Raw genomic sequence first — 57125 nt, 5'->3', positions numbered from 1 at the left:
ACCGGCGGGGTCGCACCGGTGCACGGCCGCGCGGTACTCGGTGAGATGGTCCTGAAGCAGGTCCAGCAGCTCACCGGGGTCGTCCGCGGCGTGTGCGGCCCGGTAGTCGCGGGCGACGGGGACGTCCTCGGGCCCCTCCTGGCGGGGGACGTCGCTCAGGGCCGTGCGGATACGGCCGAGCACCACGTCCCGGCTGCTCATGGGCGCTCCTCGGTCGTTCGGTTGGCGCGCCACCAGTCGCGGAAGGGCGCGGCCGGGATACGGGGCAGATCGCGGGACTCGCTCCAGGCACCGCTGCCGGGTCCGGGCAGGCGGCGGGGGTGCAGCCGTCGGGTACGGGAGGCGGTGCGCTCGGCCGCGGCGAGAACCGCCGGACGGTCGAGGACCCAGCCGGCCGCGCGGACGGCGCCCTTCTCCAGCCGGTGGCCCGCACCGCCCTGCTCGGCCACCCGTTCGCGGAGGTGGACGAGGACTTCGGGGATGTCGATGGCAACCGGGCAGACCTCGTAGCAGGCGCCGCACAGGGAGGAGGCGTAGGGCAGGGAGGCGTCCAGTTCGGTACCGATCCCACGGAGTTGGGGGGTGAGGATGGCTCCGATGGGGCCGGGGTAGGGCGAGCCGTAGGCGTGGCCGCCGGCGCGTTCGTAGACGGGACAGACGTTGAGGCATGCGGAGCAGCGGATGCAGCGCAGCGCCTGGCGGCCGACTTCGTCGGCGAGGGTGGCGGTGCGGCCGTTGTCGAGCAGGACCAGGTGGAATTCCCGGGGCCCGTCGCCTTCGGTGGTGCCGGACCACATCGAGGTGTACGGGTTCATCCGCTCGGCGGTGGAGGAGCGGGGCAGGGTCTGGAGGAAGACCTCCAGGTCCCGCCAGGTGGGTACGACTTTCTCGATCCCCACCACGGAAATCAGCGTCTCGGGCAGGGTCAGGCACATCCGGCCGTTGCCCTCCGACTCCACGACGACCATCGTGCCGGTTTCGGCGACCATGAAGTTCCCGCCGGAAATGGCCACCTTGGCGCGCAGGAACTTCTCGCGCAGGTGCAGGCGGGCGGCCTCGGCCAGTTCCGCGGGATCGTCGGTGAGTCCCTCGGGCGCCGGGCGTCCCCACTGGCTCATGGTCGCGCGGAAGATGTCCCGGATCTCGCCCCGGTTTTTGTGGATTGCCGGGACCAGGATGTGGGAGGGCCGGTCGTCGCCCAACTGCACGATCAGTTCGGCGAGGTCGGTCTCGTAGGCGGTGATGCCTTCGGCGGCCAGGGCTTCGTTGAGGCCGATCTCCTGGGTGGCCATGGACTTGACCTTGACGACCTCGGTCTCCCCGGTGGCCTTGATCAGGTCGGCGACGATCCGGTTGGCCTCGCCGGCATCGGCCGCCCAGTGCACCACACCGCCGGCTCGGGTGACCGCCGCCTCCAACTGCTCGAGGTAGTGGTCGAGATGCCGCAGCGTCCGGTCCTTGATCGCGGCTCCGGCGGCGCGCAGCCGTGCCCAGTCGTCCAGCTCGGCTACGGCCTGCGCGCGCTTGGCGCGGATGGTGCCGGTGGCCCGGGTCAGGTTCGCCCGCAGACGGGTGTCCTGGGTGGCGGCGGCGGCCGCGCGGGGGAAGGCGGGCATCCCCAGGTACGTACCGGTCATCGCAAGGGTTCCGTCCGGGTGGAGGCAAGGATTTCGGCGAGGTGCAGCGGGCGCAGGTCACTGCCCCGGCGGCGCAGCATCCCGTCCAGGTGCATGAGGCAGGAGTTGTCGGCGCCGCACAGCACGCGGGCGCCGGTGGCCTCGGCGTTGCGGATCTTGTCGGCGCCCATGGCCGCCGAGACGTGGGGGTTCTTCACCGCGAAGGTGCCCCCGAACCCACAGCACTCGTCCGCGCCGGGCAGTTCCACCAGTTCCAGGCCCTCGACCGCCTCCAGCAGCCGCCGGGGACGGTCGCCGAGTCCCAGCACCCGCAATCCATGACAGGACGGGTGGTAGGTGACGGTGTGGGGAAAGTACGCGCCGACGTCGGTCACGCCCAGTACGTCGACCAGGAACTCGCTGAACTCGTGGACCCGGCCGGCCAGCGAACGGGCCTGGTCGGCAAGGTCGTCGGCCCGCCCCTCGGCCGCGGCGCGCGAGCCGAGCCGGGGATAGTTGTCGCGTACCATGGCCACGCAGGAGCCCGACGGGGCCACCACGTGGTCGTATCCGTCGAACGCCTTCGCCATGCGGCGCAGCAGCGGCTCGGTCTCCCGGCGGTAGCCGGTGTTGTACTGCGGCTGGCCGCAGCACGTCTGCTCGAAGGGGAAATCCACCTCGACGCCGAGCCGTTCGAGGACGGTGACCGTGGCGATCGCCGTGGCGGGGTGGACGGCGTCGTTGACGCAGGTGGGGAAGAGGGCGACGCGGAGGGAACTCATTCCTTGGTCGCTCCGGCGAGCATCCCGGACACCAGTGTGCGCTGCGAGAACAGGAAGAGCACCAGAACGGGCAGGATGGCGACGATGATCGCCAGGGCCAGTTCCGGGATGGTGATGTTCAGACCGGCACCGGCAACGGGGTTGAAGGACGGCGTGGAGGTCAGCAGCTGGTACAGGCCCACCTGGACGGGGAACTGCTCGCTTTTCGGCAGGACGAGGTACGGCAGGAAGAAGTTGTTCCAGTTGCCCACGAAGCTGAAGAAGGCGACCAGCCCGACCACCGGCTTCGCCAGCGGCAGCGCGATGCGCGAGAAGAGCTGCCATTCCGTACAGCCGTCGATCCGCGCGGCCGACAGCAGGTCCTTGGGCAGGCTGCTCCCGAAGTAGATGTACACGAGGTACACGCCGAACGGGTAGAAGGAGAAGGGCAGGATCACCGACCAGATGGTGCCGATCAGGTGGAAGCGGTTGAGTTCCAGGAAGACCGGAAGCACCAGGGTGGCCTGCGGCATGATCATCGTGACCAGGGTGATCATGAGGAGCGTCTTGCGTCCGCGGAACTTCGTCAGGGCCAGTGCGTACCCGGCGGGCACGCTGACGGCCAGCGTCAGGATGAGCGAACCACCGGAGTAGATGGCCGAGTTGCGCAGCCAGGTGACCATGGCGCCGTCCTGGAAGGCGAACAGGTGCCGCCAGGCGGCACCGATCTGCCGGAACGAGCCGAAGGAGAACGGGTTGTCCTGCACCACTTGGCCCGCGGTCTTCGACGGCGCGAGCAGCAGCCAGATCACCGGCAAAACGAAGAACACCAGCAACAGGGCCAGCAGGAGGCCCACTACCAGGAAGGAGGCGGCCCGGGAAGGGGCGAAGCGCCGGCCCGCCGCCGCCGAGGGGACAGTGGTCTGTGTCATTTCTCGTCCAACTTGAACAGGTTCGATCGGGCCACCAGCAGTCCGGCCGCCAGGAGCCCCAGCGCCAGCAGGAAGACGGAGATGGCGGCGGCGCCGTTGAAGTCGCCCTGCTGGAAGGCGTAGACGTAGGCGAGCTGGTTGGGTGACCACGTGGGGCTCACCCGGCCGAGGCTGGCGGTCTGGAGCAACTGGGGCTCGACGAACAGCTGGGTGCCGGTGGCGAACGCCATGATCGTCATGTAGACGATCCACTGCCGGATCATCGGGATCTGGATGTGCCAGGCGGTGCGCCAGGGCCCCGCGCCGTCCATCCGGGCGGCTTCCAGCACCTCGTCGGGGATGTTGTTCAGCGCCCCGTACATCACGACCATCCAGCCGCCGGCGCCGGTCCAGAAGGCGATCAGCATGAGGACCAGCGGCAGGTTGCCGGGCGAGAGCACGGCCGCGAAGGTCTGCAGTCCCATGCTCTTGAGCATCCAGGACACCGGGCTGACGTCGGGGTCCAGCATGAACAGCCAGACCAGGACGCTGGCGACTCCGGCGAGGGCACCGGGAATGTAGTACAGGAAGCGGAAGAGCGCCGAAGTGCCCGGCCGCACCCGGCTGCGCAGGACCACCGCGACGAGGACCACCAGGACGACGAGTGTGACCAGCCACATGACCAGGTAGATCAGCATGTTCGTGAAGGCCGGCACGAAGCGGTAGTCCTGGGCGACCTTCAGGAACTGGTTGAGTCCGGTGAACTGGCCCCGGTCGTTGGTGAGCGCCAGGTAGAACGAGTAGCCGGTGGGGAAGACGCCGAACGCGAGCAGCAGCACCGCGTAGCCGGCGACGAAGAAGTAGCCCGCGAGACCGCGGCCCCTCCGCCGCGGCATGATGCCGCGGCGGAGGGGGGAGACGGCGACGCGCTCGGTCTCCAGCAAGGTCATTGGTTGACCACCTGGTATCCGTGGGCCTTCGCCTCGTTGCTGATCTCCTGCTGCCACGCCGGCAGGGTCGAGGTCAGGGTCTTGCCGGCGGTCAGGGCCGGCAGCACGACGCTGGACCAGGCGGTGGCGTCCGGGAACTTGGTGTTCGACCAGCCGGTCCACACCTCGTTGGCGGCCTCCTGGAAGGGCTTGCTCACGTCGTTGGCGAAGTAGTCGCTGTTGGCCGGGTTGGCCAGCCACGCCTCCGCGGCCTTGGTGTAGGCCGGGTAGGTCGGCGCGGAGGCCTGGTTCTGGTCGGAGGTGGTCAGCCAGGTGGCCAGGTCCGTGGACGCCTTGAGGTTGGCGCTGTGCGAGGACACCATCCACACGCCGCCGCCGACGTTGCCGGTGGCGGCCGTGGTCTCACCCTTCCAGGTCAGCGGGGACGCCGCGGCGATCTGCTTGGCCGGGGCGTTGAAGGCGGCCTTGAAGAGGTACTGGCCGTACCACGACGGGCCGTACGCCATCAGGACCTTGCTGCCGCTCTCCTTGGCGAAGCCCTGGCTGAAGAAGCCCTTGGTGGTGACGGCCTTGGCGGAGATCAGCCCGTCCAGCAGCTTCGCCATCCGGGTGCAGTTCGGGTCCTGCAGGGCGCTGCGCAGAGTGTCCGGCTTCGTCAGGCTGAACGCCGGGCACCGGCCGGACCAGAAGTACGACTCGTGGGAGTTGGTGTCGCCGACGGAGCCGACGAGGTAGCCGGGGTGGTCCTTGGCGACCTGCTTGCCCAGGGCTTCGTAGTCCTCCCAGGTGGTGGGGACCTTGTAGCCCCACTTGTCCATGAGGTTCTTGTTGTACCAGAGCACGACCTGAGCGATGTCGTTGCGCAGGCAGTAGGTGTGGCCGTTGAACTGGCAGGGCGCGAGGGAGCCCTTGGCGAAGCCGTCCAGCGTGCTCTGCGGTACGAGCTTGTCGTCCAGGGGCGCGGCGAACGGCTGTGCGCCGGGCTTGGTGGGCTCCGACGCCCAGGTCACGTCGGTGGGTGAACCGAACACCACGTCCGGCCAGCCGCTGCCGGTCCGGTCGAAGAGCTGCACCTTCGTCTGGAGATACGTGGAGCCGTCGGCACCGCCGTCGTACGTGACGATCTTCATCTTCACGTTCGGGTGCGACTTCTGGTACGCCTGCACCGACGGCAGGCGGGTCGAGTCGGCCCACACCGTGATCTGCGAGCCGTCCTGCTGCGTGACCGGCTTGAACGCCGGCTGCGCGGACGAGGACGACTGGGCGGTGGTGTCGGCGCTGGCGCAGCCGGCCAGGACAGCCGCTGTGGCCAGGGAGAGCGCGGCCGCCGTGGTGCGCAGCACTGCGCGGCGCCGGCCGATTCTCGGAGATCCGGAAGACCTCATCGTCTTGCCTTTCTTGTTCCTTGCGTGGGACAGGTAACGCGCCTGATGGGGGGCGCCGCTGCGGTGGCGGTCCGGGCGGACGGCCACCACACGGTCAGCGCGGCTGCTCGACGAACGGCAGGAGCTCCTTGCCGTAGCCGAAGTCGAGCGGGAGGGCTATGCCAGGCCCCGTGGGGGCGTGCACCAGGCCCTGGTCGTCCACATGGCGCTCGCGGACGACCTTCGCCGCGGTCACCAGGGACTCGTAGTAGGTGGTGTTGGAGATCGCCATGCACAGGTGGTGGTTCGGGATGTCCGAACCGTGCACCTCGGCCCGCAGCCGGTAGGCGTCGGCGAGGTGTGCGGTGCGCATGGCGCCGGTGATGCCGCCGCGGAGGGTGGTGCCGGCCCGCACCCCGAAGGTGGCGGCACCGGCCCGGATGAAGTCCGCGGAGTTCATGTGCGCTCCGTCGGAGGTCTCGGCCACCAGCAGCGGTATGTCCACGGCCGCTGCCAGCCTCTGGTACGCGGAGATGCTGAACTCGCGCATCGGCTCCTCGTACCAGAGGTAGTCGGCCTCCGAGAGCGCCCGGCCCAGGCGGATCGCGTCGGGCAGGTCGAAGCCGGCCGAGCCGTCGTACATGAGGGGGATCGACGGACCGACGTGGTCGCGCAACGCCAGGCACAGCTCGGCGTCACGCCGGGCGTCGCCCCAGGCGTGCAGCTTGATACCGCGGTAGCCCAGTTCCAGGCACTGGTCCGCCACGTCGAGGAACTCCGCGATGCTGGAGAACGTCGAGGTGGAGGCGTAGGCGGGGATCGCCTCCCGGAAGCCGCCCAGCAGGCGCCAGACAGGCTGGCCGTGGTACCGGCCGGCCAGGTCCCACAGGGCGGTGTCGATCAGGCCCAGGGCGGGGAGCGGGAGCTCGTGGATACGGTCCAGCTCCCACACCCGGTGCCACAGCCATTCCCGCTGGAACGGGTCGGCTCCGACCAGTTCGTCACGGAAGACCCGCTCCACCAGGTCCCGCAGGGTGGCGAAGGCTCCCGGCCGGGCGAACAGCGCCACCCCCTCGGCTCCCTCGTCGGTGCCGATGTGCAGTACCGCGCCGTCGCCCACCGGAGCGCTTCCGCTCAGTCCGTCCCTCCAGCGGAAGGGCGGGCTGGCCGCCGGAACGTCGATCCGGTGTACTTCGACATGGGTGATCTTCATCCTGATGTCATTTCTCTGTGAGCGGGCCGGCTCCAGGGGCGCGTACGGGTCAGAAGTCGCCGTATGCCTGGAGCTCGTAGATGCTGCCGCCGTTCCAGCTGGAGCCGGTGACGGTCAGCCGCAGGTAGCGGGCGGTGACGGGCGAGTCGGCGAACGAGTAGTTGGTCGCCGAGACGGTGTTCTGGGAGGTGTGGTCCTCGAACGTGGACCACGTGACGCCGTCGGCGGAGTACTCGAGCAGGTACTTGTAGCCGCTGGGCTTCTCGAAGGTGGTCACCACGCTGGAGACCGACGTGTCCTGGCCCAGGTCCACCTGGATCCACGACGGGTCGGGCAGCCCCAGGCCCTGGGCCCAGCGGGTGGACAGGTCGCCGTCCACCGCCTTCTGAGGCGTGTTGTCCTCCGAGTACGAGGAAGCGGTGACCGCCTTGTTCTGCGCCAGGTCGCGGTCGGCCGGCATGGTGATGACGGCCGCCGGGCTGGGGTCGGAGGTGTTCAGCGCGGCGTCGCGGGCGACGACGGTGAAGGAATACTGCTTTTCCGGAGTCAGGCCGGAGACCCGCAGGGTCGTGGCGTCGGTGACGGCGATCCGCTTGCCGTCCTGGTAGACGGCGTAGGTGGTCACGCCGGTGTCATCGGTCGCGGCGGGCCAGGTGAGGTCCGCCAGACTGGGCAGCAGCGGCTTGACGGTGGGCTGCCCGGGGGCCGCGGGAGGCGTGTGGTCGGAACTGGGCGCCCTGGGCGTGCCGTAGACCTGGAAGTCGTAGATGCTGCCGCCGTTGCCGCTGGAGCCGGTGACCGTCAGCCGCACGAAGCGCCCGGCGACCGGATCGGCGGTGTGGGAGTAGTCGGTCATCTCCGTGGTGTTCGCCAAGGTGTGGTCCGCCAGCGTCTGCCAGTGGACCTCGTCGGGGGACACCTCGATGCGGTACTTGTAGCCGCTGCTCTTCTCGAAGGTGGTGATCGCGCCGTTCACGTCGTACTGGGCACCGAGGTCCACCTGGATCCAGGACGGGTCGGGCAGACCGAGGCCCTGGGCCCAGCGGGTGGACAGGTCGCCGTCCACCGCCTTCTCGGGGGTGTTGTCCTCGGAGTACGAGGAGTAGGTGACCGGCTTCTTCAGCGCCAGGTCGGAGCCGGAGGGCATGGTGACCTCCAGTGCCTGGCTCGGCTGGGACTCGTTGCCGGCCGCGTCACGGGCGGTGATCTGGAAGCTGTACGTCTTCCCGCCGGTCAGGCCGGACAGGCGCACCGAGGTCTTTCCGGAGGCGCTGACGAGCGTGCCGTCGCGGTAGACGGAGTAGCCCGTGACGCCGGTGTCGTCGGTGGACGCGGGCCAGTTGAGGTCCGCGATGGTCGGGAAGTCGGTGACCGCGGTCGGGGTGCCGGGCGCGGTGGGCGCCTGGTGGTCGGTGACGTCCGGGCCCGGGTCGAGGTGACGGTAGGGCGGCTGGAGACCGGCGTTGTTCACGATCGAGGCCGGGAGCTGGTCGCAGGAGCCGACGGTGGTGTTGCCGCTCACGTTGTTGCCCGTGCTGTTGGCCTGGGTGGTGAACGCGGGCTGGGTGGTGAAGTTGCCGGTGGCGGTGATGTCCATGCCGTGGTTCATCAGCAGCCACTGGTACGCCACGTCGCAGAAGGCGTTGCCGGTGTTCTGCCAGTAGCGGCTGCCCTCGTCGTGGTAGACGGCACCGTAGGCCGGCGCCGGAACGCCGTGGATGTAGTTGCCGGAGACCACGCCACCGGGGTTGGTGCTGAGGGTGTAGATGGCGCCGCCGTCCGCCTGCGACTTCATGATGTCGGAGATGTCGTTGTCGGTGACCTTGTTGTCCCGGCTGGTGGTGTCGGTGTTCCAGATCGGTACGCCGGAGTTGCCGGGGTAGTTGGTGTCGCCGCCCTTGTCGGTCAGACCCCAGCCCCAGCCGACGGAGATGCCGCTGTAGGGCAGGTCGTAGACCTTGTTGTGGGTGATCACCGTGTGGTCGGTGTAGCCGGCCAGGATGCCCACCGAGCCGTTGTACTGGTCGGCGACCTTGGTGACCACGTTGTTGTCGACCGTGGTGTCCTTGGTGATGTCACGCGGATCGTCGGGGTGGGCGTCGATCACGTCGGTGCCGCCGATCTGGATGCCGGTGGCGGCGATCTGGCGGAAGACGTTGCCCGTGATGTCGGTGCCCTGGGTGCCGGTGTTCAGATTGAGACCGACCGCGCCGAGGTGGGTGAAGGTGTTGTCCTGGAAGCCGACGCCGTGGCCGTAGCTCACGTTGACCGCGCCTGGCGTCTTCTGCCACTTCAGACGGGTCGAGTCGAAGTCGGGGTTGTTGTCACCGACCATCCGGAAGCCCGCCTGACCCTCGATGAGGCCGTCGGACGAACTGGGGGCGAGCCAGGTGGAGTACGAGAAGGTGATGCCCTGGAAGGACACGTCGGTCACCGGGTCGGCCCTGGTGCCGTTCAGGTCGACCAGATCCTGCACGCGCGGCACCGTGACGGTCGCGGTGGACAGGTCCTGACCGTCCTTGGGCATGTAGTAGATCTCGCCCGCGCCCTTGTCGAGGTACCACTCGCCGGGGGTGTCCAGCAGCTCGCGGGCGTTCTCCAGCCAGGTCGGATTGGTGATCTCCTGACCCTGCTGAAGGTTGGCGTTGTGCCAGCAGGGCTGCTGCATCGTCATCGTGTTGCCGGAGATCGACTGTACGGGGCAGCGCATGAGCTTCCAGCCCCAACTGCTGACGACCTCCAGGTCCGAGGGACGCTTGTAGCTGCTGAGGCTGCTGTCGGTGAAGGTGTAGCCGGTGGACGTCTTGCTGAAGCCGGCCGGGTTCTTCCCGCCCCGGGCCCGGGTCTCCAACTCGCCGTTCACATAGAGCTGACGGGTGTCGAGGTCGCCGACCTCGGCCTTGTAGACCTTCCCCGACGAGTCGGCCGGGGTCCAGCCGGTGACCTGCGTGCCGCCACTGATCACCGGTTGCGCGCCGGGCGCGGCCTCGTAGACGACCCGGTGCCCGGCACTGCCCGAGTCCTGGGCGGTGAGGGTGAAGGTCCGGCTCAGCCGGTAGGTACCCGACATCAGCAGCACGCGGACGTCGCCGGAGACCTTCGTCTTGACGTCACGCACGTAGTCCCGTGCGTGTTCCAGCGTCTTGAACGGATGCTTGGCGGTACCGGAGCCGGCGTCGCGGCCGGTAGGCGAGACGTAGACGTCCAGGCCCGACGCGTTCGAGGGGGACGCCTGCGCCGGCACGGCGGCCAGGGGCGCCGTTGTCGCAGCGAGGGCCAGTGCGGCCACGAAAACTCTTCGGAGCGGCACGAATATTCGTGGAGAAACAGACGGTACAGACACAGGAATCCAATCGCCTGAATGAGGTGGCGTCCGGGAGCCCGCTCGTCCTGCGGGTTCCTCCGGCGTTGGGCGGCTCGGTCCGCGAGCCCGTGGTACCGGCGCGGTGCCGGACTATGAGGCGGATGTCTCCGGGGACGACGGCTCGTCCGCGGCACCGGCGCTCCTCGGCGGCTGCGCCGGCGCCCCGGAAGCGCCGCGGCCGTCAAGATTGAACAGCCGGTCACGGATCTTGCGTTCGAACTGGCTCTGAGTGGTGGCGATGTGCTCCATCATCAGCTGCCTGGCGAGATCGGCCTCCCCCGCGGCGACCGCCTCAGCTATGGCGAGGTGCTGTCCTGCGGCTACTTCCAGTGACCCGGGAGCGTCACCGTGGAAGAGCAGCACGTCGGACTGTGACGCGAAACGCCGCACGTTGGCGACGCTCGCTCTCAGAAAGACATTGTGTGCGGCGGCGCCCACCGCGTCGTGGAACGCGGCGTCGGCCCTGGCGAAGGCGTACCCGTCTGCCGCCCGGGCCGCCTCCAGTGACGACTGGGCGCACTCCCGGACGGTGCGGACCTCGATCGGCGTGGCGAGGGAGGCCGCACGGCGCGCCGTCTCCGACTCGATCACCGTCCGGTAGTCAAGCAGCATCAGGACGTGTTCCATGCTCGTCGGCCGGAAGTGTGAGAGCTGGTCGTCCACCAGCCCGCCGGTGGACTCGGCGACGAAGATGCCCGCGCCACGCCGCACACTCAGCCGGCCGATGGCGGCCAGGACCTTCACCGCCTCGCGGGTGACATTGCGGGAGGCGCCCAGGATCTCCGCCAGGCCCTGCTCCGTGGGCAGCCGGTCGCCGGCCCGCAGCTTCTGCTCCTCGATGTAGTTCAGCAGCTGCTCGGCGACCAGCTCATAGCCCGGCCTGTAGCGAGGCGACGCGTCGTCATCCTCTTCACCAGGTACCTGTGTTGCGGCTGCCACGGGGTAACCCTCCTCTTGCCTGTTTCACATTAATCAGGTTCATCGGCGGGGGTAACTATGGCATCGGCGTTACGGACTGGAAAGAGTCCGAGGATTTTTTTGTTCGTCTCCTCTTCGAAACACCCATCTACCAGGACATATAGGGAATCTCACTCGGAAGTATTGCGCACGAAGGGTCAGATCCTTATGGTCCTGACTGTCGGATGAAGCAGATCCTTCGCGATGGAGATCGCGCCGGCCCCGGGACGGGCGCTCGGCGCGGCTGCCACCAGGACCTGCATCCGGCTCGAGCCGCGATCGGAGTGCGGGGCCGTACGGCCCGGTGGCGCCCCATGCGGCGGGAATTCCGAGCACGCACCCGTGGGAGAGACCCCTATGAGACTGGCCCGGCACGGCACGGCAGGAGCCGAACGCCCCCTGATATCCGGGGCCGACGGACCGTGGCACGACCTGCGCCCCGTCGTCGCCGACCTGACGCCCGACACCCTTCCCACGGTCCTGGACGGCGTCGACCTCGACGCGCTGCCGGTGGTCGAGTCGCCCGGCAGGTTCGGGGCGCCGCTGACCGGGATCGGGAAGATCGTCTGCATCGGGCTGAATTACCGGCAGCACGCCGCGGAGACCGGCGCCGCCGTCCCCGAGGAGCCCATCGTCTTCCTCAAGACGCCGGACACCGTGGTCGGCCCCGACGACGAGGTCCTGATCCCCCGCGGCTCCCTGAAGACCGACTACGAGGTCGAACTCGCCGTCGTCATCGGCCGCGAGGCCCGCTATCTGCCCGACGAGGCCGCCGCTGCCGCGTGCGTGGCCGGCTACGCGATCAGCAATGACGTCTCCGAGCGCGAGTTCCAGCTCGAACGCGGCGGCCAGTGGGACAAGGGCAAGAACTGCGAGACGTTCAATCCGCTGGGCCCCTGGCTGCTCACCGCGGACGAGGTGCCCGACCCCCAGGCGCTCGGCCTGCGGCTGTCGGTCAACGGCGAGCCGCGCCAGGACGGCAACACCTCCGACATGATCTTCGGTGTGCACCACCTGATCCGGTATCTGAGCCACTTCATGGTGCTTCGTCCCGGTGACGTCATCAACACCGGTACCCCCGCGGGCGTCGCACTGGGCCGGCCCGGCCTGCCCTACCTGAGAGCGGGTGACGTCGTGGACCTGGAGATCGACGGCCTCGGCCGCCAGCGGCAGACATTCGGGCAGGCCTGACATGGGTGCTTTCGACGGACTCAGGGCTCTGGTCACCGGCGGTGCCTCCGGCATCGGCCTTGCCACCGCCCGGTTGCTCGCCGCCGAGGGGGCCCAGGTGGCCGTGCTCGATCTGCATCCCGCGCCCGAGGGCTTCACCGCTCACGTCCGGGCCGACATCGGCGACGACACCTCGGTCAGGGACGGCGTCGGAGCGGCCGTCTCGGCCCTCGGCGGCCTGGACGTACTGGTCAACAACGCCGGGATCGGTGCGCAGGGCGGCATCGAGGACAACCCCGACGAGGAGTGGCACCGCGTCCTGGACATCAACGTCCTCGGGCTGGTGCGGGTCACGCGCGCCGCGCTGCCCGCGCTGCGTGCCTCCGCCCACGCGGCGGTCGTCAACATCAGCTCGATCGCCGCGACGGCCGGTCTGCCGCAGCGGGCGCTGTACTCGGCCAGCAAGGGCGCCGTGCTGTCGCTGACCCGGGCGATGGCCGCCGACCTGCTGCCGGCCGGCATCCGGGTCAACGCCGTCAACCCCGGCACCGCCGACACACCGTGGGTCAGCCGGCTGCTGGACCGGGCGGACGACCCGGCGGCCGAACACGCGGCGCTGGCGGCCCGGCAGCCACACGGCCGTTTGGTCAGCGCCGACGAGGTCGCCGCCGCCGTCGCCTATCTGGCCTCCCCGGCCGCCGCCTCCACGACGGGCACCTCCCTGGCCGTGGACGGCGGCATGGACGGACTGCGACTGCGGAAGGAGGGCTGAGCGGATGCAGCGCTTCGCCGCCGTGATCCGTCTGCGGCCCGAGAAGGAGCGGGAGTACCGCGAACTGCACGCCGCCGCGTGGCCGGGCGTGCTCGCGGCCCTCAAGCGGGCCAACATCGGCAACTACTCCATCTTCCTCCGGGACGGCCTGCTCTTCAGCTACCTCGAGTACACGGGGACCGACTACTCCGCCGACACTGCGGCGATCGCCGCCGACCCGGTCTCCCGCGAGTGGTGGGCGTTGACCGATCCGTGCCAGCAGCCGCTGGACAGCGTGGCCGAGGGGCAGTGGTGGGCCCCCGCCGAGGAGGTCTTCCACCTCGACTGACGGCACGTGCCCGCCCCGGTCCGCGCCCACACCGACCCCGCGGAGGTCCTGCCCCGTTCCTACGCCGACGGTGGGGGCAGGAGCCCGACCGACATCCGTCCACCGACCCAGAGGACCGAACGGTGCGCATCGACGCTCATCACCATCTGTGGGACCTCGCAGTGCGGGACCAGCCGTGGACCCGCGACCTGCCCACCCTGCGCCGCACCTTCACCACCGCCGAACTGCGGCCGGCGCTCGACCGGAACGCGATCGAGGCCACCGTCCTCGTACAGACCATCGCCGTTGCGGAGGAGACCCCCGAACTGCTCGCCGTGGCCGCCGGAGACCCGCACGTGCGAGCGGTCGTCGGCTGGACGAGCCTGACCGATCCCGGCATCGCCGACCGCCTGGCGCGACTGCGCGAGCTGCCCGGGGGATCCGCGCTCGTCGGCATCCGGCACGGCATTCAGGACGAGGCCGACCCGGACTGGCCGGCGCGTCCCGAGGTCCGTCGCGGCATCGAGGCGGTGGGTGCCGCGGGCCTCGTCTACGACCTGCTCGTCCGGCCCGACCAACTGCCCGCCGCCGTCCGGACCGTACGCGAACTGCCCGACGTTCGTTTCGTCCTGGACCACGCCGGCAACCCGGTCGTCGGCACCGACGGCCTGACGCCGTGGACCAAGCTGCTGACCGAGTTGGCCGACTGCCCCAATGTCGCCGTGAAACTGTCCGGCCTGGTCACCCGGACCGCAGCCGATCCGGCCCGCGCTCTGCGTCCCTTCGCGGACGTACTGCTCGCGACAATGGGCCCGGGCCGCCTCATGTACGGCTCGGACTGGCCGGTCTGCCTGCTCGCCGCCGGATACGACGAAGTCCTGGCCGTCGCGGAGACGCTCACCGACCACCTGAACCCCGGCGAGCGCGAGGCGGTCTTCGGCACGACGGCCGCGCGCTGGTACGGGATCGCGTCGTGACGGCCCGCCGGCTCGGCCGTACGAGCGTCCGGGTCAGTGCACTGGGGTTCGGCGCCGCCCCCATCGGCAATCTCTACGCCCCGCTCGACGACGACCAGGCGCGGGCCGCGGTCGAGGCCGCCTGGGACGCCGGTGTGCGCTACTACGACACCGCCCCGCACTACGGCCTGGGGCTGTCCGAACGCCGGCTCGGCGCGGCCCTCGCCCACCGGCCACGAGCGGAGTTCACCCTCTCCACCAAGGTCGGCCGCCTGTTGGAGCCACACCCCGCCCCCACCGGATCCGACCTGGCCGCAGGTGGCTTCGCCGTACCGGACACGCTGATCCGCCGCCCCGACTACTCGCGCGACGGCGTGCTGCGGAGCCTGGAGGGCAGCCTGACCCGACTGGGTCTGGACCGTGTGGACGTCGTCTACGTCCACGACCCCGACGATCACCTCGACGCGGCCATCGACCAGGCACTGCCCGCGCTGGTGGCCCTCCGCGACCAAGGCGTCATCGGAGCCGTCGGCGTCGGCATGAACGCCGTCGCTCCACTACTGCGGGTCGTCGCCGAAGCGGACGTGGACACCGTGATGATGGCCGGCCGGTGGACTCTCATCGACCGCACCGCACGCCCGCTGCTGGAGGCGTGCACGAAGCGAGGTGTCTCGGTGGTCGCCGCGGCCCCGTTCAACTCGGGCCTCCTCAGCCGGCCCTGCCCTCCCGACAACGCCACCTTCGACTACGGCCCCGTCCCCGACGCGGTGCTGCGTCGTGCCCGGCGCCTTGCCGACGTCTGCGCCCGGCACGGAACCGTCCTCCCCCATGCCGCCGTACGCTTCCCGCTCCGCGACCCCGTGGTGGCCTGCGTCGTCGCGGGCTTCCGTTCCTCCGACGAGGTCACCTCCGCCGTCGCATGGGCCGGCACCGACCTGAGCGACGCGGCGTGGACGGAGCTCGACGCTGCCGCGGAAGCGGCCGAGGACGGGCCCGGTGGTATCGGTGGCGACGGCGGGCAGGGCGGGTGACCAGAACGAGATCCCGACCCTGCACGAGGTCGATCGCTCAACTCGTGTCGCGTACAAGGCGCTCTGAGGCGATGCAGCTTCCGCTGTGTGCGGCGGACCTCGACGGCGCAGGTGGCTCACGGCGGCCGAAGCTGCCGACGGCCCGCAACCGCCGCCAGGGGGAACGGATCGGCCCCGTCACCGTGCCCGCCGCTGGATCAGCCCTGGCGCGGGTTCGGCTTCAGCACGGCGAACACCGCCTGGCCCGGGTCCGCCAGCCAGACGATGCGTCCGACGTCCGGCACGTCCGTGGCCGGCATGAGCACCGTCCCGCCGTTACCCTGCACCGCCGTGACGGTGGCATCGGCGTCGGCCACGGCGAAGTACGGCACCCAGCGCGTTTCCTCCCGCTCGTCCTGAAGCGGAGCCACGCCGCCGAAGGACCCCTCCTGCTGGTCGCCTTCCTTGATGCTGAGCACCCGGTGCGTCATGCCGGGCGCCTCCATCTCCTGCGAACGCCAGCCGAACAGCGTGCGGTAGAAGCGGATCGCGGCTTCCGGGTCGCCCACGTGCAGTTCCACCCGCACCAGCGTGTTGTCCCGCGACGTCATCTCCAGGCCCTTGGTCCGCCCGGGCTGCCACACGGCGAACCGTGCCCCCTGCGGATCGGTGAACTGGGCCATCCAGCCCTCGCCCATGACGTCCATGGGTTCGGCACGCACACGGCCCCCGCCGGCGACCACGTCACGGGCGGTGGCCCGGATGTCGTGGCTCTGGAAGTACGTCGTCCAGGCCGACCCGGCCCCCTCCTCGGTCAGCGGCCCGACGGCACCGACGGTCTTCCCGTCCTTCTGGAAGAACCCGTAGCCGCCCGCCTCCGGCCCGGCGGACACGAACTGCCACCCGAAGACGGCGCCGTGGAAGGCGGCAGCCGCGTCCGTGTCCGGGCTGCCCAGGTCGATCCAGTTGGGTGACCCGGTGCGGTAGTCGGTGCCGAGCATGCGTTTCCTCCTGCGCGTGCGGTGCGGAGACCCCCGCCACTATGCCGACCCCATGGACAGGGCTCGGCGCACCGGCCCAGCGGGCCCGTGGGTTTCACCCGGGGGTGGGAAGGAAAGCCCGGTCGATGTTCCCGGTTGAGCCATGTGGCAGCTCGGTCGGGCGGCGCTCGCCGCTTCCTCGGCTTCCTCAGCCTCTGCGGTCCGCCTGCCCGGGTTTCTTGTCGGCGGACTTGCCGTTCGGCTTACCGCTGGGCTCGCCCGCGTCGCCGGTCCGCGCCTGTGACGACCGGTCGGCACAGTAAGCAGCGACGTTGTCCTCCCCGCCGGCGGCTGCGAGGAACCGCTGCCAGGCCGTCGAGTCGAGCGCCTTGCCGCGGCCCTTCACCGACGCGTACGCGCGGCAGTGGGCCTGGATGTCCTTGGCCGTGGGCGGACGGTCCTGCGGGGCAGAGGTGGCGGGCGTGGTGGGCTCGGCCGCCTCCGGCGCCGTCCTGGAGGGCTGCGAAACCGTCGATGACGGACGCCGCTGCCCGGGGGCCTGGTCCTGTGGACTCCCGGAGGAGTCGGGCGAGCCGATCGCCGCGATCGCGACACCGCCCAGGGTGAAGGTGGCGACGAAGAGGGCGACGGTGGGTTTCACCCAGCGGCCGGCAGGGCTGCGCCGCGCACGCCAGTCGTCCCGCCTCCGGGTTCGCGCCTCCTTGTGAACCCCTGCGTCGCGCGCGGCGCGGAAAGCGGCCACAGCTCGCCGCTCGGCGGTCGTATCAAGGACGTCGGCACGCAACGCGTGACCGAGTGCCGCTTCCAGGTCCGTGAGACCGGCCGCGCTGTCCGCGTGGGCCACTGGGTCGTCCGCGCCGGCGCGTCGACGGGCGAACGCTCCGCCGTCGCTGTGTCGGTCGCCCATGCCTGTGTCCGTCCTTGCGTGATCGTTGCTCGTTTGTTGTACGCGTCTGGCGCCGTCGTTGCTCATTTCGACTGCCTCAGCGTATGGACCCCTTTCCCTGTCACAGCTCAGGCGCCGAGTTGGCGGGCCAGCCGTTTCAGCCCGCGGTGCGCGGCGGTGCGGACCGCGCCGGGCCGCTTGCCCAGGACACGTGCCGCGGCCGGCCCGTCGAGGCCGACGACGACGCGCAGCAGCACCGCCTCGGCCTGATCACGGGGCAGGCCGCGCACCAGTTCCAGCGCGCGTTCGGTCGAGAGAGCCTCCAGCGCCTGGTCATGGGCACTGTCCGGCCCCGGCAACTCCATGAGGTCCAGGTCGAGCGCGGCAGGCACGGGGCGGCTACGACGGCGGCGCAGGTGGTCCAGGGCCCGGTGGCGGGCGATGGTCGCGCTCCAGCCGCGGAAGCCGGCGCCGTCGCCCCTGAACCGGCCCAGGTCGCGGGCGATCTCCAGCCAGGCTTCGGACGCCACGTCCTCGGCGTCGTCCATGACCAGCCCGCGCAGGTAACCCAGCAGTCCGGGCTGCACGATCCGGTACACGACCGCGAAGGCGGCCTCGTCGCCGTTCTGAGCCCGCGCGACGGCGGCACCCAACTCCGCGTCCCGCGGCTGCCCGCTGCGGGGCTCGCCTCCCTGGCCCACAACCTGTCCCAGTCCGCCCGTTCGTCGAGCACGCGGCGGTGGGCCCGCGTCGCGGTGCCGCGAGTCGCTGCCCACCCCTACATGATCATCAGCGCCGGGACGCACAGGAATGTCACAGCGGTCCGGATGACATTCGGACGACTCTGATCGTGCGGATCGAGTGCGTCGGCGACCCCATGCAGGCAAGCGATCGCAGTGATCTGCGTCACTCCAGCCTGTTTCGCTGGAGGAGAGCTCCGCCACCAAGTTCGGCAGCTGGACCACTCGCTCCTCCACCAGCTACCTCGGCGGCAAGTCCTACTCCAGCGGTTCCAAGGGCGCCAGCCTCACCTGGACCTTCACCGGTCGTTCAGCCGCCTGGGTGGTCTCCCGCGCCTCCAGCTCCGGCCAGGCCTACGTCTACGTCGACGGCACCAAGGTCGCCACGGTGGATCTGAAGTCCTCCACCCCCCTCTACCGGCAGGCGATCTGGACCAAGACGTGGGCCGGCACTGCCAAGCACACCGTCAAGATCGTGGTAGTCGGCACCAGCGGTCGTCCCACCGTCACCACCGACGGGCTCGTCTACATCAAGTGACCCCCGACGCCGCCGACGTGGCGGCGTGCCGTCCGACCGGCGCATGCGGGACCGCATGCGCCGGTCGGCGTGTACGGGACCGCGGCATGACGTCGCGTGCGCCCGCGCGGTCAGCCGGCCGACCGGTGCTCGCCCGGTCGGCGCACCACCGTGAGCAGGTTGTCGTGCTCGGCCACCGCCTCCAACGACAGGGTGCGGTAACCGGCCTGGTCGAACAGCACGGTGATGCGGTCCTGGTCCTGGCTGAGCACCGTGCCGTCGCCCCACTGCTCATGGCGCACCTCGGTGCCGACTGGGTAAGACTTCGCGGCGGGGTGGGCGCAAGTCCGAGTGTCCGCTCCGCCACCGGTTCCCTCGGCGGCCTCGTCGTCACACATGTCGCAGTTCCCGCACGGCGCCTCGAAGGCTTCTCCGAAGTAGCCGAGCAGGAAGTGCCGTCGGCAGCCGGTCGTCTCGGCGTACGCCCGGGCCATGTCGACGCGGGACCGGTCGGTCCGGCGGTGTGCCTCGGCCGTCTGCCGCGCCTGCTCGGCAGCCCGGCCGGCCGGCACCCCAGGGGTCGGGCGTACCTCGCCGTCCTGCCCCGTGGTGACGGCGCCGGCTTCCTCCAGCAGGTTCACCGCCGCGGTGACCCGGTTGCGGGACAGTCCCGTGGCCTCGCGCAGCCGGTCCGGATGCGCCGGGTCCGCGCGGTGGTCGTGGACCGCCCGGGCTACCTCCGACAGGGAGTTCCGACTGGGGCTGCGGCCGGCGAAGTAGTTCTGCATCCCCGTGTCCTCGGCCCGGTAGTGCAGGACGGCGAGGGCTGGGCGGCCGTCCCTGCCGCAGCGGCCGATCTCCTGGTAGTAGGCGTCCAGCGAGCCCGGCAGCGAGGCGTGCAGGACGAACCGTACGTCTTCCTTGTCGATGCCCATGCCGAACGCGGAGGTCGCCGCCACGACGTCCACCTCGCCGCTGAGGAAGGCGTCGTGGATGCGGGCGCGCTCGGCGGCGCGCAGGCCGGCGTGGTAGGCCTCGGCGGACAGTCCAAGGGCTGCGAGTTCCCCGGCGTAGTACTCGCTGTCCTTGCGGGTCGCGGCATAGACGATGCCCGGTTTCGGCTCGGCGGCGGCCCGCTCGACCACGGCCCGGCGGCGGTCGTCCTCGTCCAGGAAGCGGCGGACCTGCAGCCGGATGTTCGGCCGGTCGAATCCGGCCACCATCAGCCGCGGCCGGCGCATGCCGAGCCGCTCGGCGATCTCCTTGCGCACCGGGGGCGCGGCGGTCGCGGTCAGGGCCAGGACCGGTGGTCCGCCCACACGTCGTACCGCGTGCTCCAGACGCAGATAGTCGGGACGGAAGTCGTGGCCCCAGGACGAGACGCACTGCGCCTCGTCCACCACGAACAGGCCGGGACGCGCCTCGGCGAGCCTGTCCACGACATCGTCCTTGGCCAACTGCTCCGGCGACAGGTACAGCAGACGGGCATCGCCGTGGCGCACCGCCTTCCAAGCGGCCTCCGTATCCGCAGCGCCCAGGTCGGAGTTGACCGCGACGGCACCGGGCGCGCCTTCGCCGTCCGGCAGGCCGGCGATCTGGTCCGTCTGGAGGGCCAGCAACGGCGACACCACTACGACCGGAGCGGACACCATCAGGGCGGTGACCTGGTAGATGGCGGACTTGCCGGACCCGGTCGGCATGACGACGAGGGTGTCCTCGCCGTCCAGCACCCACTCCATGGCCGTGAGCTGCTCGGGCAGAAGCGTGTCCCAGCCGAACACGTCGGCGGCGATGGCTCGCAGACGCGCGGCCCGGTCCCGCTGCCCTGCCGGCGGCCGCCCCTTCCGTGCCACGGCACGCTCCTTCGCTGTTCGACGCGGACACGGGCACGTCCCGCGACCGCGGCGTTCGCCGAGTACCCCGGGGCTGGGCGCTTATCCGTAGCCGGTGGCAGGGGGCGAGCAACCCGCGCGGGGGTGAACCCGGGCCCGCGACAGGGGAAGGGGGCCGGTCCCTTCGGGAGCGGCCCCTTGCGCGGTTGTCAGTGCTTCTACGGTTGTCAGTGCTTCTGCGGCGGTCAGCGCCTCGCGGCCGGCAGTGACCGCCATTCGGAGGCATGCGCCGGGGCGAGGTCCACCTTGGCCGACCGCAGGGCCGGGGAACCGGTGGTGGGAGCGCACAGAGCCTTCGCCGCGAACGTGTTGATGGCGTCGTCGATCGGGCTCGGGGTCACCGTGCCGTCCGGTCCGAGCTTGTCGTATTTCGACAGGTTGTAGGCGAGGGCCATCTGTCGGCGGCCGTCCGGGCTGGAGATCGCCCATGTCTCGGCGCCGAACACCGCGCCGCTATGGCCCCAGAACGTGCCGCATCCCCAGTCGAATCGTATGAGGCCCAGACCGTAGTGCCCCGTCACATTGCCCTGGGCGTCGGTCATCGGGACCGCCGTCTCCATCTGGGCCAGTTCGGCGGCGGGGAGCAGTCGCCCGGTGAGCAGCTGCCGGTAGAAGCGGTCGAGATCCGCCATGGTGGAGACGACGGCGCCGGCGGTTCCGGCCCAGGACATGTCGTAGACGCTGTAGTCGCGCGGTGGATCGATCAGTCCGTAGAAGGACTCGTACAGCTTCGGGTGCGGGCCGGTGATGCGCGGGCTGACGGGGAAGTACGTGTGCCGCAGACCGGCCCGGCGGATGACGTTGCGCGTGATGTACCGCTCGGGGTTCTCGCCGGTGAGCTTGCCGAGCAGCAGCCCCGCGATGACGTAGTTCGTGTTGGAGTACGACCACTTCTCGCCGGGAGCGCCGGTCGGCGGAGCCTGCACTCCCATCCGGACCAGCTCCCGCGGGTCGACGTGACGGAAGCGGTTCTCGTCCAGGCTGCTCGTGGACAGCGTCTGCAACGACGGGAAGGCGTAGAGGACGTAGTCCCCGATACCGCTGGTGTGGTTCAGCAGCATCCGCACGGTGATCCGGTCACCGCGCTGTCCGGGGACGAGGCCGGGGAGGTACCGGGAGACGGGCGCGTCCAGGTCGAGACGGCCCGCGGCGACCTGCTGGAGCAGGGCGACAGCGGTCATCGACTTGGAGATGCTGCCGATCCGCTGCTCCATGTCGGGCGTCACCGGGCGGCCGGTGTCCCGGTCGGCGACACCGGCGGCACCGCGCCACGTGGTGTCACCGTCCCGCACGGCCGCGTAGGCGCCGTACATGCCGGCGGTGTGGATGGCCTCGAGCGCATCCGCCAAAACCGCCCGGTCCGTGGCCGGCCGGTGGGCAGCGGCGGCGGGGGTGGCCGGGCGGGTGGCCGCCTGTGCCTGGGGGAGCGCGGCAGCCGAGGTGACAAGGGCCGCGGCACAGGTGAGGGCAACGGCCCATCTCCGTCTCGTCGGGGCCGGGCGTCGCTCGTGTCGGCGTGCTAAGTGCATGTTGTGTCCACGACCTCTCTGCGTGCGGGTACCGGGAAAGATCCTCACGGTGATCTTCGCCTGGGTGGTGGTGAGGGGGCATCGTGCACGCGGAGGAGCAGGGGTGCTACCGGCGGACGAGCGGATTTCGGTCAGGTGGTTCCGGCCGGGCGACGGGAAGGGCGGGGGTGGGGCGCAGCACGGCACCCGGGGGCCGGTGAGTGTGCGCGTTCCATCACATAAACGATAGAAAGGGGGTATGACTGGAGAATCCGGTCGATCTGCGCGCCGCCGACGCCGCCCCGGCCGCTCGCTGAGCGTGCGCAGTCTCGCCGGGCAGGTCTTTCTCCTGCAGTTCGCCGTCGTGGTGCTGCTCGTCGCCGCCACGCTGGTGGCTCTCGTGGTGCAGGACCGGCGCGACAACATGGCGGACGCCCGGAACCGTACCCTCGCCGCCGCCCAGACGTTCGCCAACTCGCCGGGGATCGTGGCCGCGCTGGACAGCCCGGATCCGAGCGCGGTGCTCCAGCCGCATGCCGAGGCGGCCCGGAAGGCCGCTGGTGTCGACGCCGTCATCGTGTACCGGCTGGACGGGACCACCCTCACCCACAGCGATCCGCACCAGATCGGCAAGCATGTCATCGGCCCCTACGCGCAGGCCGCGGCCGGCAAGCCGTTCACCAGGACCTTCCAGGGGTCCCTGGGGCTCTCGGTGATCTCGGCGGTCCCGGTCAGGGCCCCCGACGGCTCGGTCGTCGCCATCGTCTCCGTTCCCGTCACGGTCGAGAAGGTGCAGCACCGGGTGGACCGGCAGTTGCCGGTGCTCTTCGGCGGCACCGCCGGGGCACTGGTCATCGCCGTGGGCGGGTCCGCCCTGGTGAGCCGCCGGCTGCGGCGGCAGACCCATGGCCTGGGCCCGACCGAGATGACCCGGATGTACGAGCACCACGACGCGGTCCTGCACGCCGTACGGGAAGGCGTACTGATCATCGACGCCGAGGGCAGACTGCTGCTGGCCAACGACGAGGCACGGCGGCTGCTGGACCTGCCGGCGGACGCCGAGGGACGCCATGTCACCGATCTGGGTCTCGAGGAGGACCTGCCCGGGCTGCTGGCCTCCGACCGCCCGGCCACCGACGAGGTGTACCTCGCGGCCGACCGCCTCCTGGCGGTCAACAAGCGACCCACCGCACCCCACGGACCGGCCGGCAGCGTGGTGACGCTCCGGGACACCACGGAGCTGCTCGCGCTGTCCGGCCGGGCGGAGGTGGCGCGCGAACGCCTGAAACTGCTCTACGACGCCGGGGGCCGGATCGGCACCACCCTGGACGTGAAGCGCACCGCCGAGGAACTGGCGGAGGTGGCGGTGCCCCGGTTCGCGGACGTGGTCACCGTCGAACTGCTGGAGCGGGTCCTGTCCGGCGGGGAGCCCTCCGCGGCGAACCCCGACGTGCGCCGGGTCGCGGTCGTGGGCCTGCACGACGACCGTCTCCTCTACCCCGTCGGCGCGCTGGTCCGGTTCATCCCCGCCCACCCCGTCGCCCGGGCGATGGAAGGCGGACGGGCGGTCCTCGTCAGGGACCTGAGCGCGGACGACAGCTGGGTGGCCCAGGACGCCGTACGGTCCCGGCGCATCCTCGACCACGGCATCCACTCCCTGCTGGCGGTCCCGCTGCGAGCCCGCGGGGTGGTACTGGGAGCGGTCGACTTCTGGCGGGGGCGCGCCTCCCCGCCGTTCGACGAGGAGGACGTGTCCTTCGCCGAGGAGCTGGTCGCCCGGGCCGCGGTGAGCATCGACAACGCCCGCCGCTTCACCCGTGAGCACACGATGGCCGTCACCCTGCAGCACAGCCTGCTGCCCCGCGGGCTTCCCGAGCAGTCCGCCCTCGACGTGGCCTACCGCTACCTGCCCGCGCAGGCCGGAGTGGGCGGCGACTGGTTCGACGTCATCCCGCTGTCCGGTGCCCGGGTGGCCCTGGTGGTCGGCGACGTCGTAGGCCACGGCCTGCACGCCGCGGCGACCATGGGCAGGCTGCGGACCGCCGTGCACAACTTCTCCGGCCTGGACATGCCCGCGGACGAGCTCCTCGGCCGACTGGACGAATTGGTGGCCCAGATCGACGCCGAGGAGGTCACCGCAGGGGAGGACGGGCAGGGGATCGCCGGGGCGAGCTGCCAGTACGCCGTCTACGACCCCGTCTCCGGGCAGCTGGCCATCGCCACCATGGGCCACCCGGGACCGGCGGTCGTCCATCCCGACGGGAGCGTGGACTTCCCCCCGGTGCCCGTCTCGCCGCCCCTCGGCCTGTGCGCCGGTCTGCCCGTCGAGAGCGCCGAGCTGACCGTGCCCGAGGGGTCGCGGCTGGTGCTCTTCACCGACGGCCTGGTCGAGGACCGCGACCGAGACCTGGACACCGGCCTCGCGACCCTGCGCGCCGCCCTGACCGGACCCGACCGCACCCCGGAGGCCATCTGCGCGAGGGTGATGGACGCGCTGCTGCCCGAGCGGCCCACGGACGACATCGCGCTGCTGGTGGCCCGCACCCGCTGTCTCGGCCCCGACCGGGTCGCGGAGTGGCAGGTGCCCCGCGACCCCGCGGCGGTGGGCCCGGTGCGCACCGCCTGCGCCCGCCGGCTGACGGAGTGGGGCCTGGAGGAGAACGTCTTCACCGCCGAGCTCATCCTCAGCGAGCTGATCACCAACGCCGTCCGCTACGGCGGCGAACCCATCTCCGTCCGGCTGCTGCGCGACCGCGCCCTGATCTTCGAGGTGGCGGACGGCAGCAGCACCTCGCCCCGGCTGCGCCGGGCGAAGGCCACCGACGAGGGGGGCCGCGGACTGTTCCTGGTCGCCCAGTTCGCCGAGCGCTGGGGCACCCGCTACACGGGCACCGGCAAGGTCATCTGGGCCGAACAGTCCCTCCACGGCGGCGCCACGCCGGGCGCCGAAGGACTCGGCGAGATCCTGCTCGGCCAGTGGGAGGACACGGCCCTGTGAGGGCGCCGCACACACCGCCTCACCTGCGCGATCGCCCGGCGTGGGTACGCTGGCCTGGATGACCGAAGGGCCGACGCGGTACCCGTATCGCGGCGGAAGGCCCGAGAGTTCCGAAACCCCACGATCGCGCCGCCCGCACCCCGTCTGGAGCCGTCGTGACCGCACCCCGTGGCCGAGCCGCAGCCGTCCTCGGCTGCCTCGCCCTCACGACGCTGTGCCTGAACGCCTGCGGCGGCCCACCGACCACCCGGCTCGAGAAGCCGGCGACGGCGACCTCCGCGGAGAACGCGGGCGGCGTGCGGGCCCTGGCCGCCGCGGCGAAGAAGGAGGGCATGCTCACGGCGATCGCGCTTCCGCGTGACTGGGCCGACTACGGCGGCCTGATCGACGGCTTCCAGAAGAAGTACGGGATCAAGGTGACCGTCCAGGACCCACTGGGGCACAGCCAGGACGAGATCAACGCCCTCACAAGCAGCGGAACGCGGCCGACCGCCCCCGACGTGATCGACGTCGGCGACACCTTCGCGCGGACAGCGGCGCGGCAGAACCTGCTCGCGCCGTACAAGGTCGCGGCGTTCGACGCGATCCCCGGCAACCAGAAGGACCCCGGCGGCCGCTGGTCCAACAACTACGGCGGCTACATCTCGATCGGCTGCGACGCCCGGCGCGTCAAGCCCTGCCCGCAGACCTTCGCCGATCTGCTGAAGCCCGCCTACAAGGGGATGGTCGCCCTCGCGGGCGACCCGACCCGGTCGGAGGCCGCCTTCGCCGGCGTCTACGCGGCCGCTCTGGCGAACAACGGGTCGTTCGACGACATCCGGCCCGGCATCGACTTCTTCGCCAAGCTGAAGAAGAGCGGCAACTTCAACCCCCTGACCGCCACCTCGGCGACGGTCCGGGACGGCCGGACACCCATCACCGTCAACTGGGACTACATCAACCTCCACGCCGCCGACGAGCTCCGCGGCAAGGGCGTGAACTGGCAGGTCTCGATCCCGTTCGACGGCAGCTTCGCCCAGTACTACGCGCTGGCGGTCAACAGACACGCCCCGCACCCGGCGGCCGCCCGCCTGTGGCAGGAGTACCTGTTCAGCACGGAGGGCCAGAACCTCCGGCTCTACGGCTGTGCCCGCCCGGTCCTCATGGATGTCATGCGGAAGGACGGCACCCTGAACAAGACCGCCGCCGCCCGGCTGCCGACGGTGGAGGGAACACCGCAGTTCCCGACGGACGCGCAACTGGAGAAGGCGAGGCGGACCGTCGACCGGGGCTGGACGGCGGCCGTCTCCGGCTGACCGGCGCGCCCTACGAGGAGTCGGCGGGCGCCAGAGGCTGCTCGGTCCAGATGGTCTTGCCCGTGGGGGTGTAGCGCGTCCCCCACTGGTGGGTCATCTGGGCGATGATGTACAGGCCCCGGCCGCCCTCGTCGTCGCTCGCCGCGTGGCGCAGGTTCGGGGCGGTGTGCCCGGTGTCGGACACCTCGCAGATCAGGGAGCCCGCGGCGCATCCGCTGATCGGCTCCGTGCGGATCAGACGCACCTGGATCGGGCCGCCGACGTAACGGATCGCGTTGGTGACCAGCTCGGTCACGATGAGCTCGGTGGTGAACACGAGGTCGTCGAGACCCCAGTCGCCGAGCTGCTTGCCGACGGTGTTGCGGACGGAGGCGACCGCCGCCGGGTCCGCCGCCAGCTCCCACTGCGCGAGCCGGTTGCGGTCCAGCAGGCGGGTGCGGACCAGCAGCAGCGTCGCGTCCTCGTCCACCGGCCCGGGCAGCAGCGTGGCCACCGCCCGGTCGCACAGGTCCTCCAACGACTCGCGGTGATCGGCGAGGGCCCGGGCGAGCAGACCGCGCCCGGTCTCGGGGCCGTCCGCCGCCTGGAAGAGGCCATCCGTGAAGAAGGCGAGAAGGCTGCCCGGCGCGAGCCGCAGTTCGGTGGACTGGTAGGGCGGGCCGGTGCCTCCGAGCGGCGGGCCGGGCGGGAGCTCCGGGTAGTCGGCGACGCCCGTGTCCGGCGCGACGACCGCCAGTGGCGACCGGCCCGCCCGCGCCAGGCTGCACTGTCCCGACACCGGGTCGTAGACCGCGTACAGGCAGGTCACCCCCCGGGCCTCGTCGGCGTGCCGGCCGTGGCCCGCGGGATGGCCGGGCGCGCGCTCGAGCGCGGTCTGCTCGACCAGGTCGGCCAGCCGGGCGAGCAGTTCGTCCGGGGCCAGGTCCAGCCGGGCCAGCACACGGACGCCCGTACGCAGGCGCCCCATGGTGGCGGCCGCCCGCAGCCCGTGGCCGACCACGTCCCCGGCGACCAGACCGACCCGGGTGCCCGACAGCGGGATGACGTCGAACCAGTCGCCGCCCACCCCGGACCCGCTGTCGGCGGGCAGATAGCGGCTCGCGGCCTGCACGGCGGTGTGCGGGGGCAGGCGGTGCGGGAGCAGGCTCCGCTGGAGCTTGAGGGCCGCGGTGTGCTCACGGGTGATCACCAGCATCAGCACGAAGCCCAGCAGCAGGGCGCCCAGGCCCACCACCGTGACCCCGCCCGTCGGGCCGATCACCGGCAGGTCGACGACCGTCGCGCCGTAGCGGGGGTCCGCGTAGACGCCGAAGGCGGCGTAGAGGAACAGCGCGAGCATCAGCAGACCGCCGAGCCCCGGCAGGACACCCTTGCACAGCAGGTCACCGGCGCTGCGGGTGAGGACCCTGCGGTGGTACCACAGGCAGGCGAAGCCGGTCAGCCCGTAGTAGAACGCGATCGCCAGGCCGACCGATTGGACCGAGTCGGCCAGGAAGTCCCGGCTGAACGAGGACAGCAGGAGCAGCACGGCGATGGAGAGCGCGCCCATGCCGACGGTCGACCAGGTCGGGGTGAGGAACCTGCGGTGGACCCGGGCGAACCGGGCGGGGACCGCCTTGTGGACCGCCATCGAGAACACGGTGCGGGCCAGCGGCAGGATGGTCGTCTGGGTGGAGGCCAGCGCCGAGGTCAGCACCATCAGGATCAGCAGCCGGGAGAACACCAGCCCCGGTCCGTGGCTGCCGAAGACGGCGTTGCCCAGCACGGAGAGCACATCGCCCGAGTTGCCGGCGTTGCCCAGCCCGATGCCCGAGCCGGCGATCCCGGCGAACGCCTGCGTGGACGTCGACACCAGTGCGTAGGTGACCAGGAGCAGCACGGTGGAGACCACCGCGGCGCGCCCGGGGATGCGTGTGCTGTCGACGGTTTCCTCGTTGACCGAGACGGCGGTGTCCCAGCCCCAGTAGATGAACACCGCCACGAGGAGGCCGGAGGTCAGCGCCCTCGCCGAGGACACCTGGAAGGGGTCGAACCAGGAGGCGGAGATGTGGATCGCCGTCGGGGGAGCGCTGGTGTAGACCCTGACCAGCGCGGTCACCGCGAACAGGACCAGCACCGCCACCTCGACGCACAGCAGCCAGCGCTGGAGGGCGGCCGAGATCTCGATGCCGATGTAGCAGACGGCGGTCAGTACGACGATCCAGACGATGCCCGCCACGGTGGTCCACAGCCGGCTCGCCGCCAGGCCGTCCAGGCCCACCAGCCGGAAGCCGTAGATACCTGCGATGTCGGCGAGGTTGGCCAGGACGAGGATGTCCGCGACGATCAGGCCCCATCCGGCCATCCAGCCGGTGCGCGGGCCGAAGGCACGGGTCGCCCAGGTGAAGGCGGTCCCGCAGTCGGCGTTGGACGCGTTCAGCTCCCGGTAGGCGTACGCGATCAGCAGCATCGGGATGAACGCCAGCATGGTGACGATCGGGGCCTGCAGTCCCACACCCGCCACGATGAGGCCCAGCGTGGCCGCCAGGCTGTACGCCGGGGCCGTGGAGGCCAGGGCGATGACGACCGAGGAGAACATGCCGAGGGCGTCGCTCTTGAGCCCTTTCCGGCCGGGCCCCGTGCCGGGGGCGGGGCGGTCGGCGGGACGAGTCGAAAGTGCGGCCCTGTCACCCACCTTGCCCATTATGTGGAGAATCGGCAGGGAGCGCTTCTTCGTCACCGGGTGGGACGACCGGGCCGGGGAGGGCGTCCCCGGCCCGGTGGTCTCAGGGGCCGGCCAGCCCCGTCTTCAGCCCCGCCCCGCACAGCGGCACCACCGCACTGCGGGATCCGAGGACCCCCTCCCGTACGGCCGCCCAGCAGGCCACGCCCGTCGACTCCACGTACAGGCCCCGGGACGCCAGATCGAGTTGGGCATGGCGGATCTGGTCCTCGGTCACCGTCAGGAACGTGCCGCCCGAGTCGCGTACCGCGCGCAGGATCTGGCGGGCCCGGGGCGGCCGCGGGATCGCGATCCCCTCGGCCGACGTCGGCCCCGCGGGAGTGACGTCCACCAGGTCCTCGGCGCCCTCCTCCCACGCGCGTGCCAGTGGGGCGACCGCCGCCGCCTGCACCGCGTACAGCACCGGGCGGCGGTCGAGCAGCCCCGCCCCGTACAGCTCCGCGATCGCGAGGGAGGCGCCCAGCAGCAGCGTGCCGTTGCCGACGGGGAGCACGAGCACGTCCGGGAGCCGCCCGCCGAGGTCCTCCCACAGCTCGTGGACGTACGTCTTCGTGCCGTGCAGGAAGTAGGGGTTGAAGACGTGCGACGCGTAGAACACCCCCGGCGCGTCCGCCGCGTCGCGCGCCACCCGCGCCGCCGCCTCACGCCCGCCCTCGACCGGTACCACCCGCGCCCCGTGCGCCTCCATCTGCTCCAGCTTCTTGGCCGAGGTGCCCTCGGGGACGTACACCGTGCACGGCAGCGCGGCCCGGGCGCAGTACGCGGCGATCGCCGTGCCCGCGTTGCCGCTGCTGTCGGCGATCACCTGCCGGGGCTTCAGGCGCAGCGCGAGTTCGGCCAGCAGCACCGCGCCGCGGTCCTTGAAGGACAGTGTCGGCATCAGGAAGTCCAGCTTCGCCGAGATGCCGTCCGTCAGCTCCACGAGCGGTGTACGGCCCTCGCCGAGACTGATGGAGGGCCCCGCGAGCGGCAGCGTCTCCGCGTACCGCCACAGCGAGTTCACCCGGCCGCCGAGGGACTTCAGCGGGGCGGGCGTGGGCGCGAAGTCCAGGTCCAGCGGGCCGCAGCAGACGGGGCAGCACCAGGCGAGCGACTCCGCGGCCACCCGGGTGCCGTCCGCCGGGCAGTAACAGTCCGGCAAAGGTGTCATGCGAGAAGGCTAGTTGTCAGTCTTCTGACTCTCTGTCATGACAGGTGTCCCACTTCCGTGTTCGGGGCAGGTGTGACGGCGTCCACAACGGGGAGAAAGTGCCTGGGTAAAGCCCTCGGCAGGGAGAAGTCATCACATCGGGTGATTCTTTGGCCCGTGCTTGCATGGCGGAACCGACGGTTGCCAGGCTGTTGCTGTCTGTACAACCTGATGGGAGCGGCCAGTGACTTTCGGTGAGCAGCCGGCGTATCTGCGTGTCGCGGGTGATCTGCGCAAGAAGATCGTCGACGGTCTGCTGCCGCCGCACACCCGGCTGCCGTCCCAGGCCCGCATCCGCGAGGAGTACGGCGTCTCGGACACGGTCGCCCTGGAGGCGCGCAAGGTGCTGATGGCCGAGGGGCTGGTGGAGGGCCGCTCCGGGTCGGGCACCTACGTCCGGGAGCGGCCGGATCCGCGGCGCATCGCCCGCTCCGGGTTCCGGCCGGAGAGTGGCGCGACCCCGTTCCGCCAGGAGCAGGCGGACGCCTCCGCGCGCGGGACCTGGGAGTCGCACAGCGAGCAGACGGCGGCGAGCGGCGCGATCGCCGAGCGGCTCGCCATCCAGCCGGGTGACCGGGTGATGTGCACGAAGTACGTGTTCCGGGACGCGGGCGAGGCGATGATGCTGTCCACGTCGTGGGAGCCGCTCGCGCTGACGGGGCGCACCCCCGTGATGCTGCCCGAGGAGGGCCCGCTCGGCGGCATGGGGGTCGTGGAGCGGATGGCGGCCATCGACGTGATCGTGGACAACGTCACGGAGGAGGTCGGCGCCCGCCCCGGCCTCGCGGAGGAACTCCTGGCCCTGGGTGGCGTCCCCGGCCATGTGGTCCTGGTCATCCAGCGGACGTTCTATGCCTCGGGCCGCCCGGTCGAGACGGCGGACGTGGTGGTACCGGCGGACAGGTACCGGGTGGCGTACCACCTGCCGGTGAAGTAGCCGGAAGCCGGTGAAGTAGCCGAAAGGGGGCGGCGCGGCCCGCCTCCGGGAGCACCCGGCACCCGCCTCCGGGAGCACCACGACACCCGCCTCCACGAGCCCCGGCGTCCGTCGCCGACAACCTCACCCCGGCCGTCGCGCCCGTCCTCCCTCAAGTCGCCGTCCCGAGCCCCCGGTTGCCCCGCTGCCCAGGCTGTCCAGCCGCTGCAATCCGGTCGTTTCTCGCCGCCTGACCCCCGGCGCTTCGCGCTGCTCCGCGTGCACCAGGGGCGTGTTAGGGGGCGCGTGTGACGGCGCGCGCTCCCTCTGTCATGGCTGGTTGCGTACCTCTTTGTGAAAAGTCGGATTCGCTGCGTGAAGGTAAGGCGTAGGCTCGGGCATATGCGCAGTGCGGTTTCCTTGGTGGGCGGGGCGCGGCGGAAGCCGGGGGCGGGCCTCGGGCGGGCAGGGGCGGGAAGGAGCAGTGGGGCGCGATGAACGACAGCACGGTCACTCTCCCCTGGCTCGTCATACGGCAGGACGACAACGGCAACCGCTACCGCGTCGGCAGGTACGCCACGCGCGCCGAGGCGCAGAAGATCGTGGACAGCCTCGGCGACCGCGGCCACAAACAGCTCTACTGGGTGGAGCGCGTCGGGCAGAACGGAGGCGCGTGAGCCGCGCCCGTCGCGTGTGGGTGACCCCTCCCGCGTGGGTGACCCGTCGCGCGGCTCCCGTAGGCTCCGGCGCATGACGCAACCGATCGTGGTGGTCGGCGCCGCCGTGCTGGACGGCGGCCGCCTGCTGGCCGCCCGCCGCAGCGCACCCCCGGAACTCGCCGGCGGCTGGGAGCTGCCCGGCGGCAAGGTCGAACCCGGAGAGACCCCCGAGCAGGCCCTCGTGCGCGAACTGCGCGAGGAACTCGGCGTCACGGCGGAGCCGGTCGCACGCGTCCCGGGGGAGTGGCCCCTCAAGCCCGGGTACGTCCTGCGCGTGTGGACCGCCCGCCTCGTCGCCGGCACCCCCGAGCCCCTGCAGGACCACGACGAGCTGCGCTGGCTGACCCGCGAGCAGGTCCGGGACGTCGACTGGCTCGATCAGGACGTCGCGGCGGTCGAAGCGGTACGGGCCGCGTGGCAGCCGCTCCCGCACCACGGCGCCTCGTAGAGCCAGGAACTCCCGCCCTCCGAGCGGGCCACGACAGTTCGGCGACCGTGCCCGGGCCGTGTTGAACTCGGGCTCCTGTGCATGGATACGGTAAAACCTGTGCCCGCTTTGTGAACGGCCTCCGCCGCCGCGCAGGCCGGAATGACACCGTCCCCACCTGCGGAAAAGCCGCAAGTCGCGCCCCGGAGCGGGGGCGTCCCGGTCTCTCGGCGGCTGGTGGTGATGGGGCTGATGTTGCGCCAGGGGCTGGCGCCCCATACGCCGTTCGTGCCACAGTGCGCCCCAGTGCGCGGTAAGGCGCCATTGATATCGGGTATGTGCCCATTAACCCCACGAAACCGGACATGGGTGGGCTTCTGGCCTGGGAAGTGATCGGCGTGCTCGACACTCAAGGCGAAAGCGCCGAGTGGACGTTCCCCGCAGACCCCGGTGCGGTCCGCACCGCCCGCGCCGTAGTCCGGGGCCAGCTGCGGACCTGGGGTCTCGACGAGCTCGGCGATGTCGCCGCGCTGCTGGTCAGCGAGCTGGTCACCAACTCGATGCGGCACGCCACGGGCCCCATCGGCGTCCGCCTCGTCCGGGCCGCCGGCCCCGTGCCCACCCTGCGCGTCGAGGTCTCCGACCCGCTCCCCGACTTCCCCCGCGAGCGTAAGGCCCGCTCCGACGAGGAGGACGGCCGCGGTCTGCAGCTGGTCGCCCACTCCTCGCGCCGCTGGGGCACCCGGCCGGCGGACAGCGGAAAGACGGTCTGGTTCGAGCTCGCGGTTCCCTGCTGACCGCGCTCATCCGGTGCACGGCAGCGCGCCGCGGGCGCGGCCGGCGGGGCGTGCACCGACCGATCGGATCGCGCCAGGAGCGCGGGCGGCGTTCTTTGGTTCGAGCGGGCACCACCTGGTTAGAAGACTGGGAGTATTGCCCGGCCGGTCCAAAAACCATCGGGATCGTGCTGTGATCGTGAACACCGTGTTGTGCGGCACCGTAGTGCTGGATACTGCGGGCAGCCGCCCCCGGTGACCGGTGCCGGACGCGGTGAGCTGGAGGGGACGGTTCGCGTGAGCGAGATACCAGCGAAGGCCACGGAGTCCGAGGACCCGTCGGACGGCGCGAGGGGCGGGGCCGCGGTCGATGCCGCCGCGGCCGTCGAACCGCGCGACCCGGCGGGCGGCCCCCTGTGGCAGAGCAGTCCGCCCGGCTCCATCTACGACTACATCAAGGTCGCCTCCTTCTCCCTCGGCCCCGACGGGCTCGTCGACCAGTGGAGCCTGCGCGCCGAGCATCTCTTCGGCATCCCCGCCGAGCGGGCCGTGGGCATGGACCCCATAGAGGCGTTCGTCGCCCCGGACCTGCGCGAGCGCGGCCAGCGCAAGATGGCCGAGATCCTGGACGGCCGCGAGTGGACCGGCGTCATCCCCTTCCGGCTGCCCGACGCGGAGCGGACCGAGGGGCTCGCCGAGGTCTATGTGATGCCCACCACGACCGAGGACGGCGAACAGGGCGCGGTGTGCATCATCGTCGACGCCCGCACCCTCCGCAGCATCGAGACCGACCTCGCCGCCTCGCAGGCGATATTCGGCCAATCTCCCTTCGGCTTCCTGCTGATCGACTCCGACCTGCGGGTACGCCGCGCCAACGAGCGGTTCGCCTCCACGTTCGGCGGCACGCCCGCCGAACACCGCGGCCGCACCGTCCACGACTACCTGCAGTCCCCGGAGGCCGAGCGCATCACCGCCACGCTGCGGCGCGTCCTGGAGACCGGCCAGTCCATCACGGACATGCACATCGCGGGGTCCGTCCCCGGCTCCGACGAGCGCAAGCACTGGTCCGTCAACCTCTACCGGGTGCACAGCGGCAGCGGCCGGCCCATCGGTATCGCCTGGCTCGGAACCGACATCACCGCGCGCCGCGCCGCCGCCCGCGAGGCCGCCGCCGCCCGCCGCAACCTCGCCCTGCTGAACGAGGCCGGCGCCCGCATCGGCAACTCCCTCGACCTGGAGACCACCGCCCGCGAACTCCTCGACGTCGTCGTGCCCGGCTTCTGCGACCTCGCCACCGTCGACCTCTACCAGGGGCTCCTGGCCGGCGACGAGACACCGCCGGGCCTGCCCGACGGCAGCGCCGAGCTGCGCCGCGTCGCGTTCGCCAGCGCCGTCTCGGACGCGCCCCTGGCCGGCGGGCCCGCGCCCGTCGAGGTCGGCGCGGTGCACCATTTCTCCTTCAACTCGGCCTTCGCCGACGCCCTGCGCACCGCGCGCCCACGGCACATCTCCGCCGAGGACGGCGGCCTGATCCAGTCCACCCTCGCGGTCCCGATGGTCGCGCACGACACCGTGGTCGGCCTGGCCCAGTTTTCCCGCACGAAGGGCAGCGAGCCGTTCGGGGAACGCGACCGCGCGCTCGCCGTGGAGCTCGCCGCGCGCGCCGCGGTCTGCATCGACAACGCGCGCCTGTACCGCCGTGAGCACGAACGGGCGCTGATCCTGCAGCGGTCCCTGCTGCCGCCGGGTGACCCGGAGGCCTCCGGCCTGGACATCGCCTGCCGGTATCTGCCGGGAAACGCGGCCACCGGGCGGCCGAGCGAGGTCGGGGGCGACTGGTTCGACGTCATCGAACTCCCCGGCCATCGCACCGCGTTGGTGGTCGGCGACGTCATGGGCCGGGGCCTGCGCGCCGCCGTCGCCATGGGCGAACTCCGCACCGCGGTGCGCACCCTGGCCCAGCTCGACCTCGAACCGGCCGAAGTCCTCGCGCAACTGGACGAGATCGCGCGCGGCCTCGGCGCCCCTGGAGGTGTCCAGCAGGCCACCCGTGCCGCCCGCCGGCCCCGCGAGGCCGACCTGTCCGAGGTCTACCTCGCGACCTGTGTGTACGCGGTCTACGACTCGGTGACGCGCCGCTGCACCTTCGCCAACGCCGGCCATCTGCCGCCGGTGCTCGTCGAGCCGGGCGAGGCCGCGCTGATGCTGGACGTGCCGCCCGGGATGCCCCTGGGGGTGGGCGGCGAGCCGTTCGAGGAGGTCGAGGTCGAACTCCCGGAGGGCGCGCTGCTGGCGCTCTACACGGACGGCCTGGTGGAGTCCCGCGACCACCCCCTGGACGAGGGCCTGCAGGCGTTCGTCGGCGCCCTCACCGACCCCTCCCAGCCACTGGAGGACGTCTGCGACCACGTCCTCGCCACTCTGGACACCCATCACGGCGAGGACGACATCGCGTTGCTGATGGCACGTGTGCAGGGACTGCCGGCCGACTCCGTCGGCGACTGGACGCTGCCCCGCGAGCCGCGCAGCGTGGGCCGGGCCCGGGAATACGCGCGCGGACAGCTGCTCAGCTGGGACCTCGAACCGCTGGTCGACACCACCGAACTCCTCGTCAGCGAGCTGGTCACCAACGCGTTGCGCTACGGCGAGGGCGAGATCAGACTCCGGCTGCTCCTTGACCGGACGCTCGTGTGCGAGGTGTGGGACTCGGGCCTGGTCCAGCCGCGCCGCCGCCGCGCCCGGGACACCGACGAGGGCGGCCGTGGGCTGCAACTGGTCGGCATGCTCTCCGCGGCCTGGGGTTCGCGCCGTACGCCGCGCGGCAAGACGGTGTGGTTCGAACTCCCGCTGCCGGGCGGCGAGGGCGGCGTCACGGACCCGGCGGAGGCGTTGCTGAGTCTGTTCTAGGCGCCGGGTCCGTGTTTCCCAGCCAGGGCCGGCTCTCGGCCGGCGCCGTCCGGAACAGCTCGCCGCCGTCCCTGCGCCCCCGGGTGGCCGGCCCACCGAAGCTCGCGGGTCCGCCGTGGCCGCCAGGGCCGTGCCGCGCTTCGAGCAGGATGCCGCCGAACACGGCGCCGCCCGTCCACAGACCCTCGCCGTACGGCGTCCCGTACGTCCGTACGTCCCGCTCCGCGAGCCGGCGGGCCTCCCGGGCGAATGCGTCGGCCTCACGGGCGTCGGCGAGGGCGTCGGCCGGCGCGGGGACGGGGGGCACAGCGGTGTTCACCGCACCGCGCAGCCGCCGCTCGGCCTCGGCGAGCCGCGTCCGCGCCTCCCAGCCGACGGCGCCGCGGTGCGTGGTCACATGGTCGGCGGCCGCCCCGACGGTGCTGCGGGCCACGAGCACGGCCCGCTCGAGCCGCCCCGGCGCCCCGGAACCCCGCGCGACTCGATGCAGGGCCCGGTCCAGCCCCAGGGCCACCTGTTCGATGCGCCGCAGCGCGCCCACGGGGTCGTAGGGCCCCTCCCCGTTCCGCTCCTCCCGCACCCGCGCCACCGCCGACTCGGCGTGGGCGATCGCCCGGGCGGTGTCCGTGCCCAGGAGCCCGCGGGCCTCGGCGAAGTCGGCCTCCATGTCGGTCAGGGCCGTGGGCAGGCGATCCGCCGCCGCCGTCAGGTCCGCGGCGAGCCGGCCCACACCGTCCACGAGGACCGTCGCCTGGTCGGTCGCGGCCTCGGCGGCGCGCAGCAGGGCCACCGCGTCGTCCGTCGCGCCGTCCCCCATCGCCTGCCGCGCCCGGTGGAGCACGGTCGCGGCGAAGAGCAGCCGGTCCTTCGCCTGGTCGTCGTGGCCGGCCACCGGCAGACAGGCCGACAGGGCGTACCGCGCGCGCATCTCGGCGAGCGTGCGGTCCGCCTCCGGGACCCGTGCCGTCACCTCCCGCAGCCGTGCCTCGGCACGCTCCAGCGCCTCGCCCGCGGTCCGCTCCAGTGCGCGGATCCGGTCGAACTCGGGCGCCTGAGCGTCCAGTCGCCGCCCGGCCGCCTCGCACCGCTCGACGACCTCCTCCAGCAGCCCCCGCGCCTGTCCCTCCCCGTCGTCGAACCGCTGCCGCAGCCGGAACGCCTGTGCCAGCTCCACCGCGGCGAACTCCACCGCCTCGGCACACTCCCGTACCGCCGCGTCCCCGAACGCCTCGGCCGCGCGGCCGAGTTCCTCCCGGCTGGTGCGCACACAGTCGTCGGTCTCGACGAGCAACCGCCGCGCCCGCCGATCGAGTTCGTCGAGCGGTACGACGGTGGGCAGCATCCCGCCGGGTGTCGTACGGGTCGCCGCGCGCAGCCTGCGCCGCACCGACGCGTACGCCGCCACGGCGACGGCCGCGACCGCGGCGACCAGCGGCAGCACGAGATCCCCGGTGGAGGTCTGGTGCGGCACCAGCACCACGGCGAACACGACAGGCACCCTCCGCGCGGCTCGGAACACGGCGGCCGTGCGCGGTCGGCGTCGACGGTGGGGCGGCGTCACATTTCGGAGCGTATGGCTGAATACGCGGCACCGCGACCGGGGTGCGGCGCCTGATGTACGGGGGATGGATCTGGTTCTACGCAGCGGTTGGTGCCATGATCAGGCCAACGAACCGCCGGGGGCGCGATGCTGCACATCACCTCACTGATCGCCGTGTACGTGGTCGTGGTGCTCCAGGCGGTCGCGGGCATCCTGGTCCTCACGACCGGCCGGGTCGGGCCCTGGGCGCGAACGGAGCTCCCGCGGCCGCGTCTGTGGGACTTTGGAGCGCTGTGCTTCGCCGCGGGCCTGGGGCTGTGCAGGTACGGCTCCACCGTGCGCGACCTCACCGTCCTCGATGTCGTCTCCGCCATCGGCCTGGCCCTGATGATGTCCGGCGCGGTGCTCCAGTTCCGCGCCCGGCACGTCGGCCGCGCACCGGTATGACGGCCGCCCGGACGCCCCTCGGCCGCGACGCCCTCGCCCCCCTGGCGCGCGCCGCGCTCGGCCCCACCCGCCGCCTGGACACCGTCACCCGGCTGCGCGGCGGCTCGAAGAAGGGCGTCTACCGCCTCACCCTCGACGACGGCTCCACCGCGATCGCCTACGTCTGGTCACCCGACGAGGACTACTGGGACGCTCCGCCCGCCGACCCCCGCGACCCCTTCTCGCACGCCTCGGGCCTCGACCTGTTCACGGCGTCGCACGACCGTCTCACGGCCCTCGGCATCCGCACACCGAGCCTGCTGTTCGCCGACCCCACCCACACGCACCTGCCCGCGGACGCCGCGATCGTCGAGGACCTCCCCGGCGGCACCCTGGAGGAGCTGCTGCGCCGCGACCCCCACGCGGCGACCGGCCCGCTGAAGGACCTCGCCGCCACCCTGGCCGCGATGCGCGCCCACACCGCCCCCCGCTTCGGCAAGGTCGCCGTCGTCGACGACGGCGGATCCGCGCACGGCGCCTCGTGCGAAGCCGTCGTACGGGACCGCGCACTGCGGGACACCGAGGAGGCCGCGGCCCGCGAGCCCCGTGCCGCGGCCGTACGCGACCGGCTCGACCACCGCCTGCACGAGCTCTTCGCGGCGGTGCGCCCCCGGGCCCGCCACATCGTCGTCCACGGCGAACTGGGCCCCGACCACGTCCTGCTGGACGCGGAGGGCCGTCCGGCACTGATCGACATCGAAGGAATGATGTACTTCGACGCCGAGTGGGAGCACGTCTTCCTCCAGCTCCGCTTCGGCCCCCACTACGACGCCCTGCGCACCGACGACCTCGACGCGGACCGGCTGCGCCTGTACCGGCTCGCCCTGCACCTCTCCCTGGTGGCGGGCCCCCTCAGGCTCCTCGACGGCGACTACCCGGAACCGGGGCCGATGCGGGGCATCGCGGAACACAACCTCGAGCGCGCACTGGAGTTCGTGTGACGATGACCGGCACGCACTGGGTCCTGGCAGGGTGACCGCGTCGGCGCTGCCGGCGGGCGTGGTGACGGGTGTCGCCGCGATCGCGACGGGCTGGGTGCCGCCGTGGGGCGGGAGCAGGATCATGCGGCCGAGGCTGTAGGGCTACGGCACGCCGGTGGGCGCCGTCGGCATGTCCGGCTACGCGTTCCTCGGCCCCCTCAACGGCGCCCCCTTCGCCCATATGCCCCTCGCGGCCATGGGCTTCGGGCTGTATCTGGCCGGCACGGCGTCGCAGTTGTCGGCCCGGCGACCCGACCGCACCCGGGACGCCGCTGCTACGAAGAACGCCTCCTGATCTTCGAACCCAGCCACACCAGGGGGTCGTACTTGCGGTCGACCGCCCGTTCCTTCAGCGGGATCAGGGCGTTGTCCGTGATCCTGATGCCCTCGGGGCAGACCTCCGTGCAGCACTTGGTGATGTTGCAGTAGCCGAGGCCGTGTTCGTCCTGGGCCGCGCGCTTGCGGTCCAGGCCCCGCTCGGCCGCCGCGTCCAGCGGGTGCATGTCCAGTTCCGCGACCCGCATGAGGTAGCGCGGGCCCGCGAACGCCTGCTTGTTCTCCTCGTGGTCGCGCACCACATGGCAGGTGTTCTGGCACAGGAAGCACTCAATGCACTTGCGGAACTCCTGCGAGCGGTCCACGTCCTCCTGCATCATGCGGTACTCGCCCGGGCCGAGCCCCGCGGGCGGGACGAAGGCCGGGACCTCGCGCGCCTTCTCGTAGTTGAAGCCGACGTCCGTCACCAGGTCGCGGATCACCGGGAAGGTGCGCAGGGGAGTGACGGTGATCGTCTCCTCCCGGTCGAACACCGACATCCGTGTCATGCACATCAGCCGCGGCCGCCCGTTGATCTCCGCCGAGCACGAACCGCACTTGCCGGCCTTGCAGTTCCAGCGCACCGCGAGATCCGGGGCCTGGGTGGCCTGCAGACGGTGGATGATGTCCAGCACCACCTCGCCGTCGTTGACCTCGACCTTGAACTCCTCCAGGCCGCCGCCGCTCGCATCGCCCCGCCACACCTTGAAGCGGGCTTCGTAGCTGCTCATTCGTACAGCTCCTCTTCGGCGAGGTACTTCACCAGCTCCTCCTTCTCGAAGAGGGCGAGCAGGTCGGGGCGGATGGGTTCGGTGGTCTCCCGGGTGAGCGCGATCTGGCCGCGGACCGGGTCCGTCGCCGCCAGGCCCTCGGTCGGGTCGGTGAGCCGGCACAGCAGGTTGACCCGCCGCCACGCCCGGTCCATCGACGGGAAGTCCTCGCGGGTGTGACCGCCGCGCGACTCCGTGCGCTCCAGCGCGGCCCGCGCCACGCACTCGCTGACCAGCAGCATGTTCCGCAGGTCCAGCGCCAGATGCCAGCCCGGGTTGTACTGCCGGTGCCCCTCGACGCCCGCCCGGCGCGCCCGCACCCGCAGCTCCGCCAGCTTCTTCAGCGCCTGCTGCATCTCCGACTCGCGGCGGATGATGCCGACCAGGTCGTTCATGGTCCGCTGGAGTTCCTGGTACAGGGCGTAGGGGTTCTCCGGCGGGCGGCCCTCCGCCCCGATGTCCTCGCCGGGCGCCGGACCCTCCGCCGAGAACGGGCGCAGCGCCTCGGCCGCCGCCGTGTCCACCTGGACGTCGTCCACGCGCGGCCGCTCGGCCAGCCCCATGGCGTACTGCGCGGCGTGCAGACCGGCCCGGCGCCCGAACACCAGCAGGTCGGAGAGCGAGTTGCCGCCCAGCCGGTTGGATCCGTGCATCCCGCCGGCCACCTCCCCGGCCGCGTACAGGCCCGCGACCCCACGGGCCCCCGCCGTGTCCGAGTCGACCGCCACACCGCCCATCACGTAGTGGCAGGTCGGTCCGACCTCCATCGCCTCGGCGGTGATGTCGACGTCCGCCAGCTCCTTGAACTGGTGGTACATCGACGGCAGCCGGCGCCGGACGACCTCGGCGGGCATGCGCGTCGACACATCCAGGAAGACACCTCCGTGCGGGGAGCCGCGGCCCGCCTTCACCTCGGCGTTGATGGCGCGCGCCACCTCGTCCCGGGGCAGCAGCTCGGGCGGGCGGCGGTTGTGGTCCGGGTCGTCGTACCAGCGGTCGGCCTCCGCCTCCGTCTCCGCGTACTTCTCCTTGAAGACGTCGGGGATGTAGTCGAACATGAACCGCTTGCCGCCTGCGTTCATGAGCACCCCGCCGTCGCCGCGCACCGACTCGGTGACGAGGATGCCCTTCACCGACGGCGGCCAGACCATGCCCGTCGGGTGGAACTGCACGAACTCCATGTTCAGCAGCGGCGCCCCGGCGAGCAGCGCCAGCGCGTGCCCGTCGCCGGTGTACTCCCATGAGTTCGACGTCACCTTGAAGGACTTGCCGATGCCGCCCGTCGCGATCACGACGGCGGGCGCCTCCAGCACGAAGAAGCGGCCCGACTCGCGCTCGTAGGCGAAGACACCCGACACCCGGTCCCCCGCGGCGGAGCCGCTGTCAGGCACAGTCTTGAGGATCCGGGTGACCGTGCACTCCTGGAACACCTTCAGCCGGGACTCGTAGTCGCCGGTCTCCTCCTTGTCCTCCTGCTGGAGTGCGACGACCTTCTGCTGGAGCGTGCGGATCAGCTCGAGCCCCGTACGGTCACCGACGTGCGCCAGGCGCGGGTACTCGTGGCCGCCGAAGTTGCGCTGGGAGATCTTCCCGTCCTGCGTACGGTCGAAGAGGGCACCCCAGGTCTCCAGCTCCCAGACCCGGTCGGGCGCCTCGCGCGCGTGCAGCTCCGCCATCCGCCACTGGTTGAGGAACTTCCCGCCGCGCATGGTGTCGCGGAAGTGCACCTGCCAGTCGTCGTGCGGGTTGGCGTTGCCCATCGCCGCCGCGATGCCGCCCTCCGCCATCACCGTGTGCGCCTTGCCGAACAGCGACTTGCAGATCACGGCCGTGCGGGCGCCGCGCTCGCGGGCCTCGATGGCGGCGCGCAGCCCGGCGCCGCCGGCCCCGACCACGACCACGTCCCACTCCTGCCGGTCGACCACGGACATCAGAAGGCCTCACTGTCGTCAGAAGAAGCGCGGATCGGCGAAGGCGCCGGACGCCACCAGGTACACGTAGAAGTCGGCGAGGGCCACGCTGACCAGGGACGCCCACGCCAGCAGCATGTGCCGGGCGTTGAGCCGGCTGATGAACACCCACGTCCGGTACCGCAACGGGTGCCGGGAGAAGTGCTTGAGCTTTCCGCCGACGATGTGCCGGCAGGAGTGGCAGGAGAGCGTGTACGCCCAGATCAGCGCGATGTTCACCAGGAAGACCAGGGTGCCGAGCCCCATGTGGCCCCAGCGGTAGTGCTGGTCGCGGAAGGCGAGCACGGTGTCGTAGGTGAGGACGCCCGCCACCAGGAGCGCCGCGTAGAAGAAGTACCGGTGGACGTTCTGCAGGATCAGCGGGAAGCGGGTCTCGCCGGTGTACGTCTTGTGCGGCTCCGCCACCGCGCAGGCCGGGGGCGACGCCCAGAAGCCGCGGTAGTAGGCCTTGCGGTAGTAGTAGCAGGTCAGGCGGAAGCCCAGCGGGAAGATCAGGATGATGATCGCCGGGGAGATCGCCCACCAGCTGCCGAAGAGGTCCGCGTTGGGCCCCGCGTGCATGGTCCGGCACCGCTCCGCCAGGCACGGAGAGTAGAACGGCGAGACGTACGGCGCGGCGTAGTAGTGCGCGTCGGCGAAGGCGCGCCAGGTCGAGTACACGACGAAGGCCAGCAGCCCGGCGGCGGTGCCGGCCGGGGCCAGCCACCAGCGGTCGGTGCGCAGGTGGCGCCCGGGGATCGCGGCGCGCCTGCCGGTCCGCTCGCCGCCGGGCGCGGCGGCGTGGGTGTCGGGGGATTCGGTGCCAGTGGCCAACTTGGGACGCACCTTCTTCGTCAGGGGGCGTGCCGGTCGCGGGCGCCGAGACCCTCGTCGTCCGAGTCCGTCCACAGGGTGGTGTCGTACGGGGTGTCGGGGATGGCGACGAGATCGGGCCGCCGCAATGCGCCTGCCGCACTGGCCGCCTCGCGCAGCAGCGCCACGCTCTCGCGCAGGTGGTCGGCGTCGGTGCGGACTCGGCGGATGTCGAGCCCGCCGCTGCCCATCTGCCGCTCCAGCCGCCCCACCGACCGGCACAGGTCGTCGAGGCAGCGCTGGACCGATGTCAGTTCCTCGTGCACGGACATGACGTGACCTCGCTTCCACGGGTCCCTCGGACCGGGCCGGCAACGCTCATGCGCCTGCGAGTGTTGCGCGTCACACCGACCGTAGGGAAGGGACATGCAGCGATTGGCCGACGCACGGGGGTGTGTGCGGGTGCGTTTTCGAATCTCCCGCCACGCCGGGGTGGAGGCAGCGGGGGACCGGACAGGCGGTCGGCTGCGCCACATGGGTGAGCTTGCCCCGCCGCGTCGTCGTGTCGTCGCATCCCGCCGCCCCCTTTCCTCTTCAGTGGGCGCATACATCCGATCAGCTCCAAATACCCCCAATGCTTCCAAACCGGATCATAGCGCCCCAACCCCGCTCATCCGCGGAGCGGCCCCTCGGAGGTAGACGTGATGTCCCACGACGGCGTCGGACCGCGCGCGGTACTGCGCTCGGTCGCATTCCTCACCGCGGGAACCCTCGCGGCCTCGGCGCTCGCCGCCTGCAGCGCCGACGACGAGCAGAAGAGCAAGCCGGTCGCCGCGCAGGACGTCGCTCCCGCCGCCCGCGCCCTCGTCGCCGACGGAGGCACCCTGCGCTGGGCCGTCGACGCCGTGCCCGAGACCCTGAACACCTTCCAGGCGGACGCCGACGCCACGACCACCCGGATCGCGGGCGCCGTCCTGCCCTCCCTGTTCCGGCTGGACGCGCAGGGCCGACCGCAGCGCGATCCGGACTTCCTGGAGTCCGCCAAGGTGGTGTCGACCGAGCCCAAGCAGGTCGTCGTCTACCGCCTCAACCAGCAGGCCGTCTGGAGCGACGGCCGGGAGATCGGTGCCGACGACTTCGCCGCCCAGTGGCGCGCCCTCGCCGGCAAGGACAACGCCTACTGGACTGCCCGCAACGCCGGCTACGACCGCATCGAGAAGGTGGAGCGCGGCGCGAACAACCTCGAGGTCAAGGTCACCTTCGGCAAGCCGTACGCCGACTGGCGGTCGCTGTTCTCGCCGCTGTACCCGAAGGACGTCACGGGCACCCCGGACAGCTTCAACGACGCGGCCAGACACGGCCTGAAGGTCACCGCCGGGCCCTTCTCCCTCGCCAAGGTGGACAGCAAGGGCGGGGAGGTCGCCCTCACCCGCAATCCGCGCTGGTGGGGACGGCCCGCCAAGCTCTCCCAGATCGTGCTCGTGGCCGTGCCGCTCGACCAGCGGTCCGCCGCGCTCGCCGACGGCAAGGTCGACATGGCGGAGGTGAACCCGGAGGACGCCGAGCGGATCACCCTCGCCGCCCGCGACAAGGGCAGCAAGCCCCTTCAGGGCCCCTCCGCGCCCCCCAGCGGCGCCACGGGCGCGCCCGGCGCCGCGCCGCAGCAGGCCCTGCGCGGCTTCGTGATCCGCAAGTCCCTGGAACCCGCCTACACCCAGCTCGCCCTCAACGGCTCCCGGGGCCCCCTCACCGACGAGCGGGTGCGCCGCGCGATCGCCCGCGCCCTGGACCGCACCGAGCTGGCCGGGCTGGTCCTCAAGCCGCTCGGCCTGCCCGCCGTGCCGGTCGGCAGCCACCTCGCGCTCGCCGGGCAGGACGCCTACCAGGACAACAGCGGCTCCCTCGGCAAACAGGACACCGCCCAGGCGCAGGCGCTGCTGGCCGAGGCGGGCTGGGTGCCCGGCGGCCCGGTCAAGGAGGAGCCGAAAAAGAAGAAGAGCGCGGCCGGACCCCAGGGCCACGAGGCGGAGCACGGGGACGGCACGGGCAACGACGGCGCCCACATCGTCGGCCAGGACGACAAGCCGCCCGCCCAGCACGACCCCCGCGACCACGCGAACAAGCCCGCCGACGAACAGGCGGGCAGGCACCTCGACGGCGAGCTCCAGCAGGAGCACGGCCGGCGTCCGGGCGGGGCGCCGGGGGCGTACGCGCCCAAGGGCACGGCCGCGCCGGGCGGTGCCGCCTCCGGGGCGCTCGCCAAGGACGGCAAGGCGCTGCAGCTGCGGTTCGTGCTGCCCTCCGGACCGGCCTCGAAGGCCCTGCGGACCGTCGGCGACCGCATCGCCCGCATGCTTCAGAAGGTCGGGATCCGCACGGAGATCACCGACGTCCCCGACGACAGCTACTTCAAGGACCACGTCGCGTCCGGGGACTACGACCTGGCGCTGTACTCCTGGCCCGCGACCGCGTTCCCCGCGACCGACGCCCGGCCGATCTTCGCCAAGCCGGTACCGGCGGCGGACGGCTCACTGAGCGTCGAACAGAACTACACGCGGGTCGGCACCGACCAGGTGGACCAGCTCTTCGACCAGGCGATCGCCACGCTGGACGAGGACGAGGAACGGGACCTGGTCCGCAAGGCCGACGCCCGTATCTGGGCCACGGCGGCCTCGATTCCGCTCTACCAGCGCCCCCAGCTCACCGCCACCCGCACCAACCTGGCGAACGCGGGCTCGTTCGGCTTCGAGACCCCGGTCTACGAGGACATGGGCTACCTGAAGAAGGGCGCAAAACCGTCCCCGAGCCCGTCGTCGTAGCTGCCGGATCCGCAGGACCTGCCGTAGCCGCCGTAGCTGCGGGCAGTCGTGCCGCTGGGGCGGCACGGGTGGGCGCAGCGGCACCTGCCAGCGCCGGGAAGCGCACCCAACCCCCGCCCAGCCCCAGCACCGGGTGCCCCGGAACCAGACCTGAGCTGCACCAACGTAACCCGCCCCCCCTCAGCGGCAGCGCCCCCGTACCATGGGGTGAGGCCGTGGCACGTTCAGCCCGGCAGGGCGCGCGTACCGAGGACGTACGCGCAGCCGTCCCACCACTCCGGGAGTACGCCGCAATATGGCTGTGACTGCAACGCGTCACGACATCCGCAACGTCGCCATCGTCGCCCACGTCGACCACGGCAAGACGACCATCGTCGACGGCATGCTGAAGCAGGCCGGCGCCTTCGCCGCCCACCAGCTCGAGCAGGTCGACGACCGCGTCATGGACTCGAACGACCTGGAGCGTGAGAAGGGCATCACGATCCTCGCCAAGAACACGGCGGTGAAGTACCACCCGAAGGACGGCGGAGACCCGATCACGATCAACATCATCGACACCCCCGGCCACGCCGACTTCGGCGGCGAGGTCGAGCGCGGTCTGTCGATGGTCGACGGTGTCGTGCTGCTCGTCGACGCCTCCGAGGGCCCGCTGCCGCAGACCCGTTTCGTGCTGCGCAAGGCGCTCCAGGCCCGGCTGCCCGTCATCCTGTGCATCAACAAGACGGACCGCCCCGACGCCCGTATCGACGAGGTCGTCAACGAGACCTACGACCTGTTCCTGGACCTGGACGCCGACGAGGACCAGATCGAGTTCCCGATCGTCTACGCCTGCGGCCGTGACGGCATCGCCTCGCTGACCAAGCCGGAGGACGGCACGGTCCCGGCGGACTCCACCAGCCTGGAGCCGTTCTTCTCCACGATCCTGGAGCACATCCCGGCCCCGAGCTACGACGAGGAAGCCCCGCTCCAGGCCCACGTCACCAACCTGGACGCCGACAACTTCCTCGGCCGTATCGCACTGCTCCGCGTCGAGCAGGGCGAGCTGCGCAAGGGCCAGACCGTCGCCTGGATCAAGCGCGACGGCACGATCGGCAACGTCCGCATCAGCGAGCTGATGATGACCGAGGCCCTCACCCGCAAGCCCGCCGAGAAGGCCGGCCCGGGTGACATCTGCGCCGTCGCCGGCATCCCCGACATCATGATCGGCGAGACCCTGGCCGACCCCGAGAACCCCATCGCGCTGCCGCTGATCACGGTCGACGAACCCGCGATCTCCATGGTCATCGGTACGAACACCTCGCCTCTGGTCGGCAGGGGCGGCACGGGCAAGGGCGCCAACGCCAAGGCCACGGTCAAGGACCGCAAGGTCACCGCCCGCCAGGTCAAGGACCGTCTCGACCGCGAGCTGGTCGGTAACGTCAGCCTCCGGGTGCTGGACACCGAGCGCCCGGACGCCTGGGAGGTCCAGGGCCGCGGTGAGCTGGCGCTGGCCATCCTGGTCGAGCAGATGCGCCGTGAGGGCTACGAGCTGACCGTGGGCAAGCCGCAGGTCGTCACCAAGGAGATCGACGGCAAGGTCCACGAGCCGTTCGAGCGCATGACGATCGACGTGCCCGAGGAGCACATGGGCGCGGTCACGCAGCTCATGGGCGTCCGCAAGGGCCGTATGGACAACATGTCCAACCACGGCTCGGGCTGGGTCCGCATGGAGTTCGTGGTCCCCTCCCGCGGTCTGATCGGCTTCCGCACCGAGTTCCTGACCAGCACCCGTGGCACGGGCATCGGCCACTCCATCCACGAGGGCTTCGAGCCGTGGGCCGGCCCGCTGCAGACCCGTAACAACGGCTCGCTGGTGGCCGACCGCTCCGGCTCCGTCACCGCGTTCGCGATGACGAACCTCCAGGAGCGCGGCACGCTGTTCGTGGAGCCGGGCACCGAGGTGTACGAGGGCATGATCGTCGGCGAGAACTCCCGCTCCGACGACATGGACGTCAACATCACCAAGGAGAAGAAGCTCACGAACATCCGGTCCGCCACGGCCGACATCGCCGAATCGATCGTGCCGCCGCGCAAGCTGTCGCTCGAGCAGTCCCTGGAGTTCTGCCGCGACGACGAGTGCGTCGAGGTGACGCCGGAGGCGGTCCGCATCCGCAAGGTCGTCCTGGACCAGCGTGAGCGGGCCCGCGCCGCGAGCCGCGCCAAGCACAGCTGATTTCCGGCCATCCACGACAGGGTCGGGCGCTCCGCGAGACGGGGGTGCCCGGCGCTGTCGCGCAAAACAGGGGATAGGGAAAACCCTTCACTTCCTCCAGGGAGCCGCACAGCCCGACCTGTGCGCACTACCCTGCTGGCGAGGTGCATTCCGGCCATGCCGGGCGGATCGTCGGCGAACGGACTTTGCGGGGGCTGCCGTTCACCCGAACAGGACGCCGCGTGCACGGTGCGCATCGGTGTGCGCGCACGCCAGCGGCGCCCCCGCACACCTTCACTGTAACCGCAACCGGATTTTTCCCCCGAGCGTCCGGAATGCGGACACCGCGCCCCGGTAGATGTGTAACAAGTCCGTTTCGCAGGGATCTTTCGGCAAACCGTTTGTCCGGATTTTGGAAGATGTACGGGCCAGGTGTGATGGAACCGAGACCTTAGGAGTGTGGTTCGTCCTTGGTCGATGGCAGATAGTTAGGCGCGTAGAGCTCGGATCAACGGGTCATGCGCTATCGGTGGCGCCGACTCACGAGCGCGGGGGACACCTGAACGTTTCAGGCGCCGGTGACGGCGACGTGTCAGGTGTCCTCCCATGCGGTGAACCATTGGACTCATGAGGAGGAGCCCCATGCGTGGTGCCAAGAGCGCCAAGTGGGTTGCGATAGCCGCGGTTGTGGCGCTGGGCGCGACGGCCTGTGGTGGTGGCGGGGACAGCGGCTCGGGCGGCGGCAAGAGCAACGGCATCGTGTCGATGGAGATCGGTGAGCCGCAGAACAGCCTGGTCCCCACCAACACGTACGAGACCGAGGGCGGCCAGGTCATCAACGCTCTCTTCACGGGTCTGACCAAGCTTGACGCCAACAACAAGGTCGTCGACGCCATGGCGCAGTCGATCGAGACCAAGGACAACAAGGTCTGGACGATCAAGCTGAAGCCGGGCTACACCTTCCACAACGGCGAGAAGGTCACCGCCCAGTCCTTCATCGACGCCTGGAACTACGGCGCCAACCAGACCAACGCCCAGCAGACCAACCCGCTGTTCAGCCACATCCAGGGCTACAGCGACCTGAACCCGGGCGAGGGCAAGAAGCCCAAGACCGACACGATGTCGGGTCTGAAGGCCGTCGACGACAACACCCTCCAGGTCACCCTGAACGGTCCGTTCTCGGCGTTCCCGTCGCAGCTGTCCTTCACCGCGTTCGTCCCGCTGCCCAAGGCGTTCTTCAAGGACCCGAAGGGCTTCGGCGAGGCCCCGATCGGCAACGGCCCCTTCATGATGAAGGGGAAGGTCAAGCACAACCAGGAAATCGACACCGTCAAGTACGACAAGTACCCGGACGCCTCGAAGATCGAGGTCAAGGGTGTCGACTTCAAGATCTACTCGAACCTGGACACGGCCTACAAGGACCTGGTCGCGGGCAACCTCGACATCGACATCAACGTTCCGACCTCGGGTCTGCCGACCTACAAGAAGGACCTGCCGGGCCGCACGATCGACGAGGCCGACTCGGCCGTCGGCTACATCGGCTTCCCGATCAAGTACAACAAGGCGTTCCAGAACGCGGACCTGCGCAAGGCCATCTCCATGGCGATCGACCGGAAGACGATCGCCGAGAAGGTCTTCGTCGGTGCCCGTACGCCCGCGGACGACTACATCAGCCCGATCATCGACGGCTACCGCAAGGGCGCCTGCGGTGAGGCCTGCACCTACAACCCGAGCAAGGCCAAGGAGCTCTACAAGCAGGCCGGCGGGCTGCCCGGCAACACGCTGGAGATCGGCTACAACGCGGACGGCGGCCACAAGGAGTGGGTCGAGGCGGTCGCCAACCAGCTCCAGCAGAACCTGGGCATCAAGGTGACGGCCAAGCCGTTCGAGCAGTTCCAGACCATCCTCAACGACCTGGACGCCAAGAAGTACCAGGGCGCGTTCCGTATGGCCTGGAGCATGGACTACCCGGACATGGAGGACTACCTCCGTCCGGTCTTCTCGAAGGACGCCATCACCAACGGCTCGAACTACTCCGGCTACGTCAACGAGGAGTTCGAGAAGCTCCTCGTCAAGGGCGACCAGGCCCCGACGCACGAGGAGGCCGTCAAGATCTACCAGCAGGCCGACGACGTCCTGCTGAAGGACCTGCCGTACATCCCGGTGTACTTCTACACGCTGAACGCCGGCTTCAGCGACAACATCAAGTCGATGAAGGTCGCCGGCCACCAGGTCCTCTGGGACACGGTCAAGCTCGGCTGAGCCGTAACTGATCAGGTCCGACCGCGGCCAAAGGGTGAGCAGGGGGAGGGGCTCGAAGCCTTCCCCTGCTCACCCCTTCTGCCGTCTCCCGTCCGACAGTGCCGCCGCCCCGGCCACGGGCGGATCGAGCACCCCCCTCTGGAGCACCCATGGGCCGATACGTCGTGCGCCGCCTCCTGCAGGTGATCCCTGTGGTGATAGGCGTCACGTTCATCATCTTCTGCCTGGTCTTCGCGCTGCCCGGCGACCCGATCCAGGCACTGGCCGGCGACAAGCGCGCCGACCCCAACATCGCGGCCATCATCCGCGCGCACTACCACCTCAACGAGCCGCTGTACCAGCAGTACTGGCACTACATCAGTGGCGTCTTCACCGGTGACCTCGGTGAGACCTACAACGGCCGTGCCATCTCGGACATCGTCGCCGAGCGGTTCCCGGTCACGCTCAAGCTGGGCCTGACATCCTTCGCCATCGAGGCCGTCATCGGCATCCTGGCGGGCATCATGTCCGCGTTGAAGAAGGGCAAGTTCCTCGACAACGTGGTGCTGGTCGCCACCCTCCTGCTGATCTCCATCCCGGTCTTCGTGCTGGGCAGCGTCCTTCAGCTGGAGCTCGGCGTGAACCTCAAGGCCACGCCGGTCGCCGGCATCGACAAGGGCTGGCCGCAGAGCTACATCCTCCCGGCCATCGTGCTCGCCTCGACCTCGATGGCCTATATCGCGCGACTGGTACGGACGAGCCTGACGGAGTCGCTCCGGGCGGACTACGTCCGTACCGCGATCGCCAAGGGCCTGCCGCGGCGCCGGGTCATCGGCCTGCACGCGATGCGCAACTCCCTGATCCCGGTCGTCACCTTCCTGGGCTTCGACCTCGGCGCCCTGATGGGCGGCGCCATCATCACCGAGCGGGTGTTCAACATGCCCGGTATCGGTGGCCAGCTGGCCCAGTCCGTCTATCTGCGCGAGCGGCCGATCGTCGTCGGCCTGGTGACCCTGCTGGTGCTCATCTACCTGGCCGCCAACCTCCTCGTAGACCTGATGTACGCCGTGCTCGACCCGAGGATCCGCTATGAGTGAGAAGACGATAGAGAGGCCCACCACCGACGAGGCCTCCCTCGCCAAGGAGATCGAGGCCGAGGAGAAGGCGGCGGCCCGTCAGGCCAGCCTGCTCAAGGACGGCTGGGCGGACCTGCGCAAGCGGCCCATGTTCCTCGGGACCGCCTTCATCATCGTCTTCCTGCTCGCGCTGGCGATCGTGCCCAGCCTGTTCACGGCACGCTCCCCGTTCTCGGACGGCTTCTGCCAGCTGCAGAACTCCATGAACGGGCCGACGTCCGGGCACTGGTTCGGCTTCGACGTGCAGGGCTGCGACATCTACACGCGGACCGTGTACGGCACCCGGAACTCGATCGTCGTCGGTGTGGTCACCACCGTCGCCACCACCCTGATCGGCGGCCTGCTGGGCATGCTGGCCGGTCTGGTCGGCGGCTGGATCGACGCGCTGCTGTCCCGGATCACCGAGGTCTTCTCGGCCCTGCCGCTCATCGTCGGCGGTCTGCTGATCATGTCGATCTGGGGCGGCGGCGACGTGTGGACGGTGTCGTTCATCATGGCGATCCTCGGCTGGCCGCAGGTCTTCCGGATCATGCGCGGCGAGGTCATCTCGAACAAGTACAACGACTACGTGATGGCCGCCCGTGCGCTCGGCGCGGGCTCGGGTCGGATCGCGTTCCGGCACATCCTGCCGAACACGCTCGCACCCGTCATCGTCATCACCACCATGAACCTCGGTGTCTACATCGCCGCCGAGGCCGCCCTGTCCTACCTGGGCATCGGCATCCAGTACCCCAACATCTCGTGGGGTCTGATGATCAGTGACGCCCAGGACCGGTTCCTGACCTCGCCGCACGCGCTGCTGTTCCCGGCCGGCGCCCTGAGCATCACCGTGCTGGCGTTCATCATGCTCGGCGACGTCGTCCGCGACGCCTTCGACCCGAAGATGCGCTGAGGGAGGCGTACGTGACCACCATCCAACCGACGGACGCCGTCCCGGCTCCGCGACCCGGCGACGCCGGGAAGACCGGCCCGCTGCTCGAAGTGCGTGACCTGCACGTCGAGTTCCAGACCCGCGAGGGTGTCGTCCGGGCCGTCAACGGCGTCAACTACTCGGTGAACTCCGGGGAGACGCTCGCCGTGCTCGGCGAGTCCGGCTCCGGCAAGTCCGTGACCGCGCAGGCGATCATGGGCATCCTCGACATGCCGCCGGCCCGCATCCCGCAGGGAGAGATCCGCTTCTACGGCGAGGACATGCTGAAGATGTCCGCCGAGGAGCGGCGCAAGCTGCGCGGCGCGCGGATCGCGATGATCTTCCAGGACGCGCTCTCCGCGCTCAACCCCGTGCTCAGCGTGGGTTTCCAGCTCGGTGAGATGTTCCGCGTCCACCAGGGGCTGTCCCGCAAGCAGGCCAAGGCCAAGGCGATCGAGTTGATGGACCGGGTGAAGATCCCGGCGGCCGCGGCGCGCGTGAACGACTACCCGCACCAGTTCTCGGGCGGTATGCGCCAGCGCATCATGATCGCCATGGCGCTCGCGCTGGAGCCGGACCTGATCATCGCCGACGAGCCGACCACGGCCCTCGACGTGACGGTCCAGGCCCAGGTGATGGACCTGCTCGCGGAGCTGCAGCGCGAGTACCACATGGGCCTGATCCTCATCACCCACGACCTCGGTGTCGTGGCGGACGTCGCCGACAAGATCGCGGTGATGTACGCGGGCCGCATCGTGGAGACGGCGCCGGTGCACGAGCTGTACAAGCGCCCGGCCCACCCCTACACCCGGGGTCTGCTCGACTCGATCCCGCGCCTGGACCAGAAGGGCCAGGACCTCTACGCGATCAAGGGCCTGCCGCCCAACCTGCTGAAGGTGCCCAGCGGTTGTGCCTTCAACCCGCGGTGCGAGAAGGCGCAGGACATCTGCCGCACGGATCGTCCGCCGCTGGTCCCGGTGACCGAGCCGGACGGAACGGAACTGCCCGGCCGCGCCAGCGCGTGCCACTTCTGGAAGGAGACGATCCATGGCTGAGCCGACCAAGACCGGCGAGCCGCAGGACGCGACACCGAACGTCTCCGCCGTGGACGTCACCGACGTGCACTCCGAGGAGGAGGCGGTCGCCGCCCTCGACGCGCCGGTCGACCGGGGCGAGCCGATCCTGCAGGTGCGCAACCTCGTCAAGCACTTCCCGCTGACGCAGGGCATCGTCATCAAGCGTCAGATCGGCGCGGTCAAGGCCGTCGACGGCGTCTCCTTCGACCTCTACCAGGGCGAGACCCTGGGCATCGTGGGCGAGTCCGGATGCGGCAAGTCGACGGTGGCCAAGCTCGTGATGAACCTGGAGCGGGCGACCGCCGGTGAGATCTTCTACAAGGGCCAGGACATCACCAAGCTGTCCGGCAAGGCCCTCAAGGCGGTCCGCCGCAACATCCAGATGATCTTCCAGGACCCGTACACGTCGCTCAACCCGCGTATGACGGTGGGCGACATCATCGGCGAGCCCTTCGACATCCACCCCGAGGTGGCCCCCAAGGGCGACCGGCGCCGCAGGGTGCAGGAGCTCCTCGACGTCGTGGGTCTCAACCCGGAGTACATCAACCGCTACCCGCACCAGTTCTCGGGCGGTCAGCGCCAGCGCATCGGCATCGCCCGCGGCCTGGCCCTGAACCCCGAGGTCATCATCTGCGACGAGCCGGTCTCCGCCCTGGACGTGTCGGTCCAGGCGCAGGTCATCAACCTGATGGAGCGACTGCAGGACGAGTTCAACCTCTCCTACATCTTCATCGCGCACGACCTGTCGATCGTCCGGCACATCTCGGACCGTGTGGGCGTGATGTACCTCGGCAAGATCGCCGAGATCGGCACGGACGAGCAGATCTACGACCACCCGACGCACCCCTACACCCAGGCGCTGCTGTCGGCGGTCCCCGTGCCGGACCCGGAGGCCCGTGAGAACCGCGAGCGGATCATCCTCACCGGCGACGTGCCCTCCCCGGCCAACCCGCCCTCGGGCTGCAGCTTCCGCACCCGTTGCTGGAAGGCCACGGACAGGTGCGCCGAGGAGGTGCCGCTGCTGGCGATCCCCGAGCGCTTCAAGGACGCGGACTCCCCCGCGGCCCACGAGTCGGCGTGCCACTTCGCCGAGGAGAAGGACGTCGTGCACGCGGCGTGACCCGCACTATGGCAGCACGCGGTTCCCGGCACCTCGCGCAGGTGCCGGGAACCGGCTTTTCCGCTCCTGTCACAAGCTGCCGGTGGTGGGCAATCGACCAGAACGGCGTACGGGTACGGGTGCGTACCCGTATCCTGGGCCGGTAAGTGAGTGGAGGGAGTCCCCATGTCCGACGCCAACGTCCGTATCCCCGCAGAGGCCCGCGACCGGCTCGCCGAGATAGCGGCTGAAGAGGGGCTGTCGTTGCGTGCTTACCTTGCCCGGCTGGCCGAGACGCTTCTCACGCCCGCGGAGCGCGCGCGGCGCGCCGAGGAGGCCCGTGCTGTGCTGCGGGAATGGAACGGATACGACCCCAGCAAGGACGAAGAGGCGGACCTGGACGCAGAGCTCGATCGCCGGCTGGCCGAGGCGGCTGCTCCGTGACCGACTCCCTGCACGTCATCCTCGACACCACGGCGATGGTCGCCGCCGGATCGGGAAACATCCTGGCCTCCCGCCTGATCCACCGCGCGCACGCGGTGCCGGGATGGTTCTTGTATGCGCCGACATGCGCGCTGGTCGAAGCCGACCGGGCGCGGCCTGGTACGGCTGAGCACATCGCGGCTCTTCCCAGCATCGCTGTCCTCGATCTGGACCTTCCCTCGGCCTTGGTCGTCGCCCGTGACACCACCTGGGCACCGGCACAGATCGAGCACGCGGCCCAGCCGACGCCAGACCGACCTGACGGAGCCGTGGTCGCCACCGTTGTTCCAGAGAGCTGGAAAGGGCGCCCGGTCCGCGTGCTCGACCTCAATCCGTGAGGCCGGGGCGGGCCTCGCCGCTCGTATCCACCCGGGCCCGCGCCCAATGGCACGCCACCTGCCCGACGTCACCTCCGCCCAGCACCTGCGGTTCCCGGGTCCGGCACGCGTCCGCGACGCCCGCCCGTTCCGCCTTCCCGCCGGCCAGGATCTGGCAGCGGGGGTGGAAGCGGCAGCCCGTGGGGATGCGGGACGGGTCCGGGGGCTCGCCGGACAGGACGACAGGGGCACCCGGGGCTTCCGGGAGGACCGAGAGCAGCGCCTGGGTGTAGGGGTGCCGTGGGGCGGTCAGGACCTGTTCGACGTCGCCCGTCTCCACGATGCGGCCCAGGTACATCACCGCCACCCGGTCCGCGATGTTCCACGCCAGGCCCAGATCGTGCGTCACCACCAGTGCGGACAGGCCCAGTTCGGTGCGCAGGCGCAGCAGCAGGGCCAGGATCTCGCCGCGCACCGAGGCGTCGAGGGAGGCCACCGGCTCGTCGGCGACGATCAGTTCCGGGTCCAGGACGAGCGCGCCCGCGATCACCACGCGCTGGCGCTGGCCTCCCGACAGCTCGTGCGGATGGCGCAGGAAGAAGCGCTCCGGTGGGCGGAGCCCCGCCCGGGAGAGGGCCCCCGCCACCGCCGTCTGCTCGTCTCCGCCGTACCCGTGGATCCGCAACCCCTCCGCCACCGACTCGTACACCGTGTGCCGGGGGTTGAGCGATCCGCTCGGGTCCTGGAGCACCAGCTGGACGCGTCTGCGGTAGGCCTTCAGGGCCCGGGCGGAGTAGCCGAGCGGCCGTCCGTCGAAGCGGACGCTTCCCGACGTCGGCGGTACCAGGCCGAGCAGTGCCCGGGCCAGTGTCGTCTTGCCGCAGCCCGACTCGCCGACCAGCGCCACGATCTCCCCGGGGCGGATGTCGAGGTCCACACCGTCCACCGCCCGGGACGGCACACCGCCGTGGCGCCCGGGGAAGGTCACGCGCAGTCCCTCCGCGCTCAGCAGCGGTGATGCAGTCGGCGATGTCGTCGCCGATGTCGTCGGTGATGTCGTCATGGGCTGCTCCTCGCGTCCTCCGCCGCATCCGTCGCCTCCGTCGGACCGGGGGCCGGGTGTGGCGACACATGCACACAGGCCGCCCGTCGGCCCGGGCCTGCGTCCCGCAGCTCCTGGTCCTGGGTGGCGCAGCCGTCCAGGACCACCGGGCAGCGCGGGTGGAAGGCGCAGCCGGACGGCAGGGCGGACGGGTCGGGCGGATCGCCCGCCAGGCCGCGTGGGGCATAGCGGGAGGCCGGGTCGCCGATGCGGGGGAACGCCGCGGACAGGGCGCCTGCGTACGGATGCCGGGCGTCGTCGTAGAGCTGCCGGGCCGGGCCCTCCTCGACCACCCGGCCCGCGTACATCACCGCCAGCCGGTCGCAGGTCTCGGCGAGGACGGCCAGATCGTGGCTGATCATGACCAGGCCGAGGTCCTGTTCGGCGACGAGCCGGCCGATCAGCCGCAGGATCTGCGCCTGGATCATCACGTCCAGGGCCGTCGTCGGCTCGTCGGCGATGACCAGCCGTGGGTCGCAGGCCAGTGCCATGGCGATCATCACGCGCTGGCGCTGGCCGCCGGACAGTTCGTGGGGGAACGCCGTCGCCCGTGCGGCCGGGAGGCCCACGTGCTCCAGCAGCTCGCCGGTCCTGCGCTTCGCCTCGGCCGCGGTCGCCTTGCGGTGCAGCAGCATCGGCTCGGCGATCTGGTCGCCGATCCGGTGCACCGGGTTGAGGGAGTGCATCGCTCCCTGGAAGACGATCGAGGCCCCCGCCCAGCGGACCGCCCTGACCCGCCCCCACCGCATCGTCAGCATGTCCTCGCCGTCCAGCAGGACCTGCCCGCCGACCCGGGTACCGGGCGGCAGCAGCCGCAGCAGGGCCAGCGCCAGGGTGGACTTCCCGCAGCCCGACTCGCCCGCGATGCCGAGCCTCTGCCCCGCCGCCAGCACCAGGTCGACGCCGCGCACGGCGGCGGCCCCGCCGGCGTAGGTCACCTCCAGGTCCCTTACCTCCAGCAGCGTCAACGCTCCACCCCCAGCCGGGGGTTGAGGACGGACTCCACCGCGCGGCCGCACAGCGTGAAGGCCAGGGCGACGACGGCGATCGCGAT

The 57125-nt window shown here is 70.9% G+C and carries 48 protein-coding genes and 1 pseudogene (2 of these 49 only partly in view); 25 read left to right on the top strand and 24 right to left on the bottom strand.

Going from position 1 to position 57125, the window contains the following annotated elements; all coding sequences use genetic code 11:
* From AB0N14_RS02030 to AB0N14_RS01990, 9 genes are all read right to left on the bottom strand, one after another.
* Nucleotides 1–201 carry the 5' portion of an LUD domain-containing protein gene (locus AB0N14_RS02030; RefSeq protein WP_366023801.1) on the bottom strand. Its footprint begins 444 nt before the window's first position, so the window shows 201 of its 645 coding nt (coding positions 1–201); the start codon lies at nucleotides 199–201; the stop codon falls past the left edge of the window.
* Nucleotides 198–1637 (bottom strand): lactate utilization protein B, encoded by a 1440-nt coding sequence (locus tag AB0N14_RS02025; protein ID WP_366023800.1) that lies wholly within the window; start codon nucleotides 1635–1637, stop codon nucleotides 198–200. Before AB0N14_RS02025 ends, AB0N14_RS02030 begins: the two co-directional genes overlap by 4 nt.
* Nucleotides 1634–2398, bottom strand: a complete 765-nt coding sequence (locus AB0N14_RS02020; RefSeq protein ID WP_366023799.1) for a (Fe-S)-binding protein — start codon at nucleotides 2396–2398, stop codon at nucleotides 1634–1636. Before AB0N14_RS02020 ends, AB0N14_RS02025 begins: the two co-directional genes overlap by 4 nt.
* Nucleotides 2395–3309, bottom strand: coding sequence for a carbohydrate ABC transporter permease (locus tag AB0N14_RS02015; RefSeq protein ID WP_366023798.1), 915 nt, complete (start codon nucleotides 3307–3309; stop codon nucleotides 2395–2397). Before AB0N14_RS02015 ends, AB0N14_RS02020 begins: the two co-directional genes overlap by 4 nt.
* Nucleotides 3306–4238, bottom strand: coding sequence for a sugar ABC transporter permease (locus AB0N14_RS02010; RefSeq protein ID WP_366023797.1), 933 nt, complete (start codon nucleotides 4236–4238; stop codon nucleotides 3306–3308). The genes AB0N14_RS02015 and AB0N14_RS02010 overlap by 4 nt, the downstream gene beginning before the upstream one ends.
* A complete protein-coding gene (locus tag AB0N14_RS02005) occupies nucleotides 4235–5623 on the bottom strand; it encodes an extracellular solute-binding protein (RefSeq protein ID WP_366023796.1) in 1389 nt (462 codons plus the stop codon). Before AB0N14_RS02005 ends, AB0N14_RS02010 begins: the two co-directional genes overlap by 4 nt.
* A 94-nt stretch (nucleotides 5624–5717) precedes the next feature.
* Nucleotides 5718–6815 carry an enolase C-terminal domain-like protein gene (locus AB0N14_RS02000; protein ID WP_366023795.1) on the bottom strand — a complete coding sequence of 366 codons (1098 nt, stop codon included), beginning with the start codon at nucleotides 6813–6815 and terminating at the stop codon, nucleotides 5718–5720.
* A gap of 49 nt (nucleotides 6816–6864) precedes the next feature.
* Nucleotides 6865–9885 carry a discoidin domain-containing protein gene (locus AB0N14_RS01995; RefSeq protein ID WP_366024232.1) on the bottom strand — a complete coding sequence of 1007 codons (3021 nt, stop codon included), beginning with the start codon at nucleotides 9883–9885 and terminating at the stop codon, nucleotides 6865–6867.
* 384 nt (nucleotides 9886–10269) lie between these two features.
* Entirely contained in the window at nucleotides 10270–11118 is an 849-nt protein-coding gene (locus AB0N14_RS01990) for an FCD domain-containing protein (RefSeq protein WP_366023794.1), read from the bottom strand.
* A gap of 375 nt (nucleotides 11119–11493) precedes the next feature.
* On the opposite strand from AB0N14_RS01990, the gene AB0N14_RS01985 reads away from it, so the two are divergent.
* From AB0N14_RS01985 to AB0N14_RS01965, 5 genes are all read left to right on the top strand, one after another.
* Nucleotides 11494–12327, top strand: coding sequence for a fumarylacetoacetate hydrolase family protein (locus AB0N14_RS01985; RefSeq protein ID WP_366023793.1), 834 nt, complete (start codon nucleotides 11494–11496; stop codon nucleotides 12325–12327).
* Between the two features lies 1 nt (nucleotide 12328).
* A complete protein-coding gene (locus AB0N14_RS01980) occupies nucleotides 12329–13078 on the top strand; it encodes an SDR family oxidoreductase (protein ID WP_366023792.1) in 750 nt (249 codons plus the stop codon).
* 4 nt (nucleotides 13079–13082) lie between these two features.
* Nucleotides 13083–13406, top strand: a complete 324-nt coding sequence (locus AB0N14_RS01975; RefSeq protein WP_361987953.1) for an L-rhamnose mutarotase — start codon at nucleotides 13083–13085, stop codon at nucleotides 13404–13406.
* 122 nt (nucleotides 13407–13528) lie between these two features.
* Nucleotides 13529–14362, top strand: coding sequence for an amidohydrolase family protein (locus tag AB0N14_RS01970; RefSeq protein ID WP_366023791.1), 834 nt, complete (start codon nucleotides 13529–13531; stop codon nucleotides 14360–14362).
* Nucleotides 14359–15372, top strand: coding sequence for an aldo/keto reductase (locus AB0N14_RS01965; RefSeq protein WP_366023790.1), 1014 nt, complete (start codon nucleotides 14359–14361; stop codon nucleotides 15370–15372). Before AB0N14_RS01970 ends, AB0N14_RS01965 begins: the two co-directional genes overlap by 4 nt.
* Nucleotides 15373–15569: 197 nt before the next feature.
* On the opposite strand, the gene AB0N14_RS01960 is transcribed toward AB0N14_RS01965, so the two are convergent.
* From AB0N14_RS01960 to AB0N14_RS01950, 3 genes are all read right to left on the bottom strand, one after another.
* Nucleotides 15570–16352, bottom strand: a complete 783-nt coding sequence (locus AB0N14_RS01960; RefSeq protein ID WP_366023789.1) for a VOC family protein — start codon at nucleotides 16350–16352, stop codon at nucleotides 15570–15572.
* Nucleotides 16353–16539: 187 nt separating this feature from the next.
* Complete coding sequence (locus AB0N14_RS01955) at nucleotides 16540–17259, bottom strand: hypothetical protein (protein ID WP_366023788.1); 720 nt, start codon at nucleotides 17257–17259, stop codon at nucleotides 16540–16542.
* Between the two features lie 107 nt (nucleotides 17260–17366).
* Nucleotides 17367–17939, bottom strand: a complete 573-nt coding sequence (locus tag AB0N14_RS01950; protein WP_366023787.1) for a sigma-70 family RNA polymerase sigma factor — start codon at nucleotides 17937–17939, stop codon at nucleotides 17367–17369.
* 214 nt (nucleotides 17940–18153) lie between these two features.
* Here AB0N14_RS01950 and AB0N14_RS01945 point away from each other — a divergent pair.
* Nucleotides 18154–18516: pseudogene (locus AB0N14_RS01945) on the top strand (N-acetylmuramoyl-L-alanine amidase); the annotation flags it as partial.
* A 110-nt stretch (nucleotides 18517–18626) separates the two neighbouring features.
* Here the strand turns inward: AB0N14_RS01945 and AB0N14_RS01940 are convergent.
* The gene (locus AB0N14_RS01940; protein ID WP_366023786.1) at nucleotides 18627–20348 is read right to left on the bottom strand and encodes a RecQ family ATP-dependent DNA helicase; all 1722 of its coding nucleotides are present in this window, start codon (nucleotides 20346–20348) and stop codon (nucleotides 18627–18629) included.
* A 224-nt stretch (nucleotides 20349–20572) separates the two neighbouring features.
* Nucleotides 20573–21736 (bottom strand): serine hydrolase domain-containing protein, encoded by a 1164-nt coding sequence (locus AB0N14_RS01935; RefSeq protein WP_366023785.1) that lies wholly within the window; start codon nucleotides 21734–21736, stop codon nucleotides 20573–20575.
* 418 nt (nucleotides 21737–22154) lie between these two features.
* Between AB0N14_RS01935 and AB0N14_RS01930 the strand changes: the two genes are divergently transcribed.
* Both AB0N14_RS01930 and AB0N14_RS01925 read left to right on the top strand, forming a co-directional pair.
* On the top strand, nucleotides 22155–24893 hold the full coding sequence (locus tag AB0N14_RS01930) for a SpoIIE family protein phosphatase (protein WP_366023784.1): 2739 nt from the start codon (nucleotides 22155–22157) through the stop codon (nucleotides 24891–24893).
* A gap of 155 nt (nucleotides 24894–25048) precedes the next feature.
* A complete protein-coding gene (locus AB0N14_RS01925) occupies nucleotides 25049–26188 on the top strand; it encodes an extracellular solute-binding protein (RefSeq protein ID WP_366023783.1) in 1140 nt (379 codons plus the stop codon).
* Between the two features lie 10 nt (nucleotides 26189–26198).
* On the opposite strand, the gene AB0N14_RS01920 is transcribed toward AB0N14_RS01925, so the two are convergent.
* Nucleotides 26199–28766, bottom strand: coding sequence for an amino acid permease (locus AB0N14_RS01920; protein ID WP_366024231.1), 2568 nt, complete (start codon nucleotides 28764–28766; stop codon nucleotides 26199–26201).
* A gap of 187 nt (nucleotides 28767–28953) precedes the next feature.
* Nucleotides 28954–30060 (bottom strand): pyridoxal-phosphate dependent enzyme, encoded by a 1107-nt coding sequence (locus tag AB0N14_RS01915; protein ID WP_366023782.1) that lies wholly within the window; start codon nucleotides 30058–30060, stop codon nucleotides 28954–28956.
* Between the two features lie 223 nt (nucleotides 30061–30283).
* Between AB0N14_RS01915 and AB0N14_RS01910 the strand changes: the two genes are divergently transcribed.
* The 5 genes from AB0N14_RS01910 to AB0N14_RS01890 all read left to right on the top strand — a co-directional run bounded on the left by AB0N14_RS01910 (nucleotide 30284) and on the right by AB0N14_RS01890 (nucleotide 35844).
* The gene (locus tag AB0N14_RS01910) at nucleotides 30284–31036 is read left to right on the top strand and encodes a GntR family transcriptional regulator (protein ID WP_366023781.1); all 753 of its coding nucleotides are present in this window, start codon (nucleotides 30284–30286) and stop codon (nucleotides 31034–31036) included.
* A 473-nt stretch (nucleotides 31037–31509) separates the two neighbouring features.
* On the top strand, nucleotides 31510–31692 hold the full coding sequence (locus tag AB0N14_RS01905) for an SPOR domain-containing protein (protein ID WP_366023780.1): 183 nt from the start codon (nucleotides 31510–31512) through the stop codon (nucleotides 31690–31692).
* A 73-nt stretch (nucleotides 31693–31765) separates the two neighbouring features.
* On the top strand, nucleotides 31766–32182 hold the full coding sequence (locus AB0N14_RS01900) for a (deoxy)nucleoside triphosphate pyrophosphohydrolase (protein ID WP_366023779.1): 417 nt from the start codon (nucleotides 31766–31768) through the stop codon (nucleotides 32180–32182).
* 344 nt (nucleotides 32183–32526) lie between these two features.
* A complete protein-coding gene (locus AB0N14_RS01895) occupies nucleotides 32527–32958 on the top strand; it encodes an ATP-binding protein (protein ID WP_366023778.1) in 432 nt (143 codons plus the stop codon).
* 276 nt (nucleotides 32959–33234) lie between these two features.
* Nucleotides 33235–35844 carry a SpoIIE family protein phosphatase gene (locus AB0N14_RS01890; protein ID WP_366023777.1) on the top strand — a complete coding sequence of 870 codons (2610 nt, stop codon included), beginning with the start codon at nucleotides 33235–33237 and terminating at the stop codon, nucleotides 35842–35844.
* On the opposite strand, the gene AB0N14_RS01885 is transcribed toward AB0N14_RS01890, so the two are convergent.
* Nucleotides 35807–37333 carry a hypothetical protein gene (locus AB0N14_RS01885; protein WP_366023776.1) on the bottom strand — a complete coding sequence of 509 codons (1527 nt, stop codon included), beginning with the start codon at nucleotides 37331–37333 and terminating at the stop codon, nucleotides 35807–35809. The genes AB0N14_RS01890 and AB0N14_RS01885 overlap by 38 nt on opposite strands.
* A 198-nt stretch (nucleotides 37334–37531) precedes the next feature.
* Between AB0N14_RS01885 and AB0N14_RS01880 the strand changes: the two genes are divergently transcribed.
* The 3 genes from AB0N14_RS01880 (at nucleotide 37532) to AB0N14_RS01870 (ending at nucleotide 39145) form a co-directional block, all read left to right on the top strand.
* Complete coding sequence (locus tag AB0N14_RS01880; RefSeq protein ID WP_366023775.1) at nucleotides 37532–37831, top strand: hypothetical protein; 300 nt, start codon at nucleotides 37532–37534, stop codon at nucleotides 37829–37831.
* Nucleotides 37828–38811 carry a phosphotransferase gene (locus AB0N14_RS01875; RefSeq protein WP_366023774.1) on the top strand — a complete coding sequence of 328 codons (984 nt, stop codon included), beginning with the start codon at nucleotides 37828–37830 and terminating at the stop codon, nucleotides 38809–38811. Before AB0N14_RS01880 ends, AB0N14_RS01875 begins: the two co-directional genes overlap by 4 nt.
* Before the next feature lie 154 nt (nucleotides 38812–38965).
* The gene (locus AB0N14_RS01870) at nucleotides 38966–39145 is read left to right on the top strand and encodes a hypothetical protein (protein ID WP_366023773.1); all 180 of its coding nucleotides are present in this window, start codon (nucleotides 38966–38968) and stop codon (nucleotides 39143–39145) included.
* On the opposite strand, the gene AB0N14_RS01865 is transcribed toward AB0N14_RS01870, so the two are convergent.
* The 4 genes from AB0N14_RS01865 to AB0N14_RS01850 are packed head-to-tail and all read right to left on the bottom strand — an operon-like array spanning nucleotide 39126 to nucleotide 43029.
* Nucleotides 39126–39896, bottom strand: coding sequence for a succinate dehydrogenase/fumarate reductase iron-sulfur subunit (locus tag AB0N14_RS01865; protein ID WP_366023772.1), 771 nt, complete (start codon nucleotides 39894–39896; stop codon nucleotides 39126–39128). The genes AB0N14_RS01870 and AB0N14_RS01865 overlap by 20 nt on opposite strands.
* On the bottom strand, nucleotides 39893–41866 hold the full coding sequence (locus AB0N14_RS01860; protein ID WP_366023771.1) for a fumarate reductase/succinate dehydrogenase flavoprotein subunit: 1974 nt from the start codon (nucleotides 41864–41866) through the stop codon (nucleotides 39893–39895). The genes AB0N14_RS01865 and AB0N14_RS01860 overlap by 4 nt, the downstream gene beginning before the upstream one ends.
* An 18-nt stretch (nucleotides 41867–41884) precedes the next feature.
* Nucleotides 41885–42718 (bottom strand): hypothetical protein, encoded by an 834-nt coding sequence (locus AB0N14_RS01855; RefSeq protein ID WP_366023770.1) that lies wholly within the window; start codon nucleotides 42716–42718, stop codon nucleotides 41885–41887.
* Between the two features lie 20 nt (nucleotides 42719–42738).
* A complete protein-coding gene (locus AB0N14_RS01850; RefSeq protein WP_263231826.1) occupies nucleotides 42739–43029 on the bottom strand; it encodes a hypothetical protein in 291 nt (96 codons plus the stop codon).
* 372 nt (nucleotides 43030–43401) lie between these two features.
* Here AB0N14_RS01850 and AB0N14_RS01845 point away from each other — a divergent pair, with 372 nt between their 5' ends.
* From AB0N14_RS01845 to AB0N14_RS01805, 9 genes are all read left to right on the top strand, one after another.
* On the top strand, nucleotides 43402–45516 hold the full coding sequence (locus tag AB0N14_RS01845; RefSeq protein WP_366023769.1) for an ABC transporter family substrate-binding protein: 2115 nt from the start codon (nucleotides 43402–43404) through the stop codon (nucleotides 45514–45516).
* A 295-nt stretch (nucleotides 45517–45811) separates the two neighbouring features.
* Entirely contained in the window at nucleotides 45812–47728 is a 1917-nt protein-coding gene (typA, locus tag AB0N14_RS01840) for a translational GTPase TypA (protein ID WP_366023768.1), read from the top strand.
* Between the two features lie 621 nt (nucleotides 47729–48349).
* Entirely contained in the window at nucleotides 48350–49969 is a 1620-nt protein-coding gene (locus AB0N14_RS01835) for an ABC transporter substrate-binding protein (RefSeq protein ID WP_366023767.1), read from the top strand.
* 149 nt (nucleotides 49970–50118) lie between these two features.
* Nucleotides 50119–51045 carry an ABC transporter permease gene (locus AB0N14_RS01830; protein ID WP_366023766.1) on the top strand — a complete coding sequence of 309 codons (927 nt, stop codon included), beginning with the start codon at nucleotides 50119–50121 and terminating at the stop codon, nucleotides 51043–51045.
* A complete protein-coding gene (locus tag AB0N14_RS01825; protein WP_366023765.1) occupies nucleotides 51038–51976 on the top strand; it encodes an ABC transporter permease in 939 nt (312 codons plus the stop codon). The genes AB0N14_RS01830 and AB0N14_RS01825 overlap by 8 nt, the downstream gene beginning before the upstream one ends.
* Nucleotides 51977–51987: 11 nt before the next feature.
* Nucleotides 51988–53049, top strand: a complete 1062-nt coding sequence (locus tag AB0N14_RS01820; protein WP_366023764.1) for an ABC transporter ATP-binding protein — start codon at nucleotides 51988–51990, stop codon at nucleotides 53047–53049.
* Nucleotides 53042–54190 carry a dipeptide ABC transporter ATP-binding protein gene (locus tag AB0N14_RS01815; RefSeq protein WP_366023763.1) on the top strand — a complete coding sequence of 383 codons (1149 nt, stop codon included), beginning with the start codon at nucleotides 53042–53044 and terminating at the stop codon, nucleotides 54188–54190. The genes AB0N14_RS01820 and AB0N14_RS01815 overlap by 8 nt, the downstream gene beginning before the upstream one ends.
* A 165-nt stretch (nucleotides 54191–54355) precedes the next feature.
* Complete coding sequence (locus AB0N14_RS01810; protein ID WP_366023762.1) at nucleotides 54356–54613, top strand: hypothetical protein; 258 nt, start codon at nucleotides 54356–54358, stop codon at nucleotides 54611–54613.
* On the top strand, nucleotides 54610–54990 hold the full coding sequence (locus tag AB0N14_RS01805; protein WP_366023761.1) for a hypothetical protein: 381 nt from the start codon (nucleotides 54610–54612) through the stop codon (nucleotides 54988–54990). Before AB0N14_RS01810 ends, AB0N14_RS01805 begins: the two co-directional genes overlap by 4 nt.
* Here the strand turns inward: AB0N14_RS01805 and AB0N14_RS01800 are convergent.
* The 3 genes in view from AB0N14_RS01800 to AB0N14_RS01790 are tightly spaced (each overlapping or abutting the next) and all read right to left on the bottom strand, a layout consistent with a single transcriptional unit that may run on beyond the window.
* Nucleotides 54980–56032 (bottom strand): ABC transporter ATP-binding protein, encoded by a 1053-nt coding sequence (locus tag AB0N14_RS01800; protein WP_366023760.1) that lies wholly within the window; start codon nucleotides 56030–56032, stop codon nucleotides 54980–54982. The two genes, AB0N14_RS01805 and AB0N14_RS01800, sit on opposite strands and share 11 nt — an antisense overlap.
* On the bottom strand, nucleotides 56029–57039 hold the full coding sequence (locus AB0N14_RS01795) for an ABC transporter ATP-binding protein (RefSeq protein ID WP_366023759.1): 1011 nt from the start codon (nucleotides 57037–57039) through the stop codon (nucleotides 56029–56031). Before AB0N14_RS01795 ends, AB0N14_RS01800 begins: the two co-directional genes overlap by 4 nt.
* On the bottom strand, nucleotides 57036–57125 hold the end of the coding sequence (locus AB0N14_RS01790; protein WP_366023758.1) for an ABC transporter permease. 867 nt of this gene lie beyond the right edge of the window; the window shows 90 of its 957 coding nt (coding positions 868–957); its start codon lies beyond the right edge, outside the window — the gene reads right to left on this strand; its stop codon occupies nucleotides 57036–57038. The genes AB0N14_RS01795 and AB0N14_RS01790 overlap by 4 nt, the downstream gene beginning before the upstream one ends.

Source organism: Streptomyces sp. NPDC051104, from assembly GCF_040682835.1.
Taxonomy (GTDB): Bacteria; Actinomycetota; Actinomycetes; order Streptomycetales; family Streptomycetaceae; genus Streptomyces; species Streptomyces cynarae.
The sequence above is the reverse complement of the archived record's forward strand: the minus strand, read 5'-3'. Positions and strand labels throughout refer to the sequence as shown.

Excerpts from the sequence above, each read along its gene's own strand:
- AB0N14_RS02025 (WP_366023800.1), bottom strand. The coding sequence starts at position 1,637 with ATGACCGGTACGTACCTGGGGATGCCCGCCTTCCCCCGCGCGGCCGCC.
- AB0N14_RS02020 (WP_366023799.1), bottom strand. The coding sequence starts at position 2,398 with ATGAGTTCCCTCCGCGTCGCCCTCTTCCCCACCTGCGTCAACGACGCC.
- AB0N14_RS02015 (WP_366023798.1), bottom strand. The coding sequence starts at position 3,309 with ATGACACAGACCACTGTCCCCTCGGCGGCGGCGGGCCGGCGCTTCGCC.
- AB0N14_RS02010 (WP_366023797.1), bottom strand. The coding sequence starts at position 4,238 with ATGACCTTGCTGGAGACCGAGCGCGTCGCCGTCTCCCCCCTCCGCCGC.
- AB0N14_RS02005 (WP_366023796.1), bottom strand. The coding sequence starts at position 5,623 with ATGAGGTCTTCCGGATCTCCGAGAATCGGCCGGCGCCGCGCAGTGCTG.
- AB0N14_RS02000 (WP_366023795.1), bottom strand. The coding sequence starts at position 6,815 with ATGAAGATCACCCATGTCGAAGTACACCGGATCGACGTTCCGGCGGCC.
- AB0N14_RS01995 (WP_366024232.1), bottom strand. The coding sequence starts at position 9,885 with ATGTCGGGTACCTACCGGCTGAGCCGGACCTTCACCCTCACCGCCCAG.
- AB0N14_RS01985 (WP_366023793.1), top strand. The coding sequence starts at position 11,494 with ATGAGACTGGCCCGGCACGGCACGGCAGGAGCCGAACGCCCCCTGATA.
- AB0N14_RS01980 (WP_366023792.1), top strand. The coding sequence starts at position 12,329 with ATGGGTGCTTTCGACGGACTCAGGGCTCTGGTCACCGGCGGTGCCTCC.
- AB0N14_RS01975 (WP_361987953.1), top strand. The coding sequence starts at position 13,083 with ATGCAGCGCTTCGCCGCCGTGATCCGTCTGCGGCCCGAGAAGGAGCGG.
- AB0N14_RS01960 (WP_366023789.1), bottom strand. The coding sequence starts at position 16,352 with ATGCTCGGCACCGACTACCGCACCGGGTCACCCAACTGGATCGACCTG.
- AB0N14_RS01955 (WP_366023788.1), bottom strand. The coding sequence starts at position 17,259 with ATGGGCGACCGACACAGCGACGGCGGAGCGTTCGCCCGTCGACGCGCC.
- AB0N14_RS01930 (WP_366023784.1), top strand. The coding sequence starts at position 22,155 with ATGACTGGAGAATCCGGTCGATCTGCGCGCCGCCGACGCCGCCCCGGC.
- AB0N14_RS01920 (WP_366024231.1), bottom strand. The coding sequence starts at position 28,766 with ATGTTCTCCTCGGTCGTCATCGCCCTGGCCTCCACGGCCCCGGCGTAC.
- AB0N14_RS01915 (WP_366023782.1), bottom strand. The coding sequence starts at position 30,060 with ATGACACCTTTGCCGGACTGTTACTGCCCGGCGGACGGCACCCGGGTG.
- AB0N14_RS01905 (WP_366023780.1), top strand. The coding sequence starts at position 31,510 with ATGAACGACAGCACGGTCACTCTCCCCTGGCTCGTCATACGGCAGGAC.
- AB0N14_RS01900 (WP_366023779.1), top strand. The coding sequence starts at position 31,766 with ATGACGCAACCGATCGTGGTGGTCGGCGCCGCCGTGCTGGACGGCGGC.
- AB0N14_RS01895 (WP_366023778.1), top strand. The coding sequence starts at position 32,527 with ATGGGTGGGCTTCTGGCCTGGGAAGTGATCGGCGTGCTCGACACTCAA.
- AB0N14_RS01880 (WP_366023775.1), top strand. The coding sequence starts at position 37,532 with ATGCTGCACATCACCTCACTGATCGCCGTGTACGTGGTCGTGGTGCTC.
- AB0N14_RS01875 (WP_366023774.1), top strand. The coding sequence starts at position 37,828 with ATGACGGCCGCCCGGACGCCCCTCGGCCGCGACGCCCTCGCCCCCCTG.
- AB0N14_RS01865 (WP_366023772.1), bottom strand. The coding sequence starts at position 39,896 with ATGAGCAGCTACGAAGCCCGCTTCAAGGTGTGGCGGGGCGATGCGAGC.
- AB0N14_RS01860 (WP_366023771.1), bottom strand. The coding sequence starts at position 41,866 with ATGTCCGTGGTCGACCGGCAGGAGTGGGACGTGGTCGTGGTCGGGGCC.
- AB0N14_RS01850 (WP_263231826.1), bottom strand. The coding sequence starts at position 43,029 with ATGTCCGTGCACGAGGAACTGACATCGGTCCAGCGCTGCCTCGACGAC.
- AB0N14_RS01845 (WP_366023769.1), top strand. The coding sequence starts at position 43,402 with ATGTCCCACGACGGCGTCGGACCGCGCGCGGTACTGCGCTCGGTCGCA.
- typA (WP_366023768.1), top strand. The coding sequence starts at position 45,812 with ATGGCTGTGACTGCAACGCGTCACGACATCCGCAACGTCGCCATCGTC.
- AB0N14_RS01835 (WP_366023767.1), top strand. The coding sequence starts at position 48,350 with ATGCGTGGTGCCAAGAGCGCCAAGTGGGTTGCGATAGCCGCGGTTGTG.
- AB0N14_RS01830 (WP_366023766.1), top strand. The coding sequence starts at position 50,119 with ATGGGCCGATACGTCGTGCGCCGCCTCCTGCAGGTGATCCCTGTGGTG.
- AB0N14_RS01825 (WP_366023765.1), top strand. The coding sequence starts at position 51,038 with ATGAGTGAGAAGACGATAGAGAGGCCCACCACCGACGAGGCCTCCCTC.
- AB0N14_RS01815 (WP_366023763.1), top strand. The coding sequence starts at position 53,042 with ATGGCTGAGCCGACCAAGACCGGCGAGCCGCAGGACGCGACACCGAAC.
- AB0N14_RS01810 (WP_366023762.1), top strand. The coding sequence starts at position 54,356 with ATGTCCGACGCCAACGTCCGTATCCCCGCAGAGGCCCGCGACCGGCTC.
- AB0N14_RS01800 (WP_366023760.1), bottom strand. The coding sequence starts at position 56,032 with ATGACGACATCACCGACGACATCGGCGACGACATCGCCGACTGCATCA.